Origin of the sequence: Streptomyces sp. NPDC047043, from assembly GCF_040644055.1 — a bacterium.
Lineage (GTDB): Bacteria > Actinomycetota > Actinomycetes > Streptomycetales > Streptomycetaceae > Streptomyces.
The window spans coordinates 159,937-216,042 of sequence record NZ_JBEYVO010000011.1; the positions used below are offsets into that span (position 1 = coordinate 159,937).

Sequence of the window (56,106 nt, forward strand, 5' to 3'; positions counted from 1 at the left end):
TCCAGGGCTCAGCGGCCGTTCAGACCAGTCGGCGCGCCCACCGGGATGAGGTCGGGGATTGAAGGCACCAACGGCCCGGGATCAGAGGTCGTTCGGTGTGCCCAGGCCCGTGAGGGCGCCCACCGGGTCCAGGTCGGGGGTGCCGCGGGGCCACCAGTCGTCGTGGCCCGGTTCTGATTCGTAGGCGTACCACAAGCCGTCGCGGCCCAGGCGGAGTTGGACGTGGGCGCGGGGGTGGGTGAGGTGGTTGCGCCAGGGGCGGAAGGCCGGGAGGTCGGCGGCGAGGAGGAGGGGGCGGGCTCGGTCGAAGCGGCCGGCCGGCGGGTCCCAGGGTTCCTCGAGGACGGCCAGCCCCTCGAGGCCGCCCTGCCGCCAGGCGGCGACCGCGCGCGCCAGCTCCGCCGGGGTGCGGTCGGCGGCGGAGGCGAGTGCGGCGTACAGCGCGCGGGTGCCGGCGGTGAGGCCGGATCCGGGGCGGGCGGCGGCGAGGCGGACCGCGTCCTGCCACAGCGTCAGCTCCGCCACCGGATCGCGGCCGGTGGCCAGCAGGGCGTGGGCGCGCGCGGCGGCGTCGGTCGCCAGCTGGTCCAGCGCGAAGGGGTCGGGGCCGCCCGGGGCGGCCGGGTAGACCGGGGGCTGCTCGGGGTGCGGGGGCACCGGCAACGGCGTCGGGAGCGGCGGGAGTTGACGGTCTCCGAGGACGACCTCGGTGGCACGGACACCGGTGAGCGGGGCCGGTTCCTTCTCCTGGGCGGCGCGGGCCGCTCGGGCGGCGTTCAGGCGGGAGAGGCCGTCCAGCAGCTCGCGTTCACCGCGGCCGCGCAGGAGGAGCAGGACGAAGGGGTCGGCGTCGAGCAGGCGTGCCGTCTGGTAGCAGAGGGCGGCTGCGTGTTTGCAGGGGTGGCCGCGGTCGGGACAGCTGCAGTGCGGGTCGAGGTCCCGCGGGCCCGGCAGCAACGGCACTCCGCAGTCGACCAGCGAGTGCGGCAACTCCTTGTCCAGCAGCGCAGCGATGTGCCCCGGCCGCTCGGCGGCGGCGTCGAGGAACCGCGCCCAGTCCTCGTCCTCCAGCGTCCGCAGCCGTACCTGTACGCGGTACGGGCGCGGGCGGCTGCCCTGCACATACGCGAGTACGAGCCCCGGTGTCACCGTGATGGCGTCCACGTTGCCCTGCTCGGCGTAAATCCTCCCGCGCGCAAGCCGCTTGGCGTCCAGCGCGCCCTCCTCCAACGCCGTGACCCAGGCGTTTCCCCACCAGGTCTCGGCGAAGGGGGTCGCTGTGTCCGGGTCTGCGTCGGCTGCAGGGGCGGCGGAGGCGTGCGGCGGGAAGGCGGGGAAGGTGCGGCGCAACTCGCTGTCGCGGGAGGGAGCAGCCATGGAGTGCGGGCGGAGGGTGGCTGCCGGGGTGGAAGGGATGGCCGTGTCGTCGGGGGCTGGGGGGAGGGTGGGGAGTGCGGTGTCGGTCCGGTGTGTGTAGGCCTGATGTGCGTCGGTACGGGGGGTGTCGGCGCCGTGCGCTTCGGTGGAGGAGTCGTCGACCTCGCCACGGGACTGGCTGCGCCCAGCTGACTTCGCGCCTTCGCCCTGCGTAGACGTACGGGACCCCGAACTCCGATCCCGCGTGGTTCCGTTGTCGTCGGTCCCTTCCTCCGGCCCGGACGCCGAGTCGGGCATACGGAAGCTGTCGGCGAGCAACTCCCGCAGTTCACGGGCCCGTACGCCGGCGGCCTGGCGGGGCGCACCGCCACGGGTCCGGTCGTTCGGCGGCGTGGGGCGGCGCGGCCGGCGCCCGGCCTCGACTGCCGCACGCTCGGCATCCATCCGCGCCTGCCGCGACTCCGCGCGAGCAGCACGCAACGCCTCACGGGCGACATCAGCGGGACGGGGTCCCGCAGTTCCGGCGGCTTCCGCTGTTCCGGATTCCGCGCTCCCGGACTCCGCGCTCCCGACCTCCGCTTCCGGAGCCCCCGCAGCGCTCGCCTCCGACGGTCGGGCAACCGGCGCCACCTCACCTTGCCCGTCCGCTCCGCCTGCCGCACCGGAGGCACTTCCCGACCCGCCCCCGGCCGACATGCCACTGTCGGAGCCGTCGTTCACCAGGTCGTTGTCGGAAACGTCGTCCGCGGCGGCCCCCGTGGGCTCGGTGGGCTCGGCAGCCCCGGAGCGCTCGGCCTCGGAGTGCGGGCCACCGACGCCCTCGCCCCCGTCACGCCTGGCAGAAACGGCCCGACGCAACGCCGCACGGGCAGCATCACCGGGCCGCGCCTTCGCATCATCGGCCCCCTCGGAACCCCGGCCCCGCGCAAGGGACTTCTCCGAGCCCTCCTCCTGCCCGCAGGCCGAACCTGTCGCTGCCTCGTGCACCGCGCCCGACGCCCGCACCCGCTCTCGCCCCGCGAGTTCACCAGGCGCTGACGCCTCGCCCGCGGATTCCCTCGACCGTGCCGTCTCCGCTGGAGGGCCACCCGCGACCGACTCCTGCTCCCCCAACCTCTCGGACGTCAACTCCGACCCCGTAGAACGACCCGACGACGCCACTTCGCCTACGCGTCCGCCGCTGACCGACCCCTCCCCCGCAGCCCTCTCCGACGCCGATTCCTGCCCCGCATTCCCCTCCGCCGGCGCCCCCTGCCCCGCAGCCCTTCGCGGCACCGATCCGCCGACCACCGGCTCCCCGACCCCCTGCTCTCCCCGCTCGCGCCGCCCTCCCCGCTCACGCCTCTCCCGAGCCTCCCGCAAGGCCCGCCGCGCCTCGTCGGCCGGTCCCGGCGTCATGACGGCCTCCGCAGGCTCACCAGGTCGGACAGCTCGCGGTCCGTCAGTTCCGTGAGGGCCGACTCGCCCGTGCCGAGGATCGCGTCGGCCAACGCCCGCTTGGACTCCAGCATTTCGGCGATGCGGTCCTCGACCGTGCCCTCGGTGATGAGGCGGTGGACCTGGACCGGCTGGGTCTGGCCGATGCGGTAGGCGCGGTCGGTGGCCTGTTCCTCGACGGCCGGGTTCCACCAGCGGTCGAAGTGGATGACGTGGCCCGCGCGGGTGAGGTTCAGGCCGGTGCCCGCTGCCTTCAGTGACAGCACCAGGACCGGTGTTGCGCCGCTCTGGAAGCGGTCCACCATGCGTTCGCGCTCCGGGACCGGCGTGCCGCCGTGCAGCAGGTCCACGGGGACCGCGCGGGCGGCCAGGTGCGCGGTGATCAGGCGGGCCATCCCGACGTACTGCGTGAAGACGAGTGCCGAGCCGTCCTCCGCCAGCAGTGTGTCCACCAGCTCGTCGAGGAGGGCGAGTTTGCCGGAGCGGGCCAGCAGGCGGCCGTCGGATCCTGCCGCTGCTTCCTCCTTCAGGTACAGCGCCGGGTGGTTGCAGATCTGCTTCAGCGCGCCCAGCAGCTTCAGCACCAGGCCCCTGCGCGCGATGCCGTCCGATGTCTCGATGACCAGCATCGACTCCCGCACCACCGCCTCGTACAGCGCCGCCTGTTCACGGGTCAGCGGCACCGGATGGTCCGTCTCCGTCTTGGGCGGCAGCTCGGGGACGATGCCGGGGTCGGACTTCTTGCGGCGCAGGAGGAACGGGCGGACCAGGCGGGCCAGTCGCTGCACCGCTTCCTCGTCCTCGCCGTTCTCCACCGCGCGCGCGTGCCGGGCGCGGAAGGACTTCAGGGGGCCCAGGAGTCCAGGTGTCGTCCAGTCCAGGAGGGCCCACAGCTCCGACAGGTTGTTCTCGACCGGGGTGCCCGTGAGGGCCACGCGCGCGGGGGACGGGATCGTGCGCAGGGCCTTCGCAGTCGCCGAGTACGGGTTCTTCACGTGCTGGGCCTCGTCCGCGACGACCATGCCCCAGTGCTGCTCGGCCAGCCGCGGTGCCGTCGTCCGCATCGTGCGGTACGTCGTCAGGACGAAGCCGCCCGCCAGGTCCTCCAGGGTGCGGTCCGGGCCGTGGAAGCGGCGGACGGGGACGCCGGGCGCGAACCTGGTGATCTCCCGCTGCCAGTTGCCCAGCAGGGAGGCCGGGCAGACCACCAGGGTCGGTTCGGTGCGGGCGCGCTTCAGGTGCAGCGCGATGACCGTGATCGTCTTGCCGAGTCCCATGTCGTCTGCCAGGCAGCCGCCCAGGCCGAGGGAGGTCATGAGGTCCAGCCAGGACAGGCCTCGGAGTTGGTAGTCGCGGAGGGTGGCCCGCAGTCCTGGTGGAGGTTCTGCGGGGCGGACGCCCACCGTCAGGCGGTCGCGCAGGGCGGCGAGGGCGCCGACCGGTACCGCCTCGACCGTCTCGCCGTCGACCTCCGCGCTGCCGCTGAGCGCGACGGAGAGCGCGTCGACCGGGTCGAGCAGGCCCAGTTCGCGCTTGCGTGCCTTGCGCACGAGGGCGGGGTCGACCAGGACCCAGCGGTCCCGCAGGCGCACCACCGGACGGTGGGCCTCGGCCAGCGCGTCCATCTCGGCCTCGCTGAGCGGGTCGCCGCCGAGCGCCAACTGCCAGCGGAACTGGAGGAGTTCCTCGCTCTCGAAGAACCCGGAGCCGTCGGTCGCCGAGCCCGGTGCGGGCCGCACCACCGCGGCCGCGCTCAGGTCCTGGGCCAGGTCCCGCGGCCAGTGCACGGCGACCCCGGCCGCCGCGAGCCGCGTCGCCGCCACGCCGAGCAGGTCACCCAGCTCGTCGTCGTACAGCGCCAGGACGTCGGGCACGTCCTGCTCGGCGAGGCGGTCCAGCGGCGGCCAGATCCGGGCCGCGCGCCGCACGGCGAGAGCCGCGTCCACGCGTGCGCGTGGGCCGAAAGCCGCGTCCGCCTCGCCCGCCCACAGGGCCGCCGCGTCGGCGATCACCGTGGGGTCGGCGAGGCTGTGCACCTGGACGATCACGGCACCCGCGGTGCGCACGCCCTCCTCCCCGTCGAACAGTTCGTACGCCGACAGGTCCAGCCGGAGCGAGATGCGCACGCCGGCGTCCATGCCGGCGGCGACCTCCGCGGCCCAGTCATGGGCGTCGGGCAGGCGCTGCGGGCGGCGGTCGGCGAAGGGCTTCCCGGACGCGTGCGGTGCGGCAGGGGTGCGGGGCAGGGTGTCCGCGACCGCGTCCAGGAAGGAGCGCATCAGCGCCTCCGGCTCGGGCAGCCGGAGCGGGCCCGGTCCGGGCAGCGGGACCGCATGGCCCTCGTACGGCAGGGCGGCGGCGACCGCCCTCAGGTGCGCGATGTCGTCCGGGTCGAGCGGGCCGGCCCGCCAGGCGTCGTGGCCGGTGGCCGTCAGGCCCGGCAGCAGGCGCCCCCGCGCGGCGAGCCGCAACGCGTGCAGGGCGGCCGCGCCCCAGCAGGCGGTGGCCGGGTGCGCGGCCGGGTCGCGCCGGGCACGGACGAGGAGGGGCAGGGCCTCGCCGACCGGGAGGGACAGCGCGGGGGCGGTCCTGCGCCGTACTCCCGCGCCATGAGGTCGTACGACGGTGAGCTCGGTGCCCTCGGAGGGCAGGGGCCCGCCCTGGGGATCCCAGAAGGCGATCCGGCCGTCCCGCGGCAGCGGTGCGGGCAGGAAGACGGCGGCGAGCCGGACGGGGACGGACTCCCCCGCACTCTGCTCGCGCTCGGCCACCGCAGCCGCGTCGCCCATACGACCTGTCACCTCCCGCCCGTGTGTCGGATCAGACGTCTTCGACTCTACGGGCGGGGTCTGACAATCGGCCCCGGCGACCGCTCCGGGGCCCGCCGCGTCACGGAACGGCGCGGGAGACGACGTAGAAGAACGGGTTGTGCGGGTCGGACAGGTTCACGACCACGTCCTGCGTCGGCTTCGGGTTCTTCTGCTTGTGCACGAGGCCGTACCAGGGGCCGGACCGCGTGAACTTCCAGCCGGTGATCTTCTGGTCGCGCGCGCTGATCGTGATGGCGTCCCGCTTGAGGTCGGCGCGGGTGACGCCCATGTCGTGGAGGAAGACGTCGAGGTTCCGGACCGGGGTCTGGAACTGGACGTAGAGACGGCTGGTCTTCCAGTTGTTCGTCTCGTAGTAGGCGACCTTGCCGGACGGGTGCGGCATGGGCACCTGGTAGAGGCGGCGCTGGACCTTCGACGGCCAGGCCTTGACCAGGCCGGTCGCCGCGTACTTCGCCTCCTTGTCCTTGCCGCTGTCGCGGCTCTGGTTCGCGGAGATCACCAGATAGCCGGCCGGGACGCCGATGAGCAGCACGATGATGAGCAGCGTCAGGGCCCTGCGGCGGATCTTGTGGCGGCGGTCCTCGGCCGGCGGGGACGGCTCGTCCGGGGGCGCGGCCTGGCGCGGCAGCGAGGCCGTCATGCGGTGTCCCGGGTCGAGCGGCGGGCCTCCGTGTAGCGCGCATAGCGCTCGTACCGCTCCACCCGGCGGCGGTTGGCGCGGCGGAAGCGGCGGGCGACCAGCCGGGCCAGGTCGGCGGCGCCCACCATGCCGGCCTCGGGACCGAGCTGGGCACGGACGATACGCGCCTCGGGACGGTAGCCGCGGCCGGTGAGCTGGCGCTTGAAGGCGTCGCGCGCGGGGGCGATCAGCAGGTCGTCGGCCGCGCTGACGCCGCCGCCGATCACGAAGCAGGACGGGTCCAGGGCGGCCGCGAGATTGGCGATGCCGACGCCGAGCCACTGGCCGATGTCCTGCAGCAGCTCGATGCACATCGCGTCGCCCTCGCGGGCCAGCTCGGTGATCATCGGGCCGGTGATGTCGGCGATGTTGCCCTTGACGTGCTCGATGATCCCGTACGCCACCGGGGAGTCCGCGGCGGCCAGCTCCTTGGCCTCGCGGACCAGCGCGTTGCCGGAGCTGTACTGCTCCCAGCAGCCGCGGTTGCCGCACGGGCAGCGGTGCCCTCCGGGGACCACCTGCATATGGCCGAACTCGCCCGCGACGCCGTACTTGCCGCGCTTGACCTGGCCGTCCTCCAGGATCGCGCCGCCGATACCGGTGCCGAGCGTGATCATGACCAGGTGGTCCTCGCCGCGGCCCGCGCCGAAGCGCCACTCGGCCCAGGCGGCGGAGTTGGCGTCGTTGTCGACCAGGACCGGCACGGCCAGGCGGCCGGCGAGGCGGTCGCGCAGCGGCTCGTTGCGCCAGGAGAGGTGGGGTGCGAACAGGACGCGGTTGCGTTCGGCATCGACCCAGCCGGCCGCGCCGATGCCGACCGCGTGCACGTCGTGGCGGTCGGACAGGTCCAGCACCAGTTCGACGATGGTGTCCTCGACGACCTTGGGGCTCTTGGACTTGTCCGGCGTCTCCGTGCGGACCTTCTCCAGGATGTTGCCGTCGGCGTCGACGACGCCCGCCATCACCTTGGTGCCGCCGATGTCGATCCCGACGGTGGGGACACGGGGAGCGGTCAGGTGTGACCGGCGCTCCCGGGTGCCGACGGTTCGCAGTGCGGGGGCGCGGCGGGAGCCTATGGGGGCCGTGAAGTTGCCGTAGGTGCTCATCAGGCCCGATTCTGCCGCACGCTCACGCTGAGTGCCGAGCGGGGGAGCAAAGGGGGTGCGCGATGTGTGCCGTCCAACGGTTCGATGTGGCTGGTCGCGCAGTTCCCCGCGCCCCTGAAGCATGGTGCAGCTCACGTCGGCCGGATTGTCCTGTCATTGCGACTAACTCGACCAAGAGCGCTCAAAGCGGTCAGGAGCGTAAGAACGCGGCGCTCATGACCGCACGAGCAGCTGGAACTCGAAGGAGTAGCGGGTCGGGCGGTAGGTGTGGCTGCCGTACTCGACCGCTCGGCCCGTGTCGTCGAAAGTCACTCGCTGCATGGTGAGCAGCGGGGCGCCCTCGGACTCGGCGAGGCGTTCGGCCTCGACCGCGGTGGCTCCGCGGGCGCCGATCGTCTGGCGGGCGCTGTGCAGGGTGATCCCGACGGCGCGCATCATGCGGTACAGGCCGGTCGTCTCCAGCTGGGCCGTGTCCAGGTCGAGCAGTCCCGGTGGGATGAAGTTGCAGAGGTACGCCATCGGCTCGCCGTGGGCCAGCCGCAGGCGCTCCACCTGGTGCACATCGCTGTCCTCGGCCACATTGAGGGCGGCCGCCACCTCGGCGGTCGCCGGGACGAGCGTGTTGACCAGCACCTTGGTCGCGGGGCGCTGCCCGGCCGCCTCCAGGTCGTCGTAGAGGCTGCTGAGTTCCAGCGGGCGCTTGACCTGGCTGTGCACGACCTGCGTGCCGACGCCCCGGCGGCGCACCAGCAGACCCTTGTCGACGAGCGACTGGATGGCCTGGCGGACGGTGGGCCGGGACAGGCCGAGCCGTCCGGCGAGCTCGATCTCGTTGCCCAGCAGGCTGCCGGGGGTAAGCGCACCGTGCTCGATGGCCGCCTCGAGCTGCTGCGACAGCTGGAAGTACAGCGGCACGGGGGAGCTGCGGTCCACGCTGAGCTCGAGCGACACGGTCGGATCCACTTCTGGTTTCGGCACGCGCCGAGCGTAGCTCCACATGTTGTTGACGGGAAGTTGTGTAGTTCGATTGTCCGGACATAAAGATTGACAGCGTGCGCACTGAACCCTCACTTTGTTTTCATGCGCATCGGGGTCATCGGTACGGGGCGAATCGGCACCATTCATGCGAACACGCTCAGCCGCAACCGTGACGTGGGGTCGCTGATCCTCACGGACGCGGATCCGACGCGCGCCCAGGAGCTCGCGCACCGCCTCGGGGAGACGGCGGCGCCGGGCGTGGACGAGATCTTCAAGTGGGGCGTCGACGCCGTCGTGATCACGACCGCGACGGCCGCCCATGCCGAACTGATCGGTCGGGCAGCACGTTCGGGGCTGCCGGTGTTCTGCGAGAAGCCCATCGCCCTCGACCTGCCGGGCACGCTCAACGCCATCGCGGAGGTCGAAGCCGCCGGGACGATTCTGCAGATGGGGTTCCAGCGGCGCTTCGACACCGGTTACACGGGCGCCCGGGAGGCCGTGCGCTCCGGCCGGCTCGGGCGGCTGCACACCGTACGGGCGCTGACGAGCGACCAGGCTCCGCCCTTGCCCGCGTGGCTGCGGCTGTCCGGCGGGCTCTACCGGGACACGCTGATCCACGACTTCGACGTCCTGCGCTGGGTGACGGGGCACGAGATCGTCGACGTGTTCGCGGCCGGGTCGGACGCCGGGCCCCCGATGTTCCGGGAGGCGGGCGACGTCGACACGGCCGCGGCGCTGCTGACGCTGGACGACGGCACGCTCGCGACGGCCACGGCCACCCGGCTGAACGGCGCCGGGTACGACGTGCGCATGGAGCTGGCCGGGGAGCTCGACCAGATCGTCGTCGGGCTGGACGACCGTACGCCGATCGCCTCCACCGAGCCGACCGGGCCGCCGGCCGCGGACAAGCCCTGGACCGGCTTCCTGGAGCGCTTCGGGCCCGCCTACGAGGCCGAGCTGGCCGCCTTCGTCGAGGTCGTGCTCGGCCAGCGGGCGAACCCGTGCGACGGCCGCGAGGCCCTGCAGGCGCTGCGGATCGCCGAGGCGGGCGAGATCTCCCGGCGGGAGCGCAGACCGGTGGCCCTGGTCGAGATCCCGGGGAGGGTCGAGTCGGCGTTCAGGTGAGCCCTCCTCGGAGCCCCGGCCAAGGGTCCTTCGCTACCACCGCACCGGCAGCTTCCGCACCCCCCGCATCAGCATCCCCGGCAGCCATTCCCCGGGCGGGCCGTCCAGGGCGAGGCCCGGGGCGCGCTCCAGCAGCGTTCGTATCGCCGTACGTGCTTCGAGGCGGGCCAACGGGGCGCCCAGGCAGTAGTGGATGCCGTGGCCGAAGGCGAGGTGGCCGCGGGTGTCGCGGCGGATGTCGTAGCGGTCCGGGGCGGGGTAGCGCAGCGCGTCGCGGTCGGCGGCGGTGAGGCCGACCATCACCGCGTCGCCTCGCACGATCTTGGTTCCGGCGATCTCCAGGGTTTCCGCGGCGAACCTGAACGTGGCGTTCTCCACCGGGCCTTCGTAGCGCAGCGTCTCCTCCACCGCCCCGTCCACGAGGCTCAAGTCGGCGCGCAGGGGGGCGAGTTGGTCCGGGTGGGTGAGCAGGGAGTGGACCGTGCTGCTGATCAGGTTGACCGTCGTCTCGTGGCCGGCGATGAGCAACACGAAGGCCATGCCACGCAGTTCGCCCGGGGAGAGCCGGTCGCCGTCCTCGGCGGTGGTGCGGATCAGGTCGCTGAGCAGGTCGCCGCTCGGGCCCGCGCACCGCTTGTCCTCGATGAGTTCGGTGAGGTACTCGGCGAGCCGTACGAAGGCGGCGTGCTCGCTGTCCGCGTCGGTCGGCGCGACCGCCTCCGTCGACATCTTGCGGAACTCGGCGCGGTCCATCTCGGGGACGCCGAGCAGCTCGCAGATCACGGTGATCGGCAGCGGGTAGGCGAACGAGTCCACGAGGTCGGCCCGGCCGCGCGACAGCATCGCGTCGAGGAGCTCGTCGGTGATCTCCTGGATCCTGGGCCGCAGTTCCTCGACGCGGCGCATGGTGAAGGCCCGTGAGACCAGGGCGCGCAGACGGGTGTGCTGGGGCGGGTCGGTGCCCAGCAGGTACTTGCCGATCAGCTCCTCGTCGAGGAACAGCATGCCGATCTTGCTGCCGTCCTTGGCCAGGCGCGGGTCGGCGAGCGCGGCGCGCGCCTCCTCGTACCCGACGACGAGCCAGGTCTCGTGGTGCGCGTCGACCCCGGGCAGCCGCACCCGGTGCACCGGCCCGCGCTCGCGCAGCCGCGCGTAGACGGGATGCGGGTCCGTGCGGAACCCGTCGCCGAAGTCCCCCAGGTCGATCAGTTCCGTCATGCTCTGCCTGCCCTCCCCCGTCCCCCGCCGGGTTCTCTCCCGGTGCACGGAGAACGCACGGCGAGCACCGCTAGTGCCCGTCCGGCTCCGATCCGTCCAGAAGTCCCGCGTCGTACGCCAACAACGCGATCTGCACACGGTTGTTGAGGTCGAGCTTGGCCAGGATGCGGGAGACGTGGGTCTTGACGGTGGCGACGCTCATGAACAGGTCGGCGGCGATCTCCGCGTTGGCGAGGCCGCGGCCGACCGCGACGGCGACCTCACGTTCGCGGTCGTTGAGGGCGGCGATGCGCGCACGTGCGCGCGTGCGGCGCGTGTCGGCGCCGGTGCCCACGGCATGCTCCATCAACTGCCGGGTGACGGTGGGCGACAGCACGGGGTCGCCCACGGCGACCCGCCGCACCGCCTCGACGATCTCGGCGGGCGCGGTGTCCTTGAGGACGAAACCGGCGGCGCCCGCGCGCAGCGCGCGCAGCACCTGTTCGTCGGCGTGGAAGGTGGTCAGGACGACGACCTGCGGGGCGTCCTTGCGGCCGCGCAGCCGCTCCGTGGCCGTGAGCCCGTCCACCGACGGCATCCGGATGTCCATGAGGACGACGTCCGGACGGGTGCGGTCGACGAGCGCCTCGACCTCGCTGCCGTCGGCGGCCTCGCCGACGATCTCGATGTCGTCGGCACCGCCCATCATCAGGGACAGCCCGGCCCGCACCAGGGGGTCGTCGTCGACGAGGAGCAGTCTGATCGCAGTCATGGGCCTTACGTAATCACGCTTGTGCCCGCGGGAGGTGATCCTTCAGCCACGCAGGGACACCCCGTGGAGCGTGCGCAGCCGGTGGATCTCCCACCAGGCCACGGCAGTTACGGAGGCGGGCCCGCCGAGCAGCGCACAGATCCGGACCAGCGGCGGCCCGGGCGGCAGCCCGCCCGTCGCGACGCCGACGACCGCGAACTCCCACACCAGGACGCCGGTGAGCAGGGCGGGCAGGGCCGCGTGGATCGGCGCGGTGTTGAAGCCGCTGCGGACGGCGGGGGCTGAGGCGAACAGCACGAAGACCACCAGCCAGATCATCGGCACGAACATCGCGAGCGCGGCCCAGGGCGCTGCCTGCTTCCCCACGGCCGGTTCGGCCAGCCCGAGGAGGATCACGAACAGCGGCACGGCCGTCACCGCGCCGACGTACCAGAGAGCCGCCCGCCCGGCGGCGTGCAGCCGCGGGCGCATCCGCGCCTTCGTCTGCGGCGACGCCCACCGGAACAGCAGCCCGACCACCAGGGGCGCGCTCACCAGCAGCATCGGCGGAGTGAGGGCGAGCCGGGTCAGATACTGGCCCTCGGCCTGGCTCACGCCCTCGAACCCGCCGTACACGACCAGGATGAGGAGGGAGATGACGAAGGCGGTCCAGGCCCGGATCCGCTGCACGCGCTTCACCTCCGGGTCCTCGATGCCCCGGTGGCCGCGCGCCGGGAAGAGACCGTGCGCCCTGTGCCTCGCCGAGCGCACGAGCGCATAGCCGCCGAGCAGGGGCACCGTGAGGATCCAGGCACACGGGAAGATCAGCAACGCCCAGGTGCAGCCGTGGATGCGCGGGCGCCCGCCCCTCAACAGCACGCTCAGGGGCGGCCATTCGGCCCCGCGCAGGCCGCGCAGCTCGTCCCAGAAGGAGGTCTGCTGCGGTGCGGGCACGACTCCCCAGGGCGGCGGCGCCGGTACGGGCTGGGGGTAGCCGTATGTCTGCGGACCCGGCTGGGGATGGCCGTACGGCTGCGGCGGGACGTAGGACCCCGCGCCGGGAGGCGAGGGCGGCGGGTACGGGCCGCCGTTCGGCGGCCACGGCTGCTGGTACGGATTGGGTCCCCCGAAACTCACCCTGCTGTCCCCTCCGGCGCTGCTGCGAAACGCCGAAGATCATCGCATGGGTGTCATGCCCAGGGCAGCCAGGCCCGGACCCGGAACCCTCCGTCCTCCTCGGCACCGTGTTCCAGTCGGCCGCCGGCCAGCGTGGCGCGCTCCGTCAGGCCGATCAGGCCCTGCCCGGAGCCGGGGACGGACGGCACCTCGCCCTCGGGGGCGGGATTGCGTACGTCGACGACGAGGCCGTCGCCCGGGGCGCCCGTGACGGAGACCGTGACCTCCGTGCCGGGGGCGTGCTTGCGGGCGTTGGTCAGGGCCTCCTGGGCGATGCGGTACGCGGTGCGGCCGACCGAGGCGGGGACGGCGGCCGGGTCGGTGACGCGGCTGACGAGCGTGACCTTCATGCCGGCCTCGCGGGACTCGGCGACCAGCGCGTCCAGGGCGGCGAGCGTCGGCTGCGGGCGGCCCGCCTCGTCGGGCTCGCCCGCGCGCAGCACCCCGATGATCTCCCGCAGATCCTGCAGCGCCTCGTGCGCGCTCTCGCGGATCACACCGGCCGCCCGCGCGATCTCCTCCCGGGGGGCGTCGGGCCGGAACTCCAGAGCGCCCGCGTGCACGCTCAGCAGCGTCAGCCGATGGGCGAGGACGTCGTGCATCTCCCGGGCGATGGCCTCACGTGCGAGCCGCTGCGCCTGCTCGGCGCGCAGTTGCGCCTCCGTCTCCGCCCGCCGGGCACGGTCGCGCAGGCTCAGCATGAGCTGGCGCTTGGAGCGGACGAACATGCCCCAGCCGATGACGGTGAGGCTGAGCAACTCGGTGAAGGCGACCGCTCCCGCGTACGGCAGGTCGGGGTCGGGGCGCACCCAGAAGAACAGCGGAATCGCCGCGAGGGAGATGCCGCCGATCCAGGCGACGTACCGGAACGGCCGGTGCACGGCGAGGGTGAAGATCGCGATCATGCCGGCGCCGCCCGCCGTGTTCGACAGGAACCCGACGGGGAGCATCGCGACCGCGAGCCCGAGCGGCCAGCGGCGGCGCAGACAGACCGCTCCGCAGGCCAGCGCACCGAGCAGCTGGTCGAGGACGGCGAGGGCGTGCGGGGTGTTCGGATCGTCGTTCAGGGTGTCCGCGGCCGCCAGGCCGATCGCCACGGCGAGGATGAAGCAGGTGAAGTCGACGATCCAGTCGCGCGCGGTGCGCCGGGGCCTACCGGACCGCCCGGACCGCCGCGCGTCGGGGTCGATCTCGTAGAGCACGGAGGACGGGAACAGCCATCTGCGGCGCCCTACGATCCCCACCGCGTCCGGCGTCGGCTTGTCATCGCTCACGGTCGACAAATCTACGCAGTGAGACCGGCCGCCACCCCGCTACGGCGGCGATCCCCGACCAAAGTCGCACCACCGCAGACTTTCGGCGTGCCCGGCCCGTGCGACGGTGGACTTCCGGTGGGCGCTGCTCGCCCCGCGGCCGATGTGCGTGGGGGGTCCGCGGGGCGAGGGTCATGGCATGAAGCAGTTGCTGGAACTACTGGGATTTCTCGCCCTGGTGCAGGGCGTGCTGGGCCTGCTGCACGAGTTCACCGACTGGCATGTGGGCCTCGTGCAACGGCTCGGCTTCCTCGACGGCTACGGGGTCTACGCGAGCGTCGCCCTGGTGGTGCTGGCGTTCGCGCTGTTCGCCGCCGCGGAGAGCCGGAAGTCCGGATGAGCGCGGACCGGACTTCCGGCTGGTCGCACCGTTCCTCGGGCCGAGCGGGGGAAGTCGCTCAGCAGCCGAAGTCGATCAGGTCGAACGTGGCGTAGTGGTCGGAGGTGTAGTAGTCCTCCTGGGTCTCCTCGCCGGTCACGATGCGGCGAGCTCCGCGCGTAGACGAACCAGGAGTCTTGACCGTGTACTCGTGGTAGTAGCCGGACGGCTGGCTGGGCAGGACGCCTTCACGGTTCGAGAAGACGGTGCCGTCCTGCGAGTACGGGTACGGACCGCCCTGGGCGATCAGGTCGAGCGTGTCGTACGCCTGCGAGGGCAGGTCGCCGTAGCAGATGCTGCCGACGGAGGTGGCAGCGGCGTCCGCAGTCGTCGCGGAGACCGTGCCGCCCACTACGAGGGCGGACAGGAGAGCGGCTGCGGCGCCGAATCGGGTAGCGCGTGGGGGGAATCTCATGCCCTCATGATGACGCGCGTAGACAGTGGCATGTCAATGTCAAGTCCGGAGATTTTCCCGTCAAGTCCGATGAGTTTTCCGCGAGTTAACTTGCGGCCCTGCGCCCCCACGCGGTCCCCACAAGCACCAGTGCCCCGCCCACTCGCGCGCACCGAACCGGGCCGCCGTCGCCCACGGTGTGGTGTCGGCGCCGCTCGACCGTACGGCGAACACGGAGACGGCGGCGCCGAGTTGGACGGTGGTCAGAGGCAGCGCGTCGGCGCCCTGCACGGCCTTGATGCGGGACATGGCGAGGACGTGCACCGTGCGGGCGAGGGCGGCCGGCAGTGCGGGTGACGGCGGCCCCGGCGAGCGGCGTGAAGACCATGGTGAGGCTGATGATGAGACCGGCGTTGGTCGCCGAGGTGTGGACGACGCCGTACGTCTCCAGGAGGAAGATCCCGACGAGGATCAGCCCGAGCAGGCCGGCGCCGCGCCACGAGGCGGGGGTGAGGGTGCGCAGCGAGCGCCGCCGACGGCCGTCAGCACGGGGCAGGGCGACGACGAAGCGCAGCACCAGGACCGCGAGCGCCGTGCGTGCGGTGGTGATGTCCTTGACGGCGAGCTAGCTCGCGCCCCACGCGACCGCCACGAGCAGGACGGGCAAGGTCGGTCGGCCAGGTGCGGCGGGGCTCGAGCGCGCGGTGTCGCGATCGACGACAGGGGGCGGCTCGTCCGGTCTCCGTCGGATGCGGAGACTTCGGTGGCTGCCGCGTGGGGCGATCACCGGACCGGCTCAGGTAGTCGTCGGCCAGGGCTCGTCCGGCGGATCATGGGCCGAGCCAGGGCCGGACCGAGGCGAGGGCCGGCCAGTACCCTGATCGTGTTGACCGCCCCCGGCAGGCAGTGCTGGAGTCGGCCCGTGGACAGCATCCCCGCCAACCGGCGGCTCTGGAACCGGATCAGCAGCGCCTACCAGCACAAGCACGACCCGCAAATCGGCGCCACACCCCGGCTGTGGGGCATGTACTCCATCCCCGACGCGCACCTGCACGCCCTGGGCGACGTCACCGGCAAGCGCGTCCTCGAACTCGGCTGCGGCGCCGGCCAGTGGTCCAGGGCGCTCGCCGCCGAGGGCGCCACCGTGGTCGGGCTCGACCTGTCCGAAGCCCAGCTCGCCGCGGCAGCTCGCGCGATGGGAGCGGCCCGCTACCCGCTGGTGCAAGGCGCCGCCGAACACCTCCCGTTCGCCGCCGACAGCTTCGACCTGGTGTTCTGTGACTACGGCGGGCTCAGCTGGGCGCCCCCGCACCTGACCGTCCCACAGGCCGCACGCATCCTGCGCCGCGGTGGACGCCTGGTGTTCAACGTCGCCAGCCCATGGTTCGAAGCCTGCTACGACGAAGCCGCCGGCCGCGTGACCACGACGCTGCAGAAGGACTACTTCGGGCTGGACACCATCGCCGAAGACCAGGGCGCGACCAGCTATCAGCTCACCTACGGCGACTGGGTCAAGGTCCTGCGCGGCGCAGGTCTCGTCATCGACGACCTCATCGAGCCGCGGCCCGAACTCGGAACAGCCAACGGCTACAACGAAACCGACCCACCCGACTGGGCACACCGCTGGCCGGCGGAACTGCTCTGGGTAACCCACAAACCGTAAGTTCCGCCGCGCCGAGACGTGAAGGCGTCCCTCCCCCGGACAGCACACCTAGGCGTTTTCCGGGAGCTCGTACGAGCCGTAGTCCGGGCGTCCGGCCGGGTCGTACGTCTGGATGGAGACGCCGGCGGCGGTGACGCGGCCGGCCGTGTGGCGGAACTTGGTCGGTACGGCGCCCTCGGTGAAGAGGCGGAAGCCGGTGCCGAGGACCACCGGGAACGTCACCAGGTGGAGGGTGTCGACGAGGTCGAGTGCCAGCAGCGACCGGACCAGGGCGCCGCTGCCGTGCACCTGGAGCTCGCCGTCGGTGCGCTCCTTGAGGGCGGTGACCTCCTTGGCGAGGTCGCCGCCGAGCACGCTGGTGTTGGCCCACTCGGGGTCGCTGAGGGTCGACGAGGCGACGTACTTCGGCAGGGTGTTCAGCTTGGCGGCGATGGTGTTGGAGGGGTCGGTCACCTTCGGCCAGTACGCGGAGAAGATGTCGTACGTACGGCGGCCGAGGAGGAACGCGGCGGGGCGCTCGAAGACCTCCTCGATGAACCGGCCGAAGTCCTCGTCGCCGAACACGAAGCTCCAGCCGCCGTGCTCGAAGCCGCCCCGGGTGTCCTCCTGGGGGCCGCCGGGTGCCTGGTAGACGCCGTCGAGGGTGACGAAGATCGTGGAGACGAGCTTGCCCATGAGGGGTGCCTGCTTCCTGGTGTGGGATCTGCTGTCATCACCTCAGACCCCACCGGCACCCGCAACTCATCGGTCGGTCGTACGGCACCTCATCCGGCGTGCGTCGAGAACAGGCCGCCCGTCGGGCCCTGCTTGTCGCCGCCCTGGGCCTTCTTCAGGGCGTTGGCGAGGCTTTCGATGGTGAGGGATTGCAGGATGACGCGGCCGTTGCCCTCCAGGGTGGCCAGGGAGAGGCCCTCGCCGCCGAAGACGGCGTTCATCATGCCCTGGCGGTTGAGGCCGCCGATGCGCTGGACGCCGTACTGGATGCCCTCCTCGAAGGCGACGACGCAGCCCGTGTCGACCTCGATGCGGCCGCCGAAGTCGGCCGGGTTGAGGTCGATGAAGTTGCCGGCGCCCGCGATGATCACCGTGCCGTGCCCGGTGAACTTCTCCAGGACGAAGCCCTCGCCGCCGCTAGTGCCGGTGCGGCCGCCCTGGAAGGCGATGCCGAAGTCGACGGTGGACTCGGCGGCCACGAAGGCGTCCTTCTCTGCGAACCACGCGCGTGTGCCGTCGAGTTCCAGGGCGCGCATCTCGCCGGGCAGCACGCCCGCGAAGCCGACGGTGCCCTCGCCGCCCTGGGAGGTGAAGTACTGGAACGCCAGCGACTCGCCCGCGAGCATGCGCTGGCCGACCTGCATGGCGGTGCCCATGGCCTGGCGCAGCATGCCGCCCATGCCGCCGCCTCCGCCTTGCTGCTGGCCGCCGCCGTTGTTGTCGGACGGGCCGGAGAGGCGGGTCTCCATGGTCACGTTCGTGGTCTTGAACAGGAACTTTCCGGCCTCGCAGTACACGGTCTGGCCGGGGTGCAGGTTGACGACCGCCATCTGCATGGCGTTGCCGACGATCTCTTGCTGAAGTGTCACGTGGGGAGAACGCAGGAGGTGGAGCAAAGAGTTCCGGCCACTTCCGGTGACTCGATCTCGGTGTCCGTTCGCCGCCAGCGCTGCGGTTCCGGGGCCGCTGGGATGGACCCATGACAACCACTTACGGATCTCTGCACGGCAAGGCGGCCCTGGTGACCGGCGGCAGCCGCGGCATCGGCGCGGCGACAGCACTGCGGCTCGCCCGGGAGGGCGCGGACGTGGCGCTCACGTACGTGAACGGCAAGGAGGCGGCCGAGGACGTCGTACGGCGGATCGAGGCGCTGGGGCGGCGGGCGGTGGCCCTGCGGGCGGACTCCGCGGACGCGGACGAGGCGGCGGGAGCGGTCGAGCGTGCCGCGGAGGCGCTGGGCGGGCTGGACGTGCTGGTGAACAACGCGGGGGTGGGCGTGCTGGGCCCGCTGTCCGCCCTGTCCCTCGCCGAGGTCGATCGCGTGCTGGCGGTGAACGTGCGCGGGGTGTTCCTGACCTCGCAGGCGGCGGCCGCGCGGATGCCGTCCGGCGGGCGGATCATCACGATCGGCACGTGCATGACGCAGCGGGTGCCGGGGCCCGGCGGGACGCTCTACGCGACGAGCAAGTCGGCGCTGATCGGCCTGACGAAGGCGCTCGCCAGGGAGCTGGGCGCGCGCGGGATCACGGCGAACATCGTGCATCCCGGTCCGATCCACACCGACATGAACCCGGCGGACGGGCCGTTTGCGGCCGACCAGGCGGCGATGACCGCGGTGGGCCGGTTCGGGACGGCCGACGAGGTGGCGGCGACGGTCACGTATCTGGCGGGGGCGGAGTACGTGACGGGAGCGGAGTTCGCGGTGGATGGCGGGCACGCGGCGTGAGCGACGCGTGGAGCGCACCGGTGCTGTCGGGCCGGTGCGCTCCACGCGCGTGCGTATCAGCCGGTGCGCGCCACGCGCGCGTGCGTCAGCCGCCCAGCTCCTGGTGCCGGGCGGCCAGCTCCGACGCCCCCTGCTCCGTCAGCGAGCCGTACAGCCGCAGTCGCGAGATGCCGCCGTCGGGGAAGATGTCCACGCGCGCGTGCGTGCCGACGGCCGGGGTCGGGAGCACGAAGCGGTGGTTGGTGTCGGGCTGGAGGCGGGTGCGCGGGAGGATCTCGTGCCAGTCGCCGCTCTCGCCGTCCTTCACGGATACCGACGCCCAGCCCGCGCTGTTGCCCTTGAGGTATGCCGTGTCGATCTCGAGCGCGCGGATCTGGGACTGGGCGGCGAGGCGGTAGCGGATCCAGTCGTTGCCCTGGTCGCGGCGGCGGCGGGTCTCCCAGCCGTCGTCCATCTTGCGGGAGCGGCCCGGCTGGATGGTGTTGGTGGCCGGGGAGTAGAAGAGGTTGGAGGCGTCCTCGGCCTGGCCGCCGTTCTCCAGGGCGACCACGTCGAAGGTGCCGAGGACCTCGAGCCACTTGGGGTCCGGGACGACCTCGCCGTACACACGCAGGCGCGCGATGCCGCCGTCGGGGTGCTGGTTGACGCGCAGGTGCGTGAAGCGCTGTTCGACGGATATGGAGAAACCATTCGCCGCGTGGCCGCCGACCGGGGTGCGCGGGACCAGCGTCGTCCACTTCACGTCGTCGCCGAGAAGTTCCTCCGGGGACGGGGAGCCGGGCACGGACGTGCCCTCGACCGACACCGCCTGCGGGTAGTTGCCGCGGAAGTGGGCCGTGTCGACGACGATCCCGCGGATCACGCCGGGCGCGCCGAGGCGGACCAGCGCCCAGTCGTGGTCCTCGGCCGTCGGCCACGGGTGCTCGGCGGAGGCCCCGCGCCGGCGCCGCGTCTCCCAGCCGTCCATGATCTTGCCCTTGTGCCCGAAGTGCTCGGGGTCGAACTCGGCGGGCCCGGGCACGAGGAGGTTCTCGCGCTGGGCGAAGAACTCGTCGTTGGCGGCGATGACTCCGGCGCCGAGCTGCCGGTCGGCGAGGTTGGCGTACTGGGTGAAGGGGAAGTCGGCGGTGCGGTAGTCGGCGTACGGGTCACCGCCTCCATAGGGGTTCGCGTCGCCGGTGAAGCTCGGTATCGCCGTCACGGTGATCAGGTCTGCCTTTCGGGAGTCGGCCGCGTGCGGGTGCGGGGAATCAGGGGGTGCGCGTGAGGAGTCGGCCCTTCGGCTCGGTGAACTCGCCGTCCGCCACGATGCGTTCGCCGCGCAGCCAGGTGGACTTCACGACGCCGTACAGGGTCTTGCCGGCGTACGCCGTCACGCGGTTGCGGTGCTGGAGGGCCGCCGGGTCGACGGTGAACGTCTCGTCGGGTGCCAGGACCGCGAAGTCGGCGTCGCGGCCGGCCTCGATGGCGCCCTTGTGTGCGTCCAGGCCCACGAGTCGGGCTGTCCGGGACGACATCCAGCGGACGACGTCCTCCAGGCCGTGGCCCCGCCTGCGCGCCTCGGTCCAGACCGCCGCCAGGCTCAGCTGCAGGCCGGAGATGCCGCCCCAGGCGGTGGCGAAGTCGCCCGTCTTCAGGTCGGCCGTCGACGGGGAGTGGTCGGTGACGATGCAGTCGACGGTGCCGTCGGCCAGCGCCTGCCACAGCAGGTCCTGGTTGGCGGACTCGCGGATGGGCGGGCAGCACTTGAACTCGCTCGCCCCGTCCGGGACTTCCTCGGCGGTCAGGGTGAGGTAGTGCGGGCAGGTCTCGACGGTGAGCCGGACACCCTCCGCCTTGGCCTGTGCGATCAGCGGCAGCGCGTCGGACGAGGAGAGGTGCAGTACATGCACGCGCGCGTTGAGGCGCTTCGCCTGGGCGATCAACTGGGCGATCGCCGTGTCCTCGGCGTCCCGCGGGCGGGAGGCCAGGAAGTCGGCGTACTTGGGGCCGCCGTGCTGCGGGGCCGCCTCGAGGTGGTGCGGGTCCTCGGCGTGCACGATCAGCAGGCCGCCGAAGGAGGCGATCTCGGCCAGGGACTGGGCGAGTTGGTCCTGGTCGAGATGCGGGAACTCGTCCACGCCGGACGGCGACAGGAAGGCCTTGAAACCGAAGACGCCGGCCTCGTGCAGCGGGCGCAGGTCCTTGACGTTGTCGGGCAGGGCGCCGCCCCAGAAGCCGACGTCGATGTGGGCCTTGTCGGCGGCGACGTCCTTCTTCGTACGGAGGTGGTCGACCGTCGTGGTCGGCGGGAGGGAGTTGAGCGGCATGTCGACGAGGGTGGTGATGCCGCCGGCCGCCGCCGCGCGCGTGGCGGTCCAGAAGCCCTCCCACTCGGTGCGGCCCGGGTCGTTGACGTGCACGTGGGTGTCGACCAGGCCGGGCAGCAGGACGTCGTCGCCGAAGTCCTCCAGGCGGGCGCCCGGCGGCGCGTCGGTCTCGTAGGGGAGGACGGCCGTGATCTTTCCGCCCGCGACCGCGACCGTGGCGGGACGCGTTCCCTCGGGCGTGATGACGCGCGTCGAGCGCAGCACCAGTTCTACGTCGGACACCCGGACCCCTCTCAGCCGCCGCGATTTACTTCCACGTAACGGAATTCAACTTTCTGTTGAAGGAGTCTTCACTCCCGCTTCCGCGCCGTCAAGGGCACACTTCTCCAGGGTGCTCCTTGCGCCCCCACTCTGGACGTTTCCACAACGCGGAATTAGAATTCCGGCAAGCAGAACGTAGCTACGCACAACCAGGGAGTCAACCGACTGCCGGGTAGGCTTCAGCCCTTCCGCCAGTCCCGAAAGGAACGCGCCGTGCCGACGTCCAGCGCCAGCACCACCGACTCCGCCAAGTCCGCCGGCGGTGGGGTCCAGTCCCTCGAGCGCGCCTTCGATCTGCTCGAGCGGATGGCGGACGCGGGCGGCGAGGTCGGTCTGAGCGAGCTCTCCGCGAGCAGCGGACTGCCGCTGCCCACCATCCACCGGCTGATGCGCACGCTCGTGGCCTGCGGTTACGTCCGTCAGCAGGCGAACCGCCGGTATGCGCTCGGCCCGCGGCTGATCCGCCTCGGCGAGTCGGCCTCCCGGCTGCTCGGGACCTGGGCGCGCCCGTACCTGGCCCGCCTGGTCGAGGAGACCGGCGAGACGGCGAACATGGCGCTGCTCGACGGCGACGAGATCGTGTACGTCGCCCAGGTGCCGTCCAAGCACTCGATGCGCATGTTCACGGAGGTCGGCCGGCGGGTCCTGCCGCACTCCACGGGCGTGGGCAAGGCACTGCTCGCGAACGTCCCCGACGACGAGGTGCGTGCCCTCCTCTCCCGCACCGGCATGCCGGCCGCGACGGAGAAGACGATCACCACGGCGGACGGCTTCCTGACCGCCCTCGAGGACGTGCGCCGCGCCGGTTACGCGGTCGACGACAACGAGCAGGAGATCGGCGTCCGCTGCCTCGCGGTCTCCGTCCCCGACTCCCCCACCGCCGCGGCCATTTCGATCTCCGGCCCGGCGGGCCGCGTCACCGAGGCGGCGACGGAGAAGATCGTCCCGATACTGCAGCAGGTGGCGTTGGAGCTGTCGGAGGCGCTGGCGAGCTCGGGGCCCGCCGCCTAGCCTGGAACGAGGGGGACCGGCAGTCCGGCAGCGGAGTGAGGTGTCCATCGTGCTGCAGGAGAACAGGCACTGGTCCTCGGGAAAGTGGCAGGTCAAGGACGGAAACGCCGACGAGTTCATCGAGCGCTGGCGGGAGTTCCTCACCTGGACCAGGCAGGCCCACCCGGGATGCCTCGGGGCCCGGCTGATCCGGGACGTGCGGAACCCGAACTCGTTCGTGTCCTTCGCCGCCTGGCAGGACCTCGACTCGATGCGGGCCTGGCAGGGCTCGCCCGAGTTCAAAGAGCGCTTCGACGCCGCCTACGCCCTCTGCGAGGACATGCAGAGCAGCGGCTACGAGCTGGTCGTGGAGGTCTGAACCGACACCGGAGGCGAGTCAGCGGCGCGGCGGCTCTCCGAACAGGTCCACCGCGCTGCGCACCTCCGACAGTCCGCGGGACAGTGCGCTCACCGAGCCGATCGCCCCGGCGATCAGCAGCAGCGAGCGGCGCAGGCGCGGGATCTCGGGGGCGCCGTCGATCGTCATCGCGGCCAGGGCGGCGAGCTCGTCCTCGGCGATGCCGCGGTCGGGGAACTCGGCCGGGTGCGCGGCGAGTTCGCGGCGCAGCCGGGACACCGCGGTCCGCAGTTCCGCCACTCTCGGGTCCTCGTCGCTGCCGGTCACTGGCCGCCTCTGCCCCAAGCTCCGCAACACAGCTCTCCCCCTCGCACATCGTTGTGCGCACTCACTCCATGATCCCGCTCGTGCTCCCGCAACGCACCCCCGTGGCGTTGGTCGGGCGCCGGGGGACGCGGGTCAGTAAACGCCACCCGATGCCGGGTGCGCCACTCCGCGGACCGAAATTCAGCCCGTTGAAACCGGGCGCTCGCCCGGGCGTCAGGTATGCAGGACGCATGTCGGACAACGAACACATCGAGGACGCGGACCGTGTCGCCGGGCTGCTGCTTGCCGCGGGCGGCGGACGCCGGCTCGGCGGTCGGCCCAAGGCCCTGCTCGAACACCGCGGCCGACCGCTCGTCGAGTACGCGGTCGGCGTGCTGCGCGCGGCCGGCTGCACCCGCGTCCACGTGGTCCTGGGGGCGCGCGCAGCCGACGTACGGGAGCGGGCGGAGCTGGAGGGGTGCGTGCTGGTGGAGAACCCGGAGTGGGAGCAGGGCATGGGCACCTCACTGCGGGCCGGGCTGGACTCGCTCGCCGGGACGGGGGCCCGGGCCGCGCTCGTCTCGCTCGTCGACCAGCCGGGGATCGGACCGGAGGCGGTCCGGCGCGTGCTGGCGGCCTACCGGGACGAGACGTCGCTCGTGTCGGCCGCCTACGACGGTGTGCGCGGGCATCCCGTCCTCTTCGGCGCCGCCCACTGGGCCGGTATCGCCGAGAGCGCGACCGGTGATCGCGGGGCCCGCGCCTACCTCAAGGCGCATGCGCAGGCGATCACGCTCGTCGAGTGCGGGGATGTGGCGCAGCCGTACGACATCGACACGGAGGCCGACCTGGTCCACCTTGAGTGAACGGGGTGGCACTCTGCGCCACCTTGCCTCGACCCGGAGAATCTCGACATCAACAAACTATTGAACTTCCACAATGAGGAAACTAGTATCCACTGTTCAGAAGCGCCCTACCGCTCCCCGGGCGTTCCTCGCCGTACCCGGTTCGACTGGCACCCGGTGCCACCGCTGAAGGAAGTGACAGCTCATGTCCGCACCAGCGCCGTCCCCGCTGGCCATCGTCGACGCCGAGCCCCTGCCCCGGCAGGAGGAGGTCCTCACCGACGCGGCACTGGCCTTCGTGGCCGAGCTGCACCGGCGGTTCACGCCGCGCCGTGACGAACTCCTCGCCCGCCGCGCCGAGCGCCGCGCCGAGATCGCCCGCACCTCCACCCTCGACTTCCTCCCGGAGACCGCCGCGGTCCGCGCGGACGACTCCTGGAAGGTGGCCCCCTCCCCCGCGGCCCTCAACGACCGCCGCGTCGAGATCACCGGCCCCACCGACCGCAAGATGACCATCAACGCCCTCAACTCGGGGGCGAAGATCTGGCTCGCGGACTTCGAGGACGCCTCCGCGCCGACCTGGGAGAACGTGGTCCTCGGTCAGGTCAACCTGGCCGACGCGTACACCCGCACCATCGACTTCACGGACGAGAGGTCGGGCAAGTCCTACGCCCTGCGCCCCGATGAGGAGCTCGCGACCGTCGTCATGCGGCCGCGCGGATGGCACCTCAACGAGCGGCACCTCGTCGACGCCGACGGCTCCCAAGTGCCCGGCGCCTTGGTCGACTTCGGCCTCTACTTCTTCCACAACGCCCAACGGCTGCTCGACCTGGGCAAGGGCCCGTACTTCTACCTGCCGAAGACGGAGTCGCACCTCGAAGCGCGCCTGTGGAACGAGGTGTTCGTCTTCGCGCAGGAGTACGTCGGCATCCCGCAGGGCACCATCCGCGCGACCGTCCTGATCGAGACGATCACGGCGGCCTACGAGATGGAGGAGATCCTCTACGAACTCCGCTACCACGCCTCGGGGTTGAACGCCGGCCGCTGGGACTACCTGTTCTCCATCGTCAAGAACTTCCGTGACGGCGGCGCCAAGTTCGTCCTGCCGGACCGCAACGCGGTCACGATGACGGCCCCGTTCATGCGGGCGTACACCGAACTCCTCGTCCGCACCTGCCACAAGCGCGGTGCGCACGCGATCGGCGGCATGGCGGCGTTCATCCCCTCGCGCCGGGACGCCGAGGTCAACAAGGTGGCCTTCGAGAAGGTCCGCGCCGACAAGGACCGCGAGGCCGGCGACGGTTTCGACGGCTCCTGGGTGGCCCACCCGGACCTGGTGCCGATCGCCATGGAGTCCTTCGACAAGGTCCTCGGCGACAAGCCCAACCAGAAGGACCGGCTGCGCGAGGACGTCCACGTCGAGGCCGCCGACCTGATCGCCGTCGACTCCCTGGACGCCAAGCCGACGTACAACGGCCTGGTCAACGCCGTCCAGGTCGGCATCCGTTACATCGAGGCCTGGCTGCGCGGCCTCGGTGCGGTCGCCATCTTCAACCTCATGGAGGACGCGGCCACCGCGGAGATCTCCCGCTCGCAGATCTGGCAGTGGATCAACGCGGGCGTCGAGTTCGAGAACGGTGAACTCGCCACCCCGGAGCTGGCCCGCAAGGTCGCCGCCGAGGAACTCTCCGACATCCGCCAGGAGATCGGCGAGGAGGCCTTCGCGGCCGGCCACTGGCAGCAGGCCCACGACCTGCTGCTCCAGGTCTCCCTCGACGACAACTACGCGGACTTCCTGACGCTGCCGGCGTACGAGCAGCTCAAGGGCTGAGCACCCGAAGGCAGTTCACTTGTCCGAGTGGCCCAGGGACTTTCCCGGGGCCACTCGGTCGCGTACGGCCTGCTTGACGGCCGTGGGCTCCGGGAAGCCCTGTTCCTTGCGGTCCCAGACCACCTCGTCGTCGACGCGGACGACGAAGATTCCGCCCTTGCCCGGCTTCAGCGCCAGTTCGGACAGCTCCGCCTCGAAGGTGGTGAGCAGTTCCTGCGCCAGCCAGGCCGCGCGGGGCAGCCAGCGGCACTGGGTGCAGTACTCGATCTCGACCCGCCGCTCGCCCACTGAAGCTTCCGTCATCCGAGGTGCACCGACCAATCCTGTTCCGCGGCCGGCTTGCCGTGCAGGTCGGGGACCCGCTTCAGCCACTTCGGCCGGCCTTCCTGTGTGCGCGCCGCCCGGAGGGCCTCCTCGGCGGCGAGTTCCTCCCGGGTGGGGAAGTCGGTGGGCAGCCAGGCCGCGGAGGCCTGCACGCGCGCGTGGAGGTGGTCGACGTACGCCGCGCGGGCCTCGTCCGGCGAGGCGAAGTCGGTGAGCCAGGCGTCGGGGACCTCCGCGACGATCTCCCGCAGCAGCTCCGTCGTCACCCTCGGCGCCAGTTCGGCGTCGGCCGCGCGCACGTCCGGCGCGTAGTGGCCGAGGGCGTGGTGCCGGAAGTCGTAGGCCTTCTCGGGGTCGGAGCCGTCCCAGCGGTGGTGGAAGACGAGGGCCGCACCGTGGTCGATGAGCCACAGGCGCGGGGGTGCGACGCCGAGCGTCGGCCAGATCATCAGGTTCGAGCTGTGGACCGTGCGGTCGACGTTCGCCGTCAGCGCGTCGAGCCAGACGATCCGGCCCGCCTCCACCGGGTCCACCGGGAAGCTCTCGGCCACCTCCGGCGTGAAGTCCCTCGCGCCCGGCAGATAGTCCATGCCGAGGTTGAGGCCGTTGCTGGCGGCGTGGAGTTCCCGTACCTCCTGGTGCGGCTCGCTGTCGGCGATCGCCGGGTCGAAGTGGACCAGGACCAGTTCGGGGAAGCGCAGTCCGAGCGCGCGGGCCAGCTCACCGACGATCACCTCGGCGACCAGCGCCTTGCGGCCCTGCGCGGAGCCGGTGAACTTCACGACGTACGTGCCCAGGTCGTCGGCCTCGACGACTCCGGGCACGGAGCCGCCGGACCGCAGCGGGGTCACGTATCGAACAGCAGTCACATCGCGCAGCACACCCGCCAGGGTATGTCAGCCGGTCAGCTCGCCAGGGGGTTCGGCAGGGGCAGGTAGCGGGCGTCCGCGCCGTCCGCGCCGGTCCAGCGCAGCAGGAGGTTGGTCTTGCCGGGGAGGGTCGGGGAGGTGAGCAGGGCGGCGATCTCGGGGAGGTCGTGGCGGGAGAGCTCGCGGCGGGCGGCGGGCCAGGGGTCGAGGCCCGGCCGGCGTTCGGCCAGGGCCGCGGCGATCTCGGCGAGGTGGTTGACGACCAGGCAGTACACCAGCCGCTCCCAGCCGGCCTCCCGGGACACCTCCGCCAGCAGTTTCACGCCCTCCGCGTCCCGGAACAGCGCCTGCACGGGCAGGCCGTCGGCATCGACCGCGACCAGCGTGTTCTGCAGATGCGCCTCCACTACGACGCCGTGGTCCGCGAAGGCCGTCAGAGCCGGGGGTACGACCGTCTTCAGGTACGCCTCCCACCAGCCCGCCGGGTCGGCCGTGCGGTCGAGCGGGGAGCCGTCGAAGCCTTCCACCAGGCCCGCGGCGAGCAGTGGGGTCGCGCCGGGCAGCAGGTGGCCGTGGAGTCCGTCGCGGACCAGGACGGCGAGTTCCTCGAAGGCGAAATCGGCGGTGCGGTAGCCGCGGTCGCTCAGCCAGGCCGCCGGGCCCGGCACGGCGGCGAAGGCCGACCTGACCGCCGTGTCCGTCCGGCGGAGTTTCAGCAGGTCGTGGCGCCACAGCCGGCGGATGTCGTTGGTGATGCGGACGTCGAGGCTGAACTTCAGGAACAGGTCGCGCCCGGGGGCGTACAGGGTGCGGATGGCGGCCGTCGGCCAGGCGTCGAAGTCGGTGGTGCCGAGCCGTACGAGCCGCCCGTCCGCGAAGGCCTCCTTCAGGTCGACGAGCCCCAGCTGCCAGGGGTGGGCGGGCAGCAGCCGGTAGCCGGGCGGGGCCTCGCCGAGCGCGTCGAGCGCGGAGGTGTCGCCCTCCTCGACGACCGTGTCCTCGCGCACGCCGAGCAGCACCAGCGGGAAGCGGGCGTGCGCCTCGGGGGCGTACGGCAGCCAGCCGGCCACCGGGCCGCCGCCGCGTGCCTTGGGCGCCGGGTGGTAGGGGTGCCCGGTGATCAGGGACTGCTCGGAGCGGAGATACGGGTCCTCGGGCGCCGTCGCCCGGGCGCGCGCGGTGAGCAGCGCGGCCACCGCGTCCCGGCTGTCGATCATCTCGGCGGGCAGCTCGTGGTTGGACAGGCCGGTGTGGCGGCGCAGTTCCTCGGAGACGAGCTTGACGAGCTCGGTGTGGCCGATGTGGTGCCAGTGGCCCGCCGCGTACACCTCGGGCTCGGCGGGCCGCCGTTCGCCGCGCACCCGCAGCAGCCGGTCGACGCCGGGCAGCCGGTAGGTCCGGCGCGCTGCGCTCTGCCCGAGTGGCTCCGCCACCTCGCGCAGCAGACAGTTGAGGAGCGGCGCCGACGCGTACGCGTCGGCGCGGACGGCGGCGTCGGCACCGGCATGCGGGGGGATGAGAACCACGCGATCCACTCGTTCCCTGAGGTCCGTTCGGGCGGAGACGATCAGTATGTATGCCGTCACCTCCCGTGCGTGACGCCCTACTCGTACCCGAGGAGCCCGCCCGTGCACCGTCCCCACCCCGCGGAGGCCGAGGTCGCCGACGAGCTCGCCGCCGTACGCCCCGGCCTTCTGGAGCGGTACGCGGCCGAGCTGCCCGGCGCCCGGGCGGCCGTGCTGACCCGGCTGTGGCGGGCGCTCGCCCACGAACCCCTGCCGTGGATCACCGGCCGGCAGCCGGGCCGGGAGGGGCTCGCCCTGCGGCTGCGGGACGGCCGCCGGCTGCACGGGCCGACGCCGGACCCCTACGCCACCGCCGCGTACGTCACCGCCGTACACCTCAACGGCGTGGCGTACGACCATCCGGCGCGGCTGATGACCGACCTCGCCGTCCCGCACTGTGCGGACTTCGCGGCCGAACTCGGACACAGCGTCGCGTCGTTGGCGCTGTCGCGGGCCGGGCAGGAGGGCCACGCGAACAGGTGGCCGTCGGCCGACTGGCAGTGGGAGCAGCGGGTGGTCGACGGGCATCCGTACCACCCGGGCTGCCGTTCCCGGCCCGGCTTCTCGGTGGACGAGCAACTCGCCTACGGGCCCGAGCACCGCCCGCTGGTGACGCTCGGGACGCTGCCGGTGCGGGCGGAGGAGTGCCTGGTGACGGGAGCATGGCCGGACGAACTGCGCGATGGCGGGCGGCTGTTGCTGCCCGTGCATCCGTGGCAGGCGGCGCACGTGCTCAAGCGGACGTGCGAGGACGGATTCGCCGCGCATCCGCTGATGTCACTGCGCACGCTCGCGGTGCCCGGCGGGCCGCACGTCAAGACCGCGCTGAGCGCCCGGCTGACGTCCTCGGTGCGGGACATCTCGGTCTACTCGATCGGGCTGTCGGCGACCCTGTCGGCCTTCGCGGAGTCGCTGGCCGCACGCTCGGACGGCCTGTTGCACGTCACCCGCACGCTCGGCGCGGCCACGGCCGACTCGCCCGATCTGGCCGCCGTACTGCGGGAGTCGCCGCAGACGTACGCGGCCACGGACAGCGGCGAACGGGTCGTGCCGGTGGCCGCACTCGCGACCACCTTGCTGCCCGAATCCCCTGACTGGCTCGCCGAGTTCACCCGCCTCACTCTCGCCGTCGGCCTGCGCCTGCTGGAACTGGGTGTGGCCCTCGAGGCGCACGGCCAGAACCTCCTCGTCGTCCTGTCGCGGACGGGTGCCCCGCTACGGCTGGTCTACCGCGACCTCGCCGACATCCGGGTCAGCCCGGCCCGGCTGACCGGGCACGGCATCCCGGTGCCGGAGCTGTCCGGACGGATCGTCACGGACGACGAAACGACGCTGCGACGCAAGCTGTTCGGGTCGCTGGTCGCGGGCGCCCTCGCGGGTACCGCGGGTTCGGCGACGGCACTTCGAGAAGCACTGGAGACGGCCGTACGGGATCTGCCGCGCACCCCCGATCTGGTCGCACTGGTCGAAGAGCCGCTGCCCACCAAGGCGTTGACGCTGATGCGGATGTCGCCGGGGACGCCCGGGGACCAGTGGGCACAGCTGCCCAACCCCTTGGTCCGACGGTTCGTTTTGGAGCCCGGCGCATCTGATCAATAAGATCCGCCGATGATCAGAACACAACGGCTGGCGGCAGGAGTGTGCGCCCTGCTTGCCGCCCTGGCGGCCGGGCTCGCGTTCCCGGCCGCGGCGAGCGCCGGCGAACCCACGGGCGAGGCCACCCCGAAGGTCGATCTCGTGCTCGACGTCAGCGGTTCCATGCGGACCCGGGACATCGACGGCGGCACCCGGATGGCGGCCGCGAAGCAGGCGTTCAACGAGGTCCTCGACGCGACGCCCGAGGAGGTCCAGCTCGGCATCCGCACGCTCGGCGCCAACTACGCGGGCAACGACCAGAAGACGGGCTGCAAGGACACCGCGCAGCTCTACCCGGTCAGCACGCTGGACCGCACCGAGGCGAAGACCGCGGTGGCGACCCTCTCGCCCACCGGCTGGACGCCGATCGGCCCCGCCCTGCTGAAGGCGGCCGACGACCTGGAGGGCGGCGACGGCTCCAAGCGGATCGTGCTGATCAGCGACGGCGAGGACACCTGCGCCCCGCTCGACCCGTGCGAGGTGGCCCGCGAGATCGCCGCCAAGGGCATCGGGATGACGATCGACACGCTCGGCCTGGTCCCGAACACCAAGATGCGCAAGCAGCTCAGCTGCATCGCCGAGGCGACCGGCGGCACCTACACGTCCGTCGAGCACGCCGACGAACTCACCGACAAGGTCAACCAGTTGGTGGACCGCGCGGCCGACCCGGTGGTGACGCCGGTGGCCACCGAGGGCGCCGCGCAGTGCACGGACGCGCCGACGCTGAAGTCCGGTCTGTACACGGACCGCGAGGAGTTCGGCCAGGCACGCTGGTACCGCGTGGAGGTCATGGCGGGTCAGGAACTGCGCGCCTCGGTGAGCGTGGCGGCCGACCGGTCCGTCCACCCCGACTACGGGACGCTGCTGCGGGCCGTCACCGTGCACGGCCGTGAGATCGTCCGCGGGGAGGCCGCGGGCAACGGGCGAACGGACGTCGTCTCCACCGGGCTGCGCTACGCGAAACCCGAACGGGACGACGACGACAGCGACAAGCCGGCCGCGGAAACCGTCTGCCTCCAGGTCACCAACTCCTTCTCGGCGGCCTCCGGCGTGAAGACCACGCCGGGTCTGCCGCTGGAGCTGACCGTGGACGTGGTCGACGGTCCCTCGCACTCGAGCGACGTGGCCTCCTTCGGCCTCGGGCGCGGCTGGTGGCTGCTCGGCGCACTGGTGCTGGTCGGCTTCCTCGCCGGTGTGCTCTGGGGCTGGGTGTCGCGCTGGCGGATCGCGGTCTGGAGGACCAACTGATGCGGATCACACGTGTGTTGGGCGCGGCGGCGCTGCTGTTCGGGCTGGCCGTCTCCCCGGCCGTCGCCGACTCCTCGCCCTCGCCCTCCGCTTCCTCGGACGACAGCGCGCCGACCTCGGCCGGTACGTCGTTCCGTACGGCGACCGAGGTCGAGCAGGGGCAGCAGGCCACGGCGAGCGGCTCCACGGGCGACTACCTGTACTGGTCCTTCCCCGCCGACGCCGGGCAGCGGCCCACCGTCCGGGCGACGGTGAAGCTGCCCGGGACGCACGGCTCGCAGACCTGGCAGATCGACGTCTACGACGGTCTGCGGCGCCGGCAGGCCTGCCAGTACGGGGCGCAGACGCGCACCGCGGCCCAGGGCACCGCCTCGGTCGAGCTGTCCTGCACGCTGCGTACCGTGCGCGCCTGGTCGGAGCAGTGGGCGAACGACCCGCTGCCGGGCACGTACTACATCCGGCTGACCGTGGTGAACCTGGCCGCGGCCGACCTCGGCCAGCCGGTGAGCACCTCGGTCCAGGTCGACTCCAAGGACATCGGCGGCTCGGCGGCGGTGGACGGTTCGCTGGCGAAGCCGCTGGTGCCGGGCATCGGCGTCATGGCCGAGTCCCAGGAAGAGGATTCGACCAAGGAGGCGGTGCTCGCCGGCCTGGAGCCCGACGGCGGCTGGACATCCGGCTGGTGGTCGGACCGGTGGGTGTGGACCGCGGTGGGCGCGGTGCTGGCCGCGCTCGCCGGGATCGGCGGCTACACGCTGACGCGCGGGACCGGACGGCCGTCACGGGTGCCGCCGGTAGCCTGACGGATCGTCAAAGGCCCGCCGCGCCTGGGTGCGGCGGGCCTTTTCATGCCTCCGGTTCAGGTTTCCGGTTCATGCCTCCAGGAGGGCTTTGGCCAAGGTGCCCTCTCCGCTCACCTCGATACGCCCGCCCCGCACCGCGTCGGCCAGAGTCAACTCCCCACGGCTGACGGCCGTACAGGTGTCGGCGTCCAGGACGAGGCGGGCGTCGGGTTCGCGGGGAGCGGGCCCGTCGCCGTACACGGGTCCGTCCTGCGCACCGACGTACAGATGGAAGTCTCCTTCCTCCAGCCGCACTTCGACGAGCCCCTCCCCCTCGGAACCCTCCAGCGAGCGCAGCAGCGGCAGCGCGAACCAGTGCGCCCGCAGCGCGTCCGTGGGCCGCCGCTCGCCCAGCTCGGCCCGTCCCCACACGCTCAGGGCCTGCAGCACGGGCAGCAACTCCCGCCCCCGTGCGGTCAGTTCGTAGACGTACGCCGCGCCCGGCGGCGGCAGCCGGCGCCGGGTGCTCAGCCCGTCCCGCTCCATGTCCTTCAGCCGCGAGGCGAGCACGTCCGTGCTCACGCCCGGCAGGTCCGCGTGCAGGTCCGTGTAGCGGCGGGGACCGGCCAGCAGCTCGCGGACGATCAGCAGGGTCCAGCGGTCGCCCACGAGATCGAGGGCGCGGGCGGCGGAACAGTACTGGTCGTAGCTTCGGCGTCGTGACATGCGACGCAGTCTAGACAAGTTGTTGGACTTTCCAAGCTCGAACTTGGTAAAACCAAGCAACACACGAAAGCGGAGGGGCGAGCGAGCATGGAGTTCCGGCAGTCGAGCAAGCTCAGCGAGGTCTGTTACGAGATCCGCGGTCCGGTGATCGAGCACGCCAACGCGCTGGAGGAGGCGGGCCACAGCGTGCTGCGCCTGAACACCGGCAACCCGGCGGCCTTCGGCTTCGAGGCGCCGGAGGAGATCCTCCAGGACATGATCCGGATGCTCCCGCAGGCGCACGGCTACACCGACTCGCGCGGCATCCTCTCCGCCCGCCGTGCCGTCGCCCAGCGCTACCAGACGCTCGGCCTGGAGGTCGACGTCGACGACGTCTTCCTCGGCAACGGCGTCTCCGAACTCGTCTCGATGGCCGTACAGGCGCTGATCGAGGACGGCGACGAGATCCTCATCCCCGCCCCGGACTTCCCCCTGTGGACGGCGGTGACAACGCTCGCCGGGGGCAAGGCCGTTCACTACCTCTGCGACGAACAGGCCGACTGGTACCCGGACCTGGCCGACATGGCCTCGAAGATCACGGACCGCACCAAGGCCGTGGTCATCATCAACCCGAACAACCCCACCGGCGCGGTCTACCCCAAGGAGATCGTCGAGGGCATCCTCGACCTCGCCCGCCGGCACGGCCTGATGGTCTTCGCCGACGAGATCTACGACCAGATCCTCTACGACGACGCGGTCCACCACTCCACCGCGGCCCTCGCCCCCGACCTGGTCGTCCTCACCTTCTGCGGCCTGTCCAAGACCTACCGGGTGGCGGGCTTCCGCTCGGGCTGGCTGGTCGTGACCGGTCCGAAGCAGCACGCGCGCAACTACCTGGAGGGCCTGACCATGCTGGCCTCCATGCGGCTGTGCGCCAACGCACCCGCCCAGTACGCCATCCAGGCCGCGCTCGGCGGCCGCCAGTCGATCCGCGACCTGACCACGCCGGGCGGCCGGCTGTACGAACAGCGCAATGTGGCCTGGGAGAAGCTGAACGAGATCCCCGGGGTGTCCTGCGTGAAGCCGAAGGGCGCGCTGTACGCGTTCCCGCGCATCGACCCCAAGGTGCACAAGATCCACGACGACGAGAAGTTCGTCCTGGACCTGCTGCTCCGGGAGAAGATCCAGGTGGTCCAGGGCACGGGCTTCAACTGGCCCACCCCCGACCACTTCCGCATCCTCACCCTCCCCCACGCGGACGACCTGGAGGCGGCGATCGGGCGGATCGGGCGGTTCCTGAGCGGTTATCGGCAGTAGGGGCACCGGGCGCGGGCGGGTCCGGCTCCAGGGCCGGTCAGGCGTCACAGGGCAGGCGGGAAGCACCAGCCCGGCCCTAGCCTGGAGTCATGGGTGATCTCTTTCTCGTCCGGCACGGTGAGACCGAGTGGTCGCGGTCCGGGCGGCACACCGGGTGGACCGACGTTCCGCTGACCGAGCGCGGGCGGGAGGAGGCGCGGGGGCTGGTGCCGCTGATCCGCTCGCACCGGATAGGGGCCGCGTTCGTCAGCCCGTCGCAGCGGGCACGGGAGACCGCGGAGCTGATCGGGCTGCACGAGGTGCGGGTCGACGTGGATCTGCGGGAGTGGGACTACGGCGGCTACGAGGGCAGCACGACCGTCGAGATCCAGCGCACCCGGCCGGGCTGGTTCCTGTTCACGGACGGGGTCGCACCCGGGCCGCCGGAACACCCCGGCGAGACTCCGGAGCAGGTCGGGGAGCGCGCGGACCGGATGCTCGCCAAGGTGGACGCGGCGCACGCGAACACCGAGGGGTGCGTGGTGCTGGTGGCACACGGTCATTTCCTGCGGGTCCTGACCGCGCGGCGGCTCGGGCTGCCGGCGTCGGGCGGTGCGCTGTTCCAGCTGGCGACCGGGACGTTGTGCCGGCTGGGGACGGAGCACGGGCGGCATGTGATCGCCGGGTGGAACATTCGGCCCGGGGCGTGACCCAGGGGTCGAGGCCGGTTGTCAGACCCTCGCCGTAGCCTTCGAAGCAGGTGGGAGAGGGGCTCGACGACGGGGAGGAGCACGCCGTGACGCGACCGCCGACCGCCGCCCAGCGGCGTGTCATCGACGCCGCCGATCCCGTCACCGGGCGCCTGCGGGGTACGGAGGCTCAGCTCGCGGCGCTGGTCAGGCGGGGGCTCGCCTTTCGGCATCCGCGGCCGCCGCACGATCACTTCCTGACGCCGGCCGGGCATCGCATACGGGAGGCCGTCGAGCCGGAGACGGGGACGCCTCCCGAGCCCGAACGACCCGCCGGCGGCGGTGTGTTCGCCGCGCGCGTCGGCGGTGAGGAGGAGGCCGCGGGTGACGGCCCCGCGCGTACCCGCGAGGTGCACAGTGCCTGGCAGGGGCTGCTGGAGCTGCGCCGGATGACCAATCCGGACGGGGCGACGGACCGCCCGTGCGGGTGGGAGCGCGCGCATCTGGTGCAGGCCGCCGCGCTCGCCCTGGAGGCGGCCGGCCACCGCCCCGCCGGGCCGGACCCGTCGGACGGCTACCGGGTGCGTGCGACCCCGCAGCCGGAGGCCGTCGCCGTGCACGAGCCGACGGCCGCGGGACGGCGGGCCTGCTCGCTGACGCTGGAGCGGTCGGGCTGGCAGGTGGGCGAGTACGCGGAGCCGCGCACAGGTACGCGGTATCTACTGGCCTCCCCGCGCCGGACGTGATGGGCATGCCAAGATCGGAGGTCGTTGCATCCGGCATTCGTTGCATCCGGCACGAGAGTCCAGTACGAGAAGGGAACGCAGTGAGCGAGCCGTTTTCCGTCCCGGTGACCGTCCGCGGATATGAGACCGACGCCCTCGGCCACCTCAACCAGAGCGTGTATCTGCAGTACTCGGAGCACGCCCGCTGGTCCATGCTCCAGGCCGCCGGCATCGGCCAGTCCGAGCTGATCGGCAAAGGGGTCGGGCCGGTGGTCCTGGAGACGACGATCCGCTATGCGCGGGAGCTGCGCGCGGGCGACCAGGTCGACGTGACGTGTGCCTTCGAGTGGGGCGAGGGCAAGACATTCCGGGTCCTGCAGACCATACGGAAGACGGACGGCACGGTCTCCGCCGAAGTCGTGTCGGTCGGCGGGCTGATGGACCTCACGGAGCGCCGGCTGGTGACCGACCCGCAGGGCTGCTTCCGGGCGCTGACGGACGAGCCGCAGCTGTTCGGGCTCTGACCGTGCGGGCGTCCCCCTGCGGGCCGCCCTACGCGTCGGTCAACTCCGGCTGGTGCTCGGTGTCGTAGGCCGCGCGGGACTCGGCGATGTAGACGCGGTTGCGCTCGGCCCAGTCGGTCAGGCGCTGCAGCGTCTCGTGCAACTCGCGGGCCACCGGCGTCAGTTCGTACTCGACCTTCGGCGGGACCGTCGGGTGGACGGTGCGGATGACGAGGCCGTCGCGCTCCAGGTTGCGCAGGGTGAGGGTCAGCATGCGGCGGCTGATGCCCTCGATGCTGCGCTCGAGTTCGGTGAAGCGGATGGGTCCGTGGGCGGCGGCCACGAGGATCTGCACGCTCCACTTCCCGGAGACCCTGTCAAGAACTTCACGGACCGGGCACGCGTGCGCGTTCACGACCTGCGCGGTAACACCGGTGTTCCTCTGGGACATCGGACTGCCTCCTTACGCCGCTCTCCATGGTCACTCACGATGTACTCCGTTACAAGTCGTGCACCTATGGTTCCTACGGAGATTGCGGAGGCCATGCCGCCATGACGGCCCTCATCGAGTCACCGACACGAACGGCTCATCGAACGTACTCCCGCCGGGCGTCCCTCGTCGTGCTGTGCGCGGGGGCACTGATGACGATCCTGGACGGCTCCATCGTCACCGTGGCGATGCCCGCCATCCAGAGCGACCTCGGCTTCAGCCCGGCCGGACTGGCCTGGGTCGTCAACGCCTACCTGATCCCGTTCGGCGGGCTGCTCCTGCTGATCGGGCGGCTGGGCGACCTGCTGGGCCGCAAACGGATGTTCACGGCCGGGCTCGCCGTCTTCACCGTGGCGTCCGTGCTGTGCGGGACGGCGAACAGCCAGGGCCTGCTGATCGCCGCACGGGCCGTGCAGGGCGTCGGCGGTGCGATGGCCTCGGCGGTGGTGCTCGGCATGCTGGTGGCGCTCTTCCCCGAGCCGCGCGAACAGGCGCGCGCCATCGCCGTGTTCAGTGCGGTCGGCTCGGTGGGCGCGACGCTGGGCACCTTCCTCGGCGGGGCGCTCACCGAGGCCCTGAGCTGGCACTGGATCTTCCTGATCAACCTGCCGATCGGCATCGTCGCCTGGCTGGCGGCGGTCCGGGTGCTGGCTCCGGAGCGCGGCGCCGGACTCGGCAGCGGGGCCGACTACCCGGGGGCGGCGCTGGTGACCGCCGCGCTGATGCTCACGGTGTACGTCATCGTCGGCTCCGGCGACCGCGGCCTCGCTGCGACGCTGCTCCTGGCCGCGCTCGCCCTCACCCTCTTTGCGGCCTTCGCCGTCCGCCAGGCCCGGATCGCCCACCCGCTGCTGCGGCCGAGGTTGTTCCGATCCCGTCTGCTCACGGGCGCGAACAGCGTGCAGATCCTGATGATCGCGACGATGTACGGCTTCCAGTTCATCGGCGTGCTCTACATCCAACGTGTCCTGGGCTTCGGCGAGTTGGCGACCGGCTTCGCCTTCCTGCCCGCGCCCGTCGCGATCGGTGTCCTCATGATGAGCCTGTCGGCGCGGGCGATCGGCCGCTTCGGGGCGTACCGGGTGCTGCTCGCCGGACTCGTGCTGATCACCGGCGGGATGGCGCTGCTGAGCCGGGCTCCCGTGCACGGCTCGTACGTCACCGACGTGCTGCCTGCGATGCTCCTGCTGGCCGCCGGGTTCGCGGCCGCGATGCCCCCGCTGACCGGGCTCGCCATGTCGGGGGCGCGGGAGGAGGACGCCGGGCTGGCGTCCGGGTTGTTCAACACCACGCAGGTGGTGGGAGGTTCACTGGGCCTCGCCACGCTGTCGACGCTGGCGGCGAGCCACACCGAGGGGCTGCTCGGCCGGGGTGCGCAGCTGGTGCCGGCCACGGCGGAGGGGTATCAGCTGGCGTTCCGGGTGGCGGCACTGGTCGCGGCGGGGTCGCTGGTGCTGGCGGCGGCCGTGCTCAGGACCCGTACCGAGCCGGTACGTGACTGACGGCCGCCGCCAGGTCTCAGCCGGCCGGCGCGAAGGCGTCCCGGTGGTCCTCGGCCCACTCCCGGTACGTCCCCGCCGGCCGCCCCAGCACCTCCGGCACGTCCTCGGTGACGACGTCGTTGCCGCCCTCGTGGATGAACCGGGCGGTGATCATGAGGCCGTCCGCATAGGTCTCGCTCAGGCCGGCCGCGAGCAGCTGCTCACGGCGTTCCTCCGGTGAGAGGTCGTGGAGCGGCACCGGGCGGCCGAGGACCTCGCCGAGGACGGCGGCCTGCTCGTGGGCGCTGAGCGTCTCGGGACCGGTCAGGGTGTACGTGCGCCCCGCATGCCCCGGGTCGAGCAGCGCGGCCACCGCGATCTCGGCCACATCCCGCGGGTCCACCACACCCTGTCTGCCGTCGCCCATCATGTTCGGCGCGGACGTGCCCTCGCGGACCGCCGTGACCCAGCTCAGGGTGTTGGAGGCGAAGGCGGACGGACGCAGGACCGTCCACTCCAGGCCGCTCGCCCGCACGGCCTTTTCGCCGGGCAGATGCCAGGTCCCGAACACGCCGAGGCGGGGGTCGCCGGTGCCGATCGCGGAGAGCTTCACGATCCGCCGTACGCCCGCGGCCCGCGCCGCCTCGACCAGACCTCGGTCGTGCTCGGCGTCGTCCGGCCCGAACACGCCCACCAGGTAGGCGGCTTCCACGCCCGCCATCGCGGCCTCGACCGAAGCCCGGTCGCGGTGGTGCCCCGGCACGGCCTCCACTCCGGACGGCACCCGCGCCTGCGCCGGCTCCCGGCTCAGGGCACGGACCTTCTCACCGCGCGCCGCAAGCTCTCGTACGACTTCACTGCCGATGGTGCCCGTGGCACCCGTCACGAGGATCATGTCGTCAACGGTGGGCGGGCGAGGGCCCGGAACTCTTGGAAATTCCGGCACGGTTCGGCGGCCCGGGCGGCCGTGCGGCGCGCTTACCGTGGAGAGGTGACGTACGCCGTGTCCCGTGAGGTCCTGCCCACGCCCGAGGTGCTGCGCCCGTGGATCGCGGGCATCGGGTCCCTGTGGGTCGGTGACGTGCCGTCGGAGCCCTTCGTCCATCTCCCGGAGGCCGCCACCAAAGTCGTCGTCCGCACCGGGGAACACGGCGTCCGCAGCGCCCTGGTCGTCGGCCCGCGCGCCCGCGCCTCCTACCACCGGGGCAAACGGCGAGCATCCTGCCTGGAGCTGCGGCTCGCGCCCGGCACCGTCCGCCCACTGCTCGGCATTCCGGCCGTCGACCTCGTCGGCCGTGCGGTGCAACTGGCAGAGCTTCCGGCCCCGTCCGCCCGCCAACTGGCCGACGCGCTACGGCGGTTGGAGTCCGAGAAGGCCCTCGCCCATCTCACGGACATGCTCCCCGAGCTGCTCGCGGCCGCCGCGGACCCTTCACGCACCGAGCTGGTGCGCGCGGGCGTCAACGCCATGTCGGTCCGCACCGGCCGTGCGCCCGCCCAGGTCGTCGACGTGGCCCGCCAACTCGCCGTCAGCGAGCGGCAGTTGCGCAACCTGTTCGCCGAGGGCGTCGGCCTCTCCCCCAAGCACTACGCCCGCATCAACCGCGTCCGCACGGTGCTGGACCACGCCGCGACCCGTCCCTGGGCCGAACTGGCCGCGGCCACCGGGTACTACGACCAGTCCCACATGACGACCGACTTCCGCACCCTGATGGGCGTACCGCCCCGCTCGTACTTCACGGGCCGCCTGCCGCAGGCAACGCCCTGCCAGGCGATCCGCCGGAGCTGAAATATCGTCCACCGGGAGCAATTCTCGGATGCGGGCCACCCCGCCCACCTGCGATGCTCCACCCTCATGGCCGAAAGAACACGACGCATCAAACCCAGCCGCTACATCTCCGTCGACATCGAGGCCGACGGTCCCATCCCCGGGCCGTACTCGATGCTGAGCCTCGGTGCCGCGGTCGCCGGGACGCAGGACGTCGACGGTTTCACCGCCGCCGATCCCGAGCAGCAGACCTTCTACCGTGAACTGCGGCCGATCAGCGAGGAGTTCGTGCCGGAGGCGCTCGCGGTCAGCGGGCTCGACCGGGAGCGGCTGAGGGCCGAGGGTGCCGAACCGGCCGTCGCACTCGCCGAGTTCACCGACTGGGTGCGGGAGGTCGGCGCCGGCGCGCAGCCCGTGATGTGCGGTTACCCGGCCTCGTACGACTGGACGTTCCTGTACTGGTACCTGATCCGCTTCACCGGCGTGAGCCCCTTCGGGCACTCGGGCTGTCTGGACATGAAGACGCTGTGCGCGACGAAGTCGGGGCTGCCGCTGCGGGCGGTCGCCAAGGGCACCATGCCGCGGCATCTGCTGTCGAACCGCCGGCACACCCACCACGCGCTCGACGACGCGATCGAGCAGGCCGAGCTGCTCGCCAACCTCATGAACTGGCCGGGGCCTCACGCGTCGGCACCGGTACCTGATTGAAGGCGTAGTACAGGGCGATCAGGCCGTGGGCGGCCAGGGTGAGTGGTGCGGAGACGAAGGCGAGGCCCACCGTGACCGGGTAGGCCAGGGAGCCCAGCGCGAAGCGCGCGCGGGTGGCTCTCGCCGCCGGGACGTCGACGCGGTCGTCGAAGAGGTGGCCGGTGCGGGTCAGGTGCCACCACAGGGCCTGGAAGGTGAGCGCCATGACGACCATGACCAGGCTGTAGACCGCGGCCGCCACATGCGAGGCCGCGTCCTCGCGCAGGTACTCGGCGAGCATCGCGGTCGGCCAGGGCACCGCGGCCACCACCATCAGGACGAGCAGGTTCAGGAACATCAGCGTGCGGTCGATCCGGGCGACGTAGCTGAACACCTGATGGTGGTTGATCCACATGATGCCGATGACCAGGAAGCTCACCACATAGGCCGCGTACGAGGGCCATTGTGCGCCCAGCGCGTGCCACAGGCCGCCGTGTTCGCCCACCTCGGGGACCTTGATCTCCAGGATGAGCAGGGTGATGGCGATGGCGAACACACCGTCGCTGAAGGCCTCGACACGGCCCGACTCGTTCATGACGTACTCCCCCGTTGGCTCACACCGTGACGCACCGGTCGACTCACAGTGACTTCCTACTGCCGCCCCACGGCTTTCCCAAGTTGGCGCGCCAGTCTCGACTGCCCTTCACAGCGCCCGCATTGGAGATGACGTGCCGATCCTGCACAGAAAAGCCGCCCGCCGCACCCTGCTTGCCGCATTCGGCACCGCGTTGCTGACGACCAGGCCCGGGCCGTCGGCGCAGGCGGCGGACGCCGCCGGGCTCGCCGACCCGGACAAGAAGGAGCTCGCGATGCAGTTGGTCAGCAGCGCGGAGAACTCCTCCCTGGACTGGAAGGCGCAGTACAGGTACATCGAGGACATCGGCGACGGACGCGGCTACACCGCCGGGATCGTCGGTTTCTGTTCCGGTACGGGCGACATGCTGGCGCTCGTCGAGCTGTACACGGAGCGGGACGCGGACAACCCGCTGGCCGCCTGTCTGCCCGCGCTGCGGGCGGTCGACGGAACCGACAGCCACGAGGGGCTGGACCCCGGTTTCCCCGCGGCCTGGCGGCAGGCGGCGAAGACGTCCGCGTTCCGCAGGGCACAGCGCGACGAGCGGGACCGTGTCTACTTCGATCCGGCCGTCGAGCGCGCCGAGAGGGACGGTCTCGGCACGCTCGGCCAGTTCGTGTACTACGACGCGATGGTCATGCACGGGCCCGGCACGGACGCCGTGAGCTTCGGCGGGATCCGCAAGCGGGCGCTGAAGCACGCGGACACCCCGGCCGACGGCGGCGACGAGACGACGTATCTGAGCGCCTTCCTCGACGCCCGGGTGCGGGCGATGAAGCAGGAGACCGCCCACAGCGACGTCAGCCGGGTCGAGACGGCCCAGCGGGTGTTCCTCGCCGCGGGCAATCTCGACCTCGACACTCCGCTCAAGTGGAAGGTGTACGGGGACAGTTACGAGATCGGCTGAGCGGGGACCGCCTCCATGGGGTGGGTGACGTCCTGTGCGTCCCTGCCCCTGCCGAGGTGGTTGAAGACCAGGTTCAGCGCCACCGCCGCCACGCAGCCCGTCGAGATGCCGGAGTCCAGGACGATCCTCACCGTCTCGGGGAAGGCGTGGTAGAAGTCCGGCGCGGTGATCGGGATGATGCCGACGGCGAGCGACACGGCGACGATCAGGACGTTGTTGTCCTTGTCCAGGCCCGCCTTGACCAGGGTCTGGATGCCGCTGGCCGCGACCGAGCCGAACAGGACGACGCCCGCGCCGCCGAGCACCGGGCGCGGTACGACGGCGATGAGGGAGGCGGCCATCGGGCACAGGCCCATCAGGACCAGGAAGCCGCCGCCGGTGGCGACGACGTAGCGGCTGCGGATGCGTGTCATGGCGACCAGGCCGATGTTCTGGGCGAAGGCGCTGCACATGAAGCCGTTGAAGAGGGGGCTGAGGGCCGAGCCGAGGGTGTCGGCGCGCAGGCCGGCCGCGATGGTCTTCTCGTCCGCGGGGCGTTCGACGATCTCGCCCAACGCCAGCATGTCCGCGGTGGATTCGGTCATCGAGACCACCATCACCACGCAGAGGGAGAGGATCGCGGCGAGCTGGAACTGTGGTGCGCCGAAGTGGAACGGCGTCGGGAAGCCGATGACGTCCGCGTCCGCCACCGGGCCGAAGTCCGTGACGCCGAACGGGATCGCGACCAGCGTGCCGGCGACCAGGCCCAGCAGCACGGCGATCTGCTTGACGAAGCCGCGGGTGAAGCGGCGAAGTACGAGCACGATCAGGAGAGTTGCGGCCGCGAGGCCGAGGTTGGTCGTGGAACCGTAGTCGTCCGCCGCCGGGTTGGGGCCCTGCGCCCAGCCGAAGGCGACCGGCAGCAGCGAGACGCCGATGAGCGTGATGACCGTACCGGTGACGACCGGTGGGAAGAAGCGGACCGCCTTGCTGAAGAAGGGGGCGGCCAGGAAGCCGAGCACGCCCGCGACGATGACCGCGCCGAAGATGATCGGCAGGGCGTCGTGCTTGTCCTTGGTGGAGGCGACGACGGCGGTCATGGGGGCGACGCCCGCGAAGGTGACGCCGTTGACGAAGGGCAGTCGGGCGCCGATCTTCCAGATACCGATGGTCTGGAGGAAGGTGGCGAGGCCGGCGGTGAACAGGCAGGCGCCGGTGAGGAAGGTCAGGTCGGTGGCGGAGAGGCCGATGGCCGCGCCGACGATCAGGGGTGGGGCGACGACTCCCGCGTACATGGCGGCCACGTGCTGGAGGCCGGTGGTGGCCATTTTGAGTGCGGGGAGTTTTTCGTCGACGGGGTGGGCGGTCACGGCGGTTCCTCCGGGTCAGCTAACACGTCGGCTCTGACGTGGGTTTCTTGGAGGTGGTGCGCGGTCGTGCGGGACCGGGGGACGGAGCCCCACAAAAAGGGCTTCGGAGACCGTTCCGGGGCGCACGCGTCGGGCGCACGCCCCGGAGACGGCCGCCATGGACCCCGCTCGGGTCCACGGCCACCGGTCGAGGGCCGTCCCCCTCGACCGGAGATCTTCAATTGCCGTACGTCACAAGGGAGTACGGTGCTCAGCCCTGCGCGGCGATCCGCGCGAGCCGCTGGGCCTCGTCCCGCGTGGAGCGGGCGATGGCGTCCTCGTCGACGTGCAGCAGGCGGCCCGCCTCGACGATCTGGCGGCCGTTGACGAAGGAGGCGGTGACCGGGGCGGCCGCGCCGAAGACCAGTGCGGTGACCGGGTCGGCGATGGAGGCGTGGGCGAGGGTGTCCAGCTTCCACAGCACCAGGTCGGCGAGCTTGCCGGGCTCCAGGGAGCCGATCTCGCGTGCGCGGCCCAGGACTTGGGCGCCGCCGTAGGTGCCGAGGCGCAGCGCCTGGCGGGCGTTGAGGGCGGCCTCGCGGTGGGCGCCGAGGCGGTTGATGAGCAGGGCGTTGCGCAGTTCGGTGTGCAGCTCGCCGGACTCGTTGGAGGCGGTGCCGTCGACGCCGAGGCCGACCGGGACGCCGGCCGCCAGCATGTCGGGGACGCGGGCGATGCCGGCCGCGAGACGGGCGTTGGACGAGGGGCAGTGGGCCACGCCCGTCTTCGTACGGGCGAAGGCGGCGATGTCGGAGTCGTTCATGTGGACGCAGTGCGCCATCCACACGTCCTCGCCGAGCCAGCCGGTGGACTCGAAGTAGTCGGTCGGGCCCATGCCGAACAGTTCCTTGCAGAACTGCTCCTCCTCGACGGTCTCCGAGCCGTGGGTGTGCAGGCGGACCCCGAGGCGGCGGGCCAACTCGGCGCCCTCCCGCAGGAGTTCGGTGGAGACGGAGAAGGGCGAGCAGGGCGCGACGGCCACCTGGGTCATCGCGTCGAAGGAGGCGTCGTGGTGTTCCTTGACGGTCGCCTCGGTCGCGGCGAGGGCGCCCTCGAGGGTCTCGACGGCGAAGTCCGGGGGCAGTCCGCCGTCCTTCTCGCTGCGGTCCATGGAGCCGCGGGCGAGGGTGAAGCGGACGCCCATCTCGCGGGCGGCGCGGATGATCGCGCCGGACAGGTCGCCGGAGTCCTTCGGGAAGACGTAGTGGTGGTCCATGGCGGTGGTGACGCCGCCGCGGGCCATCATGCCCAGCGAGCCCTGGGCGGCCGAGTAGCACATCTGCTCGTCGATGCGCGCCCACGTCGGGTACAGCGCGACGAGCCAGTTGAACAGGTTGTGGTCCGTGGCCAGACCCCGGGTGATCCACTGGTAGAAGTGGTGGTGGGTGTTGACCAGGCCGGGGGTCACCAGGTGGCCGGAGGCGTCGATGCGGCGTACGACGTTCTCCAGGCCGTCGGGGGCCTTGCCCGCGCCGAGCGACTCGATGCGGTTGCCGGCGATGACGACGTAACCGCTCGCGTACTCGGTGTCGTCGGCGTCGACCGTCGCGATCGAACAGTTCTCGATGACGATGCGCTGGGCTGCTGCCATGATTCGTCCTTTTCGCTCAATGGACTTTGTGGTGAGGGCACGGCAGGACCCTGGGGAATTTGAGTGCCGCGGCCGGCGAGGAGGCCCGCCGGCCGCGGGTGCCGAGAAGGAACTGCTACAGGTTCGTCAGGTCCACGGGGATCCTCGGCTCGCAGCCGTCCCGCAGGATGGTCGCCTCGATCAGGCCGTACGGGCGGTCGGCGGCGAAGTACACCTCGTTGTCGTTCTTCAGCCCGAAGGGCTCCAGGTCGACGAGGAAGTGGTGCTTGTTCGGCAGCGAGAAGCGGACCTCGTCGATCTCGCTGCGGTTGTTGATGATGCGCGAACCCATTTGGTACAGGGTCTGCTGGAGCGAGAGGGAGTACGTCTCGGCGAAGGCCTGGAGCATGTGCTTCTTCGTCTGCTCGTAGGACTTCTCCCAGTTGGGCATCCGCTGCTCGTCGTCGGTCCAGTTGAACCGCCAGCGGGCCGAGACCTGGGTGGCCAGGATGCGGTCGTACGCCTCCTGGAGCGTCGTGTACTTGTCCTTGACGTAGCCCCAGAACTCGGAGTTGGTCGAGTTCATCACGACGAGGTCCTTGAGACCGGAGACGACCTCCCACGACGAACCGTCGTAGGTGATCTGCGTGAGCCGCGTCTCCTGGCCCTTGCGCACGAACGAGTGCTTGACCTCGTCCGCGCCGATGAACTGGGAGTTGGCGTCGGACGCCGCGATCCGCTCCCAGGCGTACTCCTCGATGCGGATCCGGGCGGTCCTGATCGGCTCCTGCGAGGTCACGAAGTGGCGCGCCAGGTGGATGCCGAACTGCTCGGCCGACTCGATGCCGTGCTCCTTGGCGAACGCGTACACCGTGTTCTTGGTGGTGTCGGTCGGCAGCACATTGGCGTTGGAGCCGGAGTAGTGGACCTCGTCCATGTCGCCGCTCAGCGCCACGGATACGTTCAGGTCCTTGATGTGGTGGGTGGCGCCGTCCCGCGTGATCTTTACGACTCGGTTCTCGGCCTTGCCGTACTGGTTCTGTCCCAGGATCGTGGGCATGTGTCTGCTAGCTCCCTCGGTAAACGGAGTAGCCGAACGGGTTGAGCAGCAGCGGTACGTGGTAGTGCTCGCCGGGCTTGACGGCGAAGGTGATCGCTACCTCTGGAAAGAACGCATCGCTGTCCCGATTCGCGGGGGCGTCCTGCTGCGCATCGGCTTGCTTCTTCTCGAAGTACGGCTCCACCGCGAAGTCGAGCCGTACGTGTGTGGTCCCCTCCGGCAGGGCCGGCAGGTCCTTGCACCGCCCGTCCGCGTCGGTCGCGGAACCGCCGAGCGCCTGCCATGCGGCGTCGCGACCACTGCGGGCCGCGAGCTGGATGGCGACGCCCTCGGCGGGGCGGCCGAGGCTGGTGTCCAGGATGTGCGTGGACACCGATGCGGTGGTGCTCGTACTCATGATCGGGGTTCCTCTTCAGTCGTCTTCGACGAGTCGGGCCAGCCGGATGCGGTTGATCTTGCCCAGCTCGGTGCGGACGATCTCCAGCTCCTGCTCCGGCGAGTTCCCGATCCGCTCCTTGACCGCGTCGCGCATCTGCTCGCCGGTCCGGCCGGTGGCGCAGATCAGGAAGACATGGCCGAACCTGTCCTGGTACGCCAGGTTCAGTTCGAGCATCTCCGCCTTGAGCTCCTCGGAGGCGCCGGCCATGCCGCGCTGCTCCCGCGCCGAGGTCGGATCGCCCGGCTTGGGGCGGCCGATCGGCGGGTGCCCGGCCATCGCCTCCGCCAGGTCCTCGGCGCTCAGCTCGGCCATGGCGGCATCGCTGGTCGCGTAGAGGTCGTCCACGGAGGCGTACGGGCGGGCGGCGAGCAGCCGCCTCGCCCAGGCCGTGGCGGCGCACGCCTCGTGGAGGGCGGCGAAGGCCGCGTGCTCCTCCAGAACGTTGAACCGGGCCAGGCCCGGGGGCGTGGAAGTCGAAGTCACGGGTGCCTCCGTGGCCGCGAAGGGCCTTCGTGCTGAACGGGCTGCCGTTAGCTAACGCCTCGACGCAACGCCACGTCAACACTTTGTTGAAAATTCGGGGTAACAAACCCGGAGGCGCTCAGCTGTCCTTCTCACGGTTCAGATAGTTGTAGACCGTGAACCGGCTGACGCCGAGCGCACCCGCCACGGTCTCCACGCCGTGCCGTACGGAGAAGGCGCCGCGCGCCTCGAGTATCCGTACGACCTCCTGCTTGGACTTGCGGTCCAGCTCGGCCAGGGGCTTGCCCTGCTTGCGCTCCATGGCGGCCAGGATGTGGTCGAGGGAGTCCGCGAGCTGAGGCAGACGTACGGCGACCGCGTCGACGCCCTCCCAGGAGAGCACGACGTCGTCGGGGCCGGCCTCGTCGGGCGGGAGCATCTCGCCGCCCATGGCGTCGACCAGCGGCTTCACGGCCGTGATGAAGGGCTCGTCGCCGGTGCCGGTCACTCCTGGCCCTCCCCGATCACGTTGACCTGCAGCGAGATCCGGGTGGCACCGGCCTCGAGGCTCTTGCGCAGCAGGGCGTCCACGGCGGTGAGCACGGCGTCGGCCCCGCCCTCCGCCGTGTTGCCGAACGGGCCGACGTCCACCGCGTCCAGCTCGGCCGCCTCGACGACCTCGCGGGCGACCAGCGCGTGCGCGGGTGCCTCGTCGAGATCGAAGGGCTCGGTCGTGAACTCCACTCTCAATCGCACGCGCTCAACCTAACGCCCTGTACGCATTTTCGGGCGGCCCTGTGGATTACGGCTTCGCCTCCCGGTCAGGCACGGCCTCGCGGTCACGGCTGCGCCTGCCGCCCCTTGCGCAAGAAGGTCTGCAGCCGCCGCTCCGGCCACGTGTTGATCACGTCGTCCCCGGTGAGCCAGCCGCGCTGGGCCGTGCCGATGCCGTAGCGCATGTTGGCCAGGTGGGGGACGGCGTGGGCGTCGCTGTTCACGGCGAACCGCACGCCGTGGCGCCGGGCCCGCAGGATGTCCTCGTCGCGCAGGTCGAGACGGTCCGGGTGGGCGTTGATCTCCAGGGCGGTGCCGGTGCGGGCGCAGGCGGCGAAGACCGCGTCCAGGTCGGCGTCGATGCCGGGGCGCTTGCCGATGATGCGGGTGGTGGGGTGGCCGATGACGTTGACGTACGGGTTCTCGCAGGCCCGCACGATGCGCCGGGTCAGCGCCTTGCGGTCCTGGTTGAAGTGCGAGTGCACCGAGGCCACGCACAGGTCGAAGCCGGCGAGGAACTCCTCCGGCCAGTCCACCTCGCCGTCGGGGCCGATGTTCAGCTCGGTCCCGTGCAGCAGCCGCAGGCCGCCGCGTCTGCCGCGGGTGGCGTAGGTGCCGTCGAGCTCGCGTACGCGCTCGCGCTGGGCGAGCATCCGCTCGTCGGTCATGCGCTGCATGGCCATGTCCGGTGCGTGGTCGGTGATCGCGTAGTAGGCGTAGCCGCGCGCGGCGGCCGCCTCGGCCATCTCCTCCAGCGTGGCGAGCCCGTCGGTGAGGTCGGTGTGGGTGTGCAGATCGCCCCGGAGGTCGGCCTCGGTCACCAGGTCGGGCAGCTCGTCGCGCAGCCCGGCCTCGATCTCCCCGCGGTCCTCGCGCAGGGTCGGCGGGATCCAGGGCAGGCCGAGGCGGGCGTACACCTCCTCCTCGGTCTCGGAGACGATCTTCTCGCCGCTCTCGACGTCGAAGAGCCCGTACTCGGAGAGCTTGAGCTTGTGGTGCACCGCCCGCTCGCGGGTGCGGATGTTGTGCGCCTTGGAGCCGGTGAAGTACTGCAGGGCCGCGCCCCAGGAGTCCGGCGGTACGACGCGCAGGTCGACGTTGAGGCCCTTGCTGGTGCGTACGGAGGTCTTCTTCTCGCCCTGTCCGATGACCTCGGTGACGTACGGCAGCTCGGTGAACGCCTGCATGACCGGCGCCGACTTCCTCGCCGCGGCGAGGATGTCGATGTCACCGATCGTCTCGCGGACCCGGCGCAGCGACCCGGCGTACGCGCACCGCAGGCAGCCCTGCACCGCGGACAGCGCAGCCACGATGTCGTCGGCGAGGTCCATGGCGACGTCGAGCTGGACGCGGCCGCCGGAGGACTGCAGGAGTTCGATGCCGTGGAGGATGTTCTCCTCGGTCTTCGGCCCGAAGCCCTTCAGGTCGCGCAGCCGTTCCTCGTGGATGGCGTCGGCGAGTTCGTCGACGGAGGAGATGCCCAGCTCCTCGTACACGGTCAGGGCCTTCTTCGGGCCGAGCGTGGGGATGGCCGTGAGACGTCGAACCCCGGCGGGGATCTTCGCGCGCAGCTCCTCGACGGCGGAGACGCTGCCGTGGTCGAAGTACTCGAGGACCTTCTGGGCGATCGACTTCCCGACGTTCGGAATCTGCTGAAGGCCCTTGAGATCGAGCGTGGAGACGTCGGCGTGGTGGCCACCGACCGACCGGGCAGCCTTCTCGTAGACGCGTGCCTTGAACGCGTCTCCTCCGGTGATCGAGATCAGGTCCGCGTACTCCTGCAGCAACGCGGCGACCTCGTCGTTGGACCGGGCCACGTCTTCAGAGTAGGGCCTGGCCGGCGGATCAGGTCGGCCGCGAGGAACCGAGCCTCTCAGCCGCCCCGAGCGGGGTCTGGGACGTGCAGCTGCAACGCGAGGAGGGAGTCGACGCGGAGCGCCGGCGACCGACGACAACGCCGCTGGGGGTCCCCCACGCCTTCAAGGCAGTGGGGGAGCGCGTGCCAGGGGCCGCGACGCCGAGCTGATCCGCCGGGCAGGCCCTGAGCACAGCGACGGACGTGCCGCCCGTCCCCGTAGAGCAGTCGAGAGCAGTTCACCGCTCATAGGGAGGGGATCGGGACGTGGCAGGGCAGAGGGTCAGACGGGTCAGGGGTACGGCGGTCGCGGCGGCGGCGATGGCGGCGCTGACGGCGTCGCAGGCGCCGGGGGCGACCGAGGCGCGGGCCGCCGGGCCGGCTCGGGAGACCGCGGAGCACGGGCCGAGCGTGTCCGGTGACACTCCGTACCGCACGGATCTTCCACCGCTGGCCCGGGTTCGAAAGGGACACAAGGCCTCGCCGAGTGGCGGCCCGGTTCCGGCCACCGTCTTCGCCGCCTACCGGCACGCCGAGGCCGAGCTCGCCCGGACCGCGCCCGGCTGCGGGCTGCGCTGGCAGCTGCTGGCCGCGATCGGCCAGGTGGAGTCGGGGCAGGCGGGCGGTGGGCGGGTGACCTCGGACGGTACGACGGTGACGCCGATCCTGGGCCCGCGGCTGGACGGCGGTGCCTTCGCCGTCGTACGGGACACGGACGGTGGTGCGTACGACGGGGACGCGGTGTACGACCGGGCGGTGGGGCCGATGCAGTTCATCCCGTCGACGTGGGCGCGGTGGGGCGCGGACGGGAACGGCGACGGGCGGTCCGACCCCGACAACGTCTTCGACGCGGCGCTCGCGGCGGGGCGGTATCTGTGCGCGGCCGGGCGGGACCTGTCCGAGGGCGCCGGGCTGGACCGGGCGATCCTCGGCTACAACCACTCGGCGGCGTATCTGCGGACGGTACGGGCCTGGTACGCGTACTTCCTGGAGGGGCATCGGGTGGTGCCGGACGGTTCGACGGGTACGGCGGATCCGGCGGTACGGTCCTCGGCGCGCCCCGAGCCCGCGCGGCCGAAGTCGACCTCGAAGCCGAAACCGTCTCCGCGCCCGAGCACCACCCCTTCCCCGGCCCCGACGCCGTCCGTTCCTGCCTCGCCGACCCCCTCCAACTCCCGCCCGGCGAGCGGGAGTACGGCGGAACCGGTCGCCCCCGTGCCCACCCCGAGCATCGATCTCCCCGTCGGTGACGTGCTCCCCAGCACCGGCCTCTGACCAGTAACGGCGCGGACTCGATGGCCTCCTCCCCCTCCACAACCGCGGCTACCCGGCGGTAATGTCGCCACCCGCCGGACCGGGACACCGGCGAGTGAGCGCGAAGGGGCCCTCATGGCGACGGAGATGCCTGCGGATATGGAAGCTGCCGACGAGCGTTGGCGGCGCATGTGGAGCCACCGCGAGCAGTTGCTCAAGGTGGCTCGGCGCAGGTCGATGAGCCAGGAGGACGCCGAGGACGCCGTGCACGAGGCGATGCTGCGTGCGGCGGAGCGGCCGGATCTGGACGAGGAGCGGCTCGGTGCGTGGCTGACGACGGTGACGATGCGGCTGTGCGTCGACCGGTACCGGCAGGTCAACCGTGAGGCCGAGGTCCGCGTCAGCCCGACGCTGATCGCGCCCGGTCCGGTGCCGGTGGAGGAGGCGGTGTGCGACCGGGCGGAGGCGAAGTGGCTGGCGGTGCGCAGCGGTGAGCTGCCCGCCCGGCAGGCGGAGGCGCTGTGGCTGAAGTCGGAGGACCTGGACGTCGGCCAGGTCGCCGTGAAGATGGGACTCAGCTACCGCACCGTCGAGTCGCTGCTGGCCCGGGCCCGTCGAACCCTGCGCAACTCCCTGGCCGCGACCCTCGGCTTCGTGCTGTTCCTGCTCGGCCGCGGGCGCCTCAAGGCCGGCGGCAAGGCACAGGCCGTGGCGGTCGCGTCGACGGCGGCGACGCTGGCGGTGGCGGGGTTCGTGCTGCCGTACGCACTGGACGGGGGCGGTGGCACTACGACGGCTCCGCATCCGTCCGTGACTCCTGGCGCGGGGGCCCTGCGGACCGACAGCACCGGCACGAGCCGGGCCCGGCAGTCACCGGCCCCCTCGGCCACGTCGACCAATCCCCCGGCGGCCGGGTCCCCCGGCGACGGAACGCCGGTGCTACCGCTGTCGGTCCCGCCTCTGCCGGAGGTTTCGGCGCCGACGGTCCCGAAGGTGCCGGGAGTACCCACCGTGCCCGAGGTGTCCGGCCTACCGGAGGTGACGGACCTCCCCGACCTGCCCACCGCGGCGGTCGAGTCCGCCGTCCCCACCCCCGCGGTACCGTCCGCCTCACTACCGACCCCCACCCTGAGCGCGCTCCCATCGGTCCCGTAACCCCACCAAACAGGGCGCAGGCCCGCCCGATTCCGCCCGCGAGCCACCGAACCGCCCCCGCAGCCCCGCCCGGATCAACACCACAAGCCCACCCGAACCGGCCCCGCTGCCACGCCGACCGCCCCTGAGGGCCCGCTCGAACCGGCCCCGCTGCCACGCCCAGCCGACCCTGCAGACCCGCTCGAACGGTCCCAGGGGCCCTGCCCGAGCCGACCCGTAGAGCCCCGCTCAGCCCCCACCCGACCGTCCCCGCAGGCTCGCCCGAACCGGTCCCGAACCCCTCCCGCATCAACCCCGCAGGCCACGCACAACGCTCCCGCAGACCCGCCCCAACCCCGCCCCGCGGCCCCGCCCGAACCGCCCCGCAGAGCCCTGCTCAGGCCCGGCCGAATTGATCCCACAGGCCCGCCCGAGCAATCCCGCAGGCGCCCGCCCGACATTCCCGCAGGCTCGCCCCAACCGGTCCCATAAACCCTCCCGCATCAACCGCACAGACCGCACGCACCGCTCCCGCAGACCCGCCCGCATCCACCGCACAGGCCGCACACACCGATCCCGCAGACCCTCCCGCTCCGCCCGCGGCCCCCGCCCGGACCACCCCGCAGAGCCCCCTCAGGCCCCGCCCGAGCAATCCCGCAGGCCCGCCCGAACCGGGGTCCCGTAAACCCCTCCCGCATCCACCGCTCAGGCCACACACATCGATCCCGCCGACCCACCCGCCCCGCCCCCGCGGCCCCCGCGGCCCCGCCCGAACCAACCCGCAGAGCCCCCCTCAGCACCCGCCCGAACCGATCCCACCGGCCCGCCCGAAAAAAATCTCCCTCTCGAGCGACGGACCCCCCCACCCTTCCCCGTAGAGCAGATGTCGGAGCAGCTCCACGGGCCGAGAGGTGGACCGGATGGGTGTCGAGATCTGTGTGGAAGGGCTGACCAAGTCCTTCGGTCACCAGGTCATCTGGCAGGACGTGTCGCTGACGCTGCCCGCCGGGGAGGTCTCCGTCATGCTCGGCCCCTCCGGCACGGGCAAGTCGGTGTTCCTCAAGACGCTCGTCGGGCTGCTGAAGCCGGACCGCGGCAGCGTGAGGATCGCTGGGCGGGACATCACGAAGCTTCGCGAGCACGAGCTGTACGAGGTGCGGAAGCTGTTCGGCGTGCTGTTCCAGGACGGCGCGCTGTTCGGCTCGATGAATCTGTACGACAACATCGCGTTCCCGCTGCGCGAGCACACCCGTAAGTCCGAGAGCGAGATCCGGCGCATCGTGCTGGAGAAGATGGACATGGTCGGGTTGATCGGGTCGGAGCCGAAACTCCCCGGGGAGATATCCGGCGGGATGCGGAAACGGGCCGGGCTCGCACGCGCCCTCGTCCTCGATCCCGAGATCATCCTCTTCGACGAGCCCGACTCCGGCCTCGACCCCGTCCGCGTCGCCTATCTCAACCAGCTCATCGTCGACCTCAACGCCCAGATCGACGCGACCTTCCTGATCGTCACCCACGACATCGCCTCCGCCCGCCAAGTCCCGGACAACATCGGCCTGTTGTTCCGGCGCGAGCTGGTCATGTTCGGGCCCCGGGAGGAGCTGCTGACCAGTGACGAACCGGTCGTGCGGCAGTTCCTGAACGGGCGGATGCAGGGCCCGATCGGCATGGCGGAGGAGAAGGACGCCGCCCAGGTCGAGCAGGAGCTGGCCCAACTGGGCAACGGCGCACAGACTCCCGGCAGCCAGGCTCTGACTCCCCGCCTGCTGCCGGGTCCAGGCATCCTCCGCCCGCCCCGCTGGGACGCGATCGCGGAGCGAGAAGCGGAGTTGCGGCGGCGGAAGGCGGTGGCGGACGTATGAGACTGTCACCGACCGGAGCGCTGCGGCAGTCCGGGAACCTGTTCGCGATGGCACTGGACGTCGTCCGGACGATGCCCCGACGGCCGTTCCAGGCAAGGGAGTTCATCCAGCAGGCGTGGTTCATCGCGAGCGTCACCATCCTGCCGACCGCCCTCGTCTCCATCCCCTTCGGCGCCGTCATCGCGCTGCAGATCGGCAGTCTCACGCGACAGCTCGGGGCCCAGTCCTTCTCGGGCGCCGCCTCGGTCCTCGCCGTACTGCGCGAGGCCTCGCCGATCGTCACCGCACTGCTCATCGCGGGCGCCGGTGGCACGGCGATCTGCGCGGACCTCGGGGCGCGGAAGATCCGCGAGGAGATCGACGCGATGCAGGTCCTGGGCATCGATCCGGTCCACCGGCTGGTCGTGCCGCGGGTGCTGGCGTCGATGGTGGTCGCCGTGCTGCTCAACGGCCTGGTGTCCGTGGTCGGCGTCGCCGGCGGCTACTTCTTCAACGTCGTTCTGCAGAACGGCACTCCGGGCGCCTACCTCGCCTCCTTCACCACTCTCGCCCAGCTCTCGGACCTGTGGGCGGCCGAGATCAAGGCACTCGTCTTCGGGGCGATCGCGGCGATCGTCGCCTCGTACAAGGGACTTACCGCGAAGGGCGGCCCGAAGGGTGTGGGAGACGCCGTGAACCAGTCTGTGGTGATCACCTTCATGTTGCTGTTCGTGACGAACTTCGTGATGACCGCGGTGTACTTCCAAGTCGTCCCGCAGAGGGGCTGAGGCATGGCGCTGTTCAACAGTCTTGAGGCGCTGGGGCGCCAACTCTCCTTCTACGGCCGCTCGTTGGCCTGGACGGGCCGCACCCTGCGGCGCTACAAGAAGGAGATCCTGCGGCTGCTCGCCGAGGTGAGCTTCGGCCGCGGCGCCCTCGCCGTCGTGGGCGGCACGGTCGGCGTCATCGCCTTCCTGTCCTTCTTCACCGGCACGGAGGTCGGCCTCCAGGGATACGCCGCGCTCAACCAGCTCGGCACGTCCAACTTCGTGGCGTTCCTGTCGGCGTACTTCAACACCCGCGAGATCGCACCCCTGGTGGCCGGACTCGCGCTCTCCGCGACCGTCGGCGCGGGCTTCACCGCCCAGCTCGGCGCGATGCGGATCAGCGAGGAGACGGACGCCCTGGAGGTCATGGGCGTGCCCTCGCTGCCGTTCCTGGTGACCACGCGGATGATCGCCGGCTTCGTCGCCGTGATCCCGCTGTACGTCATCGGGCTGCTGTCCTCGTACCTCGCCGCCCGCACCATCACCACCGGCTACTACGGCCAGTCGGCGGGCACCTACGACCACTACTTCTCCCAGTACCTGCCGCCGGTCGACGTCCTGTGGTCCTTCGGCAAGGTGCTGGTCTTCGCCGTCCTGATCATCCTCGTGCACTGCTTCTACGGCTACTACGCGAGCGGCGGCCCGGCGGGCGTCGGCGTCGCGGTGGGCCGCGCGGTGCGGACCTCGATCGTGGCGATCAACGTCCTCGACTTCTTCCTGTCGCTCGCGATCTGGGGCGCCAACACGACCGTACGGATTGCGGGGTGAACCGTATGAGGGCGCTGAGACTGCGGCTGTACGGCGTGGTGTTCCTCGCCGTGCTCGCCCTGTTGCTGTCGCTGTCCGTCGCCGTGTACCGGCAGGCGTTCACCCCGGTCGTGCGCATCAAGCTGGAGGCCGACAGCCTCGGCAACCAGCTCGACCCGCGCGCCGACGTCAAGCTGCGCGGCCTGCTGGTCGGCGAGGTGCGCTCGGTGCACGCCGACGGGACCAAGGCGACGCTCGACATCGCGCTCAAGCCCCGGTACGTCGCCGACATCCCCTCCGACGTGCGGGCCCGCCTGCTGCCGAAGACGCTGTTCGGCGAGAAGTACGTCGACCTGGTCGCGCCCGTGCACACCTCGGCCCGGTCCATCCGCGCCGGCGACGTCATCACCCAGGACCGCACCCGCGTCGGCATCGAGGTGCAGCAGCTGATGAACGACCTGCTGCCGCTGCTGCGGACCGTGCAGCCCGGCAAGCTCAACGCCACCCTCTCCGCCTTCGCCACCGCCCTGGAGGGCCGCGGCGACCGGATCGGCGACAACCTCACGCGCGTGGAGGCCTATCTGCACCGCCTCAATCCCCATCTGCCGTCCCTCACCGAGGACTTCGCCCGGCTGGCCGAC

55 protein-coding genes and 1 pseudogene (1 of these 56 only partly in view) are annotated in these 56,106 nt (G+C 71.6%); 25 read left to right on the top strand and 31 right to left on the bottom strand.

Annotated elements, in window-relative coordinates; all coding sequences use genetic code 11:
* Positions 1-81 precede the first annotated feature (81 nt).
* The 5 genes from ABZ880_RS19135 to ABZ880_RS19155 all read right to left on the bottom strand — a co-directional run bounded on the left by ABZ880_RS19135 (position 82) and on the right by ABZ880_RS19155 (position 8,381).
* Complete coding sequence (locus tag ABZ880_RS19135) at positions 82-1,821, bottom strand: SWIM zinc finger family protein (protein ID WP_361263916.1); 1,740 nt, start codon at positions 1,819-1,821, stop codon at positions 82-84.
* Positions 1,822-2,771: 950 nt separating this feature from the next.
* Entirely contained in the window at positions 2,772-5,603 is a 2,832-nt protein-coding gene (locus tag ABZ880_RS19140; protein ID WP_361263919.1) for a DEAD/DEAH box helicase, read from the bottom strand.
* A 100-nt stretch (positions 5,604-5,703) separates the two neighbouring features.
* Positions 5,704-6,285 carry a sugar kinase gene (locus ABZ880_RS19145; RefSeq protein ID WP_361263922.1) on the bottom strand — a complete coding sequence of 194 codons (582 nt, stop codon included), beginning with the start codon at positions 6,283-6,285 and terminating at the stop codon, positions 5,704-5,706.
* Positions 6,282-7,430 (bottom strand): ROK family glucokinase, encoded by a 1,149-nt coding sequence (locus ABZ880_RS19150; protein WP_361263924.1) that lies wholly within the window; start codon positions 7,428-7,430, stop codon positions 6,282-6,284. The genes ABZ880_RS19145 and ABZ880_RS19150 overlap by 4 nt, the downstream gene beginning before the upstream one ends.
* Positions 7,431-7,643: 213 nt before the next feature.
* Positions 7,644-8,381, bottom strand: coding sequence for a GntR family transcriptional regulator (locus ABZ880_RS19155; protein WP_361264287.1), 738 nt, complete (start codon positions 8,379-8,381; stop codon positions 7,644-7,646).
* A gap of 129 nt (positions 8,382-8,510) precedes the next feature.
* Between ABZ880_RS19155 and ABZ880_RS19160 the strand changes: the two genes are divergently transcribed.
* Complete coding sequence (locus tag ABZ880_RS19160) at positions 8,511-9,533, top strand: Gfo/Idh/MocA family oxidoreductase (RefSeq protein WP_361263927.1); 1,023 nt, start codon at positions 8,511-8,513, stop codon at positions 9,531-9,533.
* 33 nt (positions 9,534-9,566) lie between these two features.
* Here the strand turns inward: ABZ880_RS19160 and ABZ880_RS19165 are convergent, their stop codons facing one another.
* The 4 genes from ABZ880_RS19165 to ABZ880_RS19180 all read right to left on the bottom strand — a co-directional run bounded on the left by ABZ880_RS19165 (position 9,567) and on the right by ABZ880_RS19180 (position 13,940).
* Complete coding sequence (locus tag ABZ880_RS19165; protein ID WP_361263930.1) at positions 9,567-10,751, bottom strand: cytochrome P450; 1,185 nt, start codon at positions 10,749-10,751, stop codon at positions 9,567-9,569.
* A 70-nt stretch (positions 10,752-10,821) separates the two neighbouring features.
* Positions 10,822-11,502, bottom strand: a complete 681-nt coding sequence (locus ABZ880_RS19170) for a response regulator transcription factor (RefSeq protein WP_361263933.1) — start codon at positions 11,500-11,502, stop codon at positions 10,822-10,824.
* Positions 11,503-11,544: 42 nt separating this feature from the next.
* Positions 11,545-12,618: a hypothetical protein gene (locus ABZ880_RS19175; RefSeq protein WP_361263935.1), complete on the bottom strand. Its 1,074-nt coding sequence runs from the start codon at positions 12,616-12,618 to the stop codon at positions 11,545-11,547.
* Between the two features lie 53 nt (positions 12,619-12,671).
* Positions 12,672-13,940 (bottom strand): histidine kinase, encoded by a 1,269-nt coding sequence (locus ABZ880_RS19180; protein ID WP_361263937.1) that lies wholly within the window; start codon positions 13,938-13,940, stop codon positions 12,672-12,674.
* Between the two features lie 169 nt (positions 13,941-14,109).
* Here ABZ880_RS19180 and ABZ880_RS19185 point away from each other — a divergent pair, with 169 nt between their 5' ends.
* Positions 14,110-14,310 carry a hypothetical protein gene (locus ABZ880_RS19185; RefSeq protein ID WP_361263939.1) on the top strand — a complete coding sequence of 67 codons (201 nt, stop codon included), beginning with the start codon at positions 14,110-14,112 and terminating at the stop codon, positions 14,308-14,310.
* 58 nt (positions 14,311-14,368) lie between these two features.
* On the opposite strand, the gene ABZ880_RS19190 is transcribed toward ABZ880_RS19185, so the two are convergent.
* Both ABZ880_RS19190 and ABZ880_RS19195 read right to left on the bottom strand, forming a co-directional pair.
* Positions 14,369-14,764 carry a ribonuclease domain-containing protein gene (locus ABZ880_RS19190; protein WP_361263942.1) on the bottom strand — a complete coding sequence of 132 codons (396 nt, stop codon included), beginning with the start codon at positions 14,762-14,764 and terminating at the stop codon, positions 14,369-14,371.
* A 132-nt stretch (positions 14,765-14,896) separates the two neighbouring features.
* Positions 14,897-15,466: pseudogene (locus ABZ880_RS19195) on the bottom strand (EamA family transporter); the annotation flags it as partial.
* Positions 15,467-15,665: 199 nt separating this feature from the next.
* On the opposite strand from ABZ880_RS19195, the gene ABZ880_RS19200 reads away from it, so the two are divergent.
* Positions 15,666-16,406: a class I SAM-dependent methyltransferase gene (locus tag ABZ880_RS19200; protein ID WP_361263945.1), complete on the top strand. Its 741-nt coding sequence runs from the start codon at positions 15,666-15,668 to the stop codon at positions 16,404-16,406.
* Positions 16,407-16,454: 48 nt separating this feature from the next.
* Here ABZ880_RS19200 and ABZ880_RS19205 read toward each other — a convergent pair whose 3' ends face one another.
* A complete protein-coding gene (locus ABZ880_RS19205; protein ID WP_361263948.1) occupies positions 16,455-17,081 on the bottom strand; it encodes a dihydrofolate reductase family protein in 627 nt (208 codons plus the stop codon).
* A gap of 89 nt (positions 17,082-17,170) precedes the next feature.
* Positions 17,171-17,989 (bottom strand): AIM24 family protein, encoded by an 819-nt coding sequence (locus ABZ880_RS19210; RefSeq protein ID WP_361263951.1) that lies wholly within the window; start codon positions 17,987-17,989, stop codon positions 17,171-17,173.
* Positions 17,990-18,099: 110 nt separating this feature from the next.
* Here ABZ880_RS19210 and ABZ880_RS19215 point away from each other — a divergent pair, with 110 nt between their 5' ends.
* Positions 18,100-18,846, top strand: coding sequence for an SDR family oxidoreductase (locus ABZ880_RS19215; protein WP_361263953.1), 747 nt, complete (start codon positions 18,100-18,102; stop codon positions 18,844-18,846).
* Positions 18,847-18,931: 85 nt separating this feature from the next.
* On the opposite strand, the gene alc is transcribed toward ABZ880_RS19215, so the two are convergent.
* On the bottom strand, positions 18,932-20,047 hold the full coding sequence (alc, locus tag ABZ880_RS19220) for an allantoicase (protein WP_361263955.1): 1,116 nt from the start codon (positions 20,045-20,047) through the stop codon (positions 18,932-18,934).
* Between the two features lie 49 nt (positions 20,048-20,096).
* Entirely contained in the window at positions 20,097-21,437 is a 1,341-nt protein-coding gene (gene allB, locus ABZ880_RS19225; protein WP_361263958.1) for an allantoinase AllB, read from the bottom strand.
* A gap of 252 nt (positions 21,438-21,689) precedes the next feature.
* On the opposite strand from allB, the gene ABZ880_RS19230 reads away from it, so the two are divergent.
* Positions 21,690-22,487 carry an IclR family transcriptional regulator gene (locus tag ABZ880_RS19230; protein ID WP_361263961.1) on the top strand — a complete coding sequence of 266 codons (798 nt, stop codon included), beginning with the start codon at positions 21,690-21,692 and terminating at the stop codon, positions 22,485-22,487.
* Positions 22,488-22,536: 49 nt separating this feature from the next.
* Positions 22,537-22,845, top strand: coding sequence for an antibiotic biosynthesis monooxygenase family protein (locus ABZ880_RS19235; protein ID WP_361263964.1), 309 nt, complete (start codon positions 22,537-22,539; stop codon positions 22,843-22,845).
* A gap of 18 nt (positions 22,846-22,863) precedes the next feature.
* Here the strand turns inward: ABZ880_RS19235 and ABZ880_RS19240 are convergent, their stop codons facing one another.
* Positions 22,864-23,151 carry a DUF5955 family protein gene (locus tag ABZ880_RS19240; RefSeq protein ID WP_361263967.1) on the bottom strand — a complete coding sequence of 96 codons (288 nt, stop codon included), beginning with the start codon at positions 23,149-23,151 and terminating at the stop codon, positions 22,864-22,866.
* A 230-nt stretch (positions 23,152-23,381) separates the two neighbouring features.
* Between ABZ880_RS19240 and ABZ880_RS19245 the strand changes: the two genes are divergently transcribed.
* Entirely contained in the window at positions 23,382-23,996 is a 615-nt protein-coding gene (locus tag ABZ880_RS19245; RefSeq protein ID WP_361263970.1) for a nucleotidyltransferase family protein, read from the top strand.
* Between the two features lie 184 nt (positions 23,997-24,180).
* Positions 24,181-25,806 carry a malate synthase A gene (aceB, locus tag ABZ880_RS19250; RefSeq protein WP_361263972.1) on the top strand — a complete coding sequence of 542 codons (1,626 nt, stop codon included), beginning with the start codon at positions 24,181-24,183 and terminating at the stop codon, positions 25,804-25,806.
* A 15-nt stretch (positions 25,807-25,821) separates the two neighbouring features.
* Here aceB and ABZ880_RS19255 read toward each other — a convergent pair whose 3' ends face one another.
* From ABZ880_RS19255 to ABZ880_RS19265, 3 genes are read right to left on the bottom strand one after another with little or no spacing between them, the layout of a single operon-like run.
* Entirely contained in the window at positions 25,822-26,109 is a 288-nt protein-coding gene (locus tag ABZ880_RS19255) for an Rdx family protein (protein ID WP_351329152.1), read from the bottom strand.
* Positions 26,106-27,011, bottom strand: a complete 906-nt coding sequence (locus ABZ880_RS19260) for a HipA family kinase (RefSeq protein WP_361263975.1) — start codon at positions 27,009-27,011, stop codon at positions 26,106-26,108. Before ABZ880_RS19260 ends, ABZ880_RS19255 begins: the two co-directional genes overlap by 4 nt.
* 23 nt (positions 27,012-27,034) lie before the next feature.
* Entirely contained in the window at positions 27,035-28,534 is a 1,500-nt protein-coding gene (locus ABZ880_RS19265) for an IucA/IucC family protein (protein WP_361264290.1), read from the bottom strand.
* Between the two features lie 93 nt (positions 28,535-28,627).
* Here ABZ880_RS19265 and ABZ880_RS19270 point away from each other — a divergent pair, with 93 nt between their 5' ends.
* From ABZ880_RS19270 to ABZ880_RS19280, 3 genes are read left to right on the top strand one after another with little or no spacing between them, the layout of a single operon-like run.
* Entirely contained in the window at positions 28,628-30,163 is a 1,536-nt protein-coding gene (locus ABZ880_RS19270; RefSeq protein ID WP_361263977.1) for an IucA/IucC family protein, read from the top strand.
* 9 nt (positions 30,164-30,172) lie between these two features.
* Positions 30,173-31,447, top strand: coding sequence for a VWA domain-containing protein (locus ABZ880_RS19275; RefSeq protein WP_361263980.1), 1,275 nt, complete (start codon positions 30,173-30,175; stop codon positions 31,445-31,447).
* Positions 31,447-32,250: a hypothetical protein gene (locus ABZ880_RS19280; RefSeq protein ID WP_361263983.1), complete on the top strand. Its 804-nt coding sequence runs from the start codon at positions 31,447-31,449 to the stop codon at positions 32,248-32,250. The genes ABZ880_RS19275 and ABZ880_RS19280 overlap by 1 nt, the downstream gene beginning before the upstream one ends.
* A 69-nt stretch (positions 32,251-32,319) precedes the next feature.
* Here the strand turns inward: ABZ880_RS19280 and ABZ880_RS19285 are convergent, their stop codons facing one another.
* A complete protein-coding gene (locus ABZ880_RS19285; protein WP_361263986.1) occupies positions 32,320-32,955 on the bottom strand; it encodes a helix-turn-helix domain-containing protein in 636 nt (211 codons plus the stop codon).
* Between the two features lie 87 nt (positions 32,956-33,042).
* Between ABZ880_RS19285 and ABZ880_RS19290 the strand changes: the two genes are divergently transcribed.
* From ABZ880_RS19290 to ABZ880_RS19305, 4 genes are all read left to right on the top strand, one after another.
* A complete protein-coding gene (locus ABZ880_RS19290) occupies positions 33,043-34,251 on the top strand; it encodes a pyridoxal phosphate-dependent aminotransferase (protein WP_361263989.1) in 1,209 nt (402 codons plus the stop codon).
* A gap of 89 nt (positions 34,252-34,340) precedes the next feature.
* Complete coding sequence (locus tag ABZ880_RS19295; protein WP_361263992.1) at positions 34,341-34,940, top strand: histidine phosphatase family protein; 600 nt, start codon at positions 34,341-34,343, stop codon at positions 34,938-34,940.
* Between the two features lie 86 nt (positions 34,941-35,026).
* Positions 35,027-35,665, top strand: coding sequence for a hypothetical protein (locus tag ABZ880_RS19300; RefSeq protein ID WP_361263995.1), 639 nt, complete (start codon positions 35,027-35,029; stop codon positions 35,663-35,665).
* A gap of 80 nt (positions 35,666-35,745) precedes the next feature.
* Complete coding sequence (locus ABZ880_RS19305; protein ID WP_361263997.1) at positions 35,746-36,168, top strand: acyl-CoA thioesterase; 423 nt, start codon at positions 35,746-35,748, stop codon at positions 36,166-36,168.
* Positions 36,169-36,196: 28 nt separating this feature from the next.
* Here the strand turns inward: ABZ880_RS19305 and ABZ880_RS19310 are convergent, their stop codons facing one another.
* Positions 36,197-36,598, bottom strand: coding sequence for a helix-turn-helix domain-containing protein (locus ABZ880_RS19310; protein ID WP_361264000.1), 402 nt, complete (start codon positions 36,596-36,598; stop codon positions 36,197-36,199).
* Positions 36,599-36,699: 101 nt separating this feature from the next.
* On the opposite strand from ABZ880_RS19310, the gene ABZ880_RS19315 reads away from it, so the two are divergent.
* On the top strand, positions 36,700-38,139 hold the full coding sequence (locus tag ABZ880_RS19315) for an MFS transporter (RefSeq protein ID WP_361264003.1): 1,440 nt from the start codon (positions 36,700-36,702) through the stop codon (positions 38,137-38,139).
* Between the two features lie 16 nt (positions 38,140-38,155).
* Here the strand turns inward: ABZ880_RS19315 and ABZ880_RS19320 are convergent, their stop codons facing one another.
* Positions 38,156-39,013 (bottom strand): SDR family oxidoreductase, encoded by an 858-nt coding sequence (locus tag ABZ880_RS19320; RefSeq protein ID WP_361264006.1) that lies wholly within the window; start codon positions 39,011-39,013, stop codon positions 38,156-38,158.
* Positions 39,014-39,109: 96 nt separating this feature from the next.
* On the opposite strand from ABZ880_RS19320, the gene ABZ880_RS19325 reads away from it, so the two are divergent.
* Together ABZ880_RS19325 and ABZ880_RS19330 are read left to right on the top strand one after the other, a co-directional pair.
* Positions 39,110-39,907 carry a helix-turn-helix domain-containing protein gene (locus ABZ880_RS19325; protein ID WP_361264009.1) on the top strand — a complete coding sequence of 266 codons (798 nt, stop codon included), beginning with the start codon at positions 39,110-39,112 and terminating at the stop codon, positions 39,905-39,907.
* 66 nt (positions 39,908-39,973) lie between these two features.
* Positions 39,974-40,594 carry a 3'-5' exoribonuclease gene (locus tag ABZ880_RS19330; RefSeq protein ID WP_361264012.1) on the top strand — a complete coding sequence of 207 codons (621 nt, stop codon included), beginning with the start codon at positions 39,974-39,976 and terminating at the stop codon, positions 40,592-40,594.
* Here the strand turns inward: ABZ880_RS19330 and ABZ880_RS19335 are convergent.
* The gene (locus ABZ880_RS19335; protein ID WP_361264015.1) at positions 40,548-41,168 is read right to left on the bottom strand and encodes a TMEM175 family protein; all 621 of its coding nucleotides are present in this window, start codon (positions 41,166-41,168) and stop codon (positions 40,548-40,550) included. The two genes, ABZ880_RS19330 and ABZ880_RS19335, sit on opposite strands and share 47 nt — an antisense overlap.
* 133 nt (positions 41,169-41,301) lie before the next feature.
* On the opposite strand from ABZ880_RS19335, the gene ABZ880_RS19340 reads away from it, so the two are divergent.
* On the top strand, positions 41,302-42,114 hold the full coding sequence (locus tag ABZ880_RS19340; protein WP_361264018.1) for a chitosanase: 813 nt from the start codon (positions 41,302-41,304) through the stop codon (positions 42,112-42,114).
* Here the strand turns inward: ABZ880_RS19340 and ABZ880_RS19345 are convergent.
* The 8 genes from ABZ880_RS19345 to polX form a co-directional block, all read right to left on the bottom strand.
* On the bottom strand, positions 42,099-43,463 hold the full coding sequence (locus ABZ880_RS19345) for a nucleobase:cation symporter-2 family protein (protein WP_361264021.1): 1,365 nt from the start codon (positions 43,461-43,463) through the stop codon (positions 42,099-42,101). The genes ABZ880_RS19340 and ABZ880_RS19345 overlap by 16 nt on opposite strands.
* A 250-nt stretch (positions 43,464-43,713) precedes the next feature.
* Entirely contained in the window at positions 43,714-45,093 is a 1,380-nt protein-coding gene (locus tag ABZ880_RS19350) for an 8-oxoguanine deaminase (protein ID WP_361264024.1), read from the bottom strand.
* Between the two features lie 115 nt (positions 45,094-45,208).
* A complete protein-coding gene (gene pucL, locus ABZ880_RS19355; protein ID WP_361264027.1) occupies positions 45,209-46,132 on the bottom strand; it encodes a factor-independent urate hydroxylase in 924 nt (307 codons plus the stop codon).
* A 7-nt stretch (positions 46,133-46,139) separates the two neighbouring features.
* Entirely contained in the window at positions 46,140-46,529 is a 390-nt protein-coding gene (gene uraH / locus ABZ880_RS19360) for a hydroxyisourate hydrolase (RefSeq protein ID WP_361264030.1), read from the bottom strand.
* 15 nt (positions 46,530-46,544) lie between these two features.
* Positions 46,545-47,054, bottom strand: coding sequence for a 2-oxo-4-hydroxy-4-carboxy-5-ureidoimidazoline decarboxylase (uraD, locus tag ABZ880_RS19365; RefSeq protein WP_361264033.1), 510 nt, complete (start codon positions 47,052-47,054; stop codon positions 46,545-46,547).
* Between the two features lie 118 nt (positions 47,055-47,172).
* On the bottom strand, positions 47,173-47,541 hold the full coding sequence (locus tag ABZ880_RS19370) for a helix-turn-helix domain-containing protein (RefSeq protein WP_361264036.1): 369 nt from the start codon (positions 47,539-47,541) through the stop codon (positions 47,173-47,175).
* A complete protein-coding gene (locus tag ABZ880_RS19375) occupies positions 47,538-47,789 on the bottom strand; it encodes a hypothetical protein (protein WP_361264039.1) in 252 nt (83 codons plus the stop codon). The genes ABZ880_RS19370 and ABZ880_RS19375 overlap by 4 nt, the downstream gene beginning before the upstream one ends.
* An 83-nt stretch (positions 47,790-47,872) precedes the next feature.
* The gene (gene polX / locus ABZ880_RS19380) at positions 47,873-49,624 is read right to left on the bottom strand and encodes a DNA polymerase/3'-5' exonuclease PolX (RefSeq protein WP_361264042.1); all 1,752 of its coding nucleotides are present in this window, start codon (positions 49,622-49,624) and stop codon (positions 47,873-47,875) included.
* A 305-nt stretch (positions 49,625-49,929) separates the two neighbouring features.
* Here polX and ABZ880_RS19385 point away from each other — a divergent pair, with 305 nt between their 5' ends.
* From ABZ880_RS19385 to ABZ880_RS19410, 6 genes are all read left to right on the top strand, one after another.
* Positions 49,930-50,937 (top strand): lytic murein transglycosylase, encoded by a 1,008-nt coding sequence (locus ABZ880_RS19385; RefSeq protein WP_361264045.1) that lies wholly within the window; start codon positions 49,930-49,932, stop codon positions 50,935-50,937.
* A 138-nt stretch (positions 50,938-51,075) separates the two neighbouring features.
* On the top strand, positions 51,076-52,071 hold the full coding sequence (locus ABZ880_RS19390) for a sigma-70 family RNA polymerase sigma factor (protein WP_361264048.1): 996 nt from the start codon (positions 51,076-51,078) through the stop codon (positions 52,069-52,071).
* An 899-nt stretch (positions 52,072-52,970) separates the two neighbouring features.
* Positions 52,971-53,912 (top strand): ABC transporter ATP-binding protein, encoded by a 942-nt coding sequence (locus ABZ880_RS19395; RefSeq protein WP_361264051.1) that lies wholly within the window; start codon positions 52,971-52,973, stop codon positions 53,910-53,912.
* Positions 53,909-54,679: an ABC transporter permease gene (locus ABZ880_RS19400; RefSeq protein WP_361264054.1), complete on the top strand. Its 771-nt coding sequence runs from the start codon at positions 53,909-53,911 to the stop codon at positions 54,677-54,679. The genes ABZ880_RS19395 and ABZ880_RS19400 overlap by 4 nt, the downstream gene beginning before the upstream one ends.
* Before the next feature lie 3 nt (positions 54,680-54,682).
* Complete coding sequence (locus ABZ880_RS19405) at positions 54,683-55,486, top strand: ABC transporter permease (RefSeq protein WP_361264057.1); 804 nt, start codon at positions 54,683-54,685, stop codon at positions 55,484-55,486.
* A 5-nt stretch (positions 55,487-55,491) separates the two neighbouring features.
* Positions 55,492-56,106, top strand: the beginning of a protein-coding gene (locus ABZ880_RS19410; RefSeq protein WP_361264060.1) for an MCE family protein. Its footprint extends 621 nt past the window's final position; only the first 615 of its 1,236 coding nucleotides appear in the window; the start codon lies at positions 55,492-55,494; its stop codon lies off the right edge, out of view.

Excerpts from the sequence above, each read along its gene's own strand:
- ABZ880_RS19135 (WP_361263916.1), bottom strand. The coding sequence starts at position 1,821 with ATGGATGCCGAGCGTGCGGCAGTCGAGGCCGGGCGCCGGCCGCGCCGC.
- ABZ880_RS19140 (WP_361263919.1), bottom strand. The coding sequence starts at position 5,603 with ATGGGCGACGCGGCTGCGGTGGCCGAGCGCGAGCAGAGTGCGGGGGAG.
- ABZ880_RS19145 (WP_361263922.1), bottom strand. The coding sequence starts at position 6,285 with ATGACGGCCTCGCTGCCGCGCCAGGCCGCGCCCCCGGACGAGCCGTCC.
- ABZ880_RS19150 (WP_361263924.1), bottom strand. The coding sequence starts at position 7,430 with ATGAGCACCTACGGCAACTTCACGGCCCCCATAGGCTCCCGCCGCGCC.
- ABZ880_RS19160 (WP_361263927.1), top strand. The coding sequence starts at position 8,511 with ATGCGCATCGGGGTCATCGGTACGGGGCGAATCGGCACCATTCATGCG.
- ABZ880_RS19165 (WP_361263930.1), bottom strand. The coding sequence starts at position 10,751 with ATGACGGAACTGATCGACCTGGGGGACTTCGGCGACGGGTTCCGCACG.
- ABZ880_RS19170 (WP_361263933.1), bottom strand. The coding sequence starts at position 11,502 with ATGACTGCGATCAGACTGCTCCTCGTCGACGACGACCCCCTGGTGCGG.
- ABZ880_RS19185 (WP_361263939.1), top strand. The coding sequence starts at position 14,110 with ATGAAGCAGTTGCTGGAACTACTGGGATTTCTCGCCCTGGTGCAGGGC.
- ABZ880_RS19190 (WP_361263942.1), bottom strand. The coding sequence starts at position 14,764 with ATGAGATTCCCCCCACGCGCTACCCGATTCGGCGCCGCAGCCGCTCTC.
- ABZ880_RS19205 (WP_361263948.1), bottom strand. The coding sequence starts at position 17,081 with ATGGGCAAGCTCGTCTCCACGATCTTCGTCACCCTCGACGGCGTCTAC.
- ABZ880_RS19215 (WP_361263953.1), top strand. The coding sequence starts at position 18,100 with ATGACAACCACTTACGGATCTCTGCACGGCAAGGCGGCCCTGGTGACC.
- ABZ880_RS19245 (WP_361263970.1), top strand. The coding sequence starts at position 23,382 with ATGTCGGACAACGAACACATCGAGGACGCGGACCGTGTCGCCGGGCTG.
- aceB (WP_361263972.1), top strand. The coding sequence starts at position 24,181 with ATGTCCGCACCAGCGCCGTCCCCGCTGGCCATCGTCGACGCCGAGCCC.
- ABZ880_RS19255 (WP_351329152.1), bottom strand. The coding sequence starts at position 26,109 with ATGACGGAAGCTTCAGTGGGCGAGCGGCGGGTCGAGATCGAGTACTGC.
- ABZ880_RS19275 (WP_361263980.1), top strand. The coding sequence starts at position 30,173 with ATGATCAGAACACAACGGCTGGCGGCAGGAGTGTGCGCCCTGCTTGCC.
- ABZ880_RS19280 (WP_361263983.1), top strand. The coding sequence starts at position 31,447 with ATGCGGATCACACGTGTGTTGGGCGCGGCGGCGCTGCTGTTCGGGCTG.
- ABZ880_RS19285 (WP_361263986.1), bottom strand. The coding sequence starts at position 32,955 with ATGTCACGACGCCGAAGCTACGACCAGTACTGTTCCGCCGCCCGCGCC.
- ABZ880_RS19290 (WP_361263989.1), top strand. The coding sequence starts at position 33,043 with ATGGAGTTCCGGCAGTCGAGCAAGCTCAGCGAGGTCTGTTACGAGATC.
- ABZ880_RS19295 (WP_361263992.1), top strand. The coding sequence starts at position 34,341 with ATGGGTGATCTCTTTCTCGTCCGGCACGGTGAGACCGAGTGGTCGCGG.
- ABZ880_RS19310 (WP_361264000.1), bottom strand. The coding sequence starts at position 36,598 with ATGTCCCAGAGGAACACCGGTGTTACCGCGCAGGTCGTGAACGCGCAC.
- ABZ880_RS19315 (WP_361264003.1), top strand. The coding sequence starts at position 36,700 with ATGACGGCCCTCATCGAGTCACCGACACGAACGGCTCATCGAACGTAC.
- ABZ880_RS19320 (WP_361264006.1), bottom strand. The coding sequence starts at position 39,013 with ATGATCCTCGTGACGGGTGCCACGGGCACCATCGGCAGTGAAGTCGTA.
- ABZ880_RS19330 (WP_361264012.1), top strand. The coding sequence starts at position 39,974 with ATGGCCGAAAGAACACGACGCATCAAACCCAGCCGCTACATCTCCGTC.
- ABZ880_RS19335 (WP_361264015.1), bottom strand. The coding sequence starts at position 41,168 with ATGAACGAGTCGGGCCGTGTCGAGGCCTTCAGCGACGGTGTGTTCGCC.
- ABZ880_RS19350 (WP_361264024.1), bottom strand. The coding sequence starts at position 45,093 with ATGGCAGCAGCCCAGCGCATCGTCATCGAGAACTGTTCGATCGCGACG.
- pucL (WP_361264027.1), bottom strand. The coding sequence starts at position 46,132 with ATGCCCACGATCCTGGGACAGAACCAGTACGGCAAGGCCGAGAACCGA.
- uraH (WP_361264030.1), bottom strand. The coding sequence starts at position 46,529 with ATGAGTACGAGCACCACCGCATCGGTGTCCACGCACATCCTGGACACC.
- ABZ880_RS19390 (WP_361264048.1), top strand. The coding sequence starts at position 51,076 with ATGGAAGCTGCCGACGAGCGTTGGCGGCGCATGTGGAGCCACCGCGAG.
- ABZ880_RS19395 (WP_361264051.1), top strand. The coding sequence starts at position 52,971 with ATGGGTGTCGAGATCTGTGTGGAAGGGCTGACCAAGTCCTTCGGTCAC.
- ABZ880_RS19400 (WP_361264054.1), top strand. The coding sequence starts at position 53,909 with ATGAGACTGTCACCGACCGGAGCGCTGCGGCAGTCCGGGAACCTGTTC.
- ABZ880_RS19405 (WP_361264057.1), top strand. The coding sequence starts at position 54,683 with ATGGCGCTGTTCAACAGTCTTGAGGCGCTGGGGCGCCAACTCTCCTTC.